Origin of the sequence: Nonomuraea fastidiosa (assembly GCF_042751225.1) — a bacterium.
Taxonomy (GTDB): Bacteria; Actinomycetota; Actinomycetes; order Streptosporangiales; family Streptosporangiaceae; genus Nonomuraea; species Nonomuraea fastidiosa.
This window is the reverse complement of the sequence record NZ_CP170570.1, coordinates 3,194,120-3,250,980: the sequence shown is the minus strand read 5'-3', so window position 1 is coordinate 3,250,980 and position 56,861 is coordinate 3,194,120. Positions and strand designations below refer to the sequence as shown.

The following is a 56,861-nucleotide window of genomic DNA, read 5'->3' as shown; positions in this document are numbered from 1 at the left end:
GCCGCTACCGCGACGACACGCTCAGCTTCCCCGACTTCGAGCCCGAGCACTTCACGATCGGCTCACGCGGCCTGGTGCTCATGCCCATGCTGGCCGGCCCCGAGGCGCTCATCTCGCGCCTCGACGGTCCCGAGGCCGTCTGGCTCGGCTACCCGCTGCCGGGCGCCGACCTGCCGCCGCGCCGGCACGAGGACCGCCTGCGCCTGCTCGTCGGGGACGTGCGCGCGGCCATCCTGACCGCGCTGGAGCGCCCGCTGACCATGGGCGCGCTGGCAAGGCGCGTCGGCTACGCGCCCAACGCGGTCAGCTACCACTGCAACCGGCTGGAGTCGGCCGGGCTGATCTCCCGGCGGCGCGACGGGCGGGAGATCTACGTCGAGCGCACTCCCCGCGCCTCGGTGGTGGTGGACCTCTTCGCGGGCTGGTGAGCTACCTGCTCGCCCTGGCGAGGTTCTGGTCGGCGAGGTCGGCCAGCTCGTACAGGCCCTTGGGCTTGACCTGGCGGCCGACGACGAGCATGGACATGACCGTGGTGCCGCGCCTGATCATGACGGAGCCGATCTGCGCGTTCTGGTCGCCGCCCTTCGCGGTCGTCAGGTAGGCGCGCGACTGGTCGCCCTTGGTGGGCATGTCGAGCGTCCGCGTGGTGTACGTGACCGGCGTGCCCCCGACGTCGGCCGTGTACGAGGTGCACTTCTCGGGCAGCGCGGCGGGGAAGTCGGGCTTGGGCAGCGACACGACGGCCTGGCTGATCGAGCCGCGCTCGGCGGAGAAGGCGATCACGGCGGCGGGCGACTGGGCGACCTCGGCCTTGGCCGCGTCGAGCTGGGCCGCGCCCGCGCACTCGGGGTGCTGCAGCTTGGCCTGGCGTACGGCCTCCAGGCCCTGCTGGGTGGACTTGAGCGAGCCGAACGCGCCGGTCTCGGGGCCGTAGGCGACCTGCATGCCCTTGGGCACCGGCAGCAGGGCGGCGCGCAGCCGGTCGGCCTCGGCGGCCGACGGCGCGGACGGGGCGGTGGCGGCCGGGGCGGACGGCTTGTCGGCGGCGGAACATCCGGCGAGTACGAGTGTGCTCAGAAATATGCCGGAAACTGCTTGACGCATGGGTTCTCCATTTCACTCCAGCGGCATTGTGGAAACGTTAGAGGAAGCAGCGCACGAGGGGCCGCGCAACGTCGCTATCCGCGGGATTAAGCGGCTTCGGGAGCCATTTACCGTTCGCCCTGCGTAACGGGCTCCACCTCGGTGGATGCACCCACAAAACGGCATCAGCTGTAATGGGGCGGGCAAAATGTTCGCCGATGTGCTGCGCGCCCCTGTGCGGCTTTTCCCGGGCGCTGCCGATGATCGCGGCATGAGCCTGACCCCGCGCGATCTCGGCATGGATGTTCCCATTTCCCGCCGCGACTTCTTCGACGGGATCGCCGTCGGCTGCGTGGCCGCGACCGCCGCCCCGTACGCCGCCGCGCCCGCGCGGGCGGCCCAGGAGCCCTCAGGGCCGTCCGCGCTCCGTACGCCGTTCACGGTGCTCGGCGACACCGGTGAGGCGCTCAGCGTCCCGCACGCGCTGCGGGACGGGCGGTTCTGGGAGCACGCGGGCACCCCCGTGCCGACGGGCGAGCACTACGGGCTGGTGGTCGTGGGCGCGGGCCGCAGCGGGCTGGAGGCGGCGGCCGAGTGGTCGCGCCGCCGCCCGCGCGACCGCGTGCTGGTCCTGGACAACCATCCCGAGGGCGGGGCAGGGCGCGAGCCGCTGCGCCGGGGTGTGGCGTTCGACGCCGTGATGTGCGACAGGGAGAGCTTCGGCGCGGACACGCTCGTCACGCTCTCCGGCCCCGGCTGGATCGACTGGCTGCCGATCGACGGGCAGGCGCGCAAGGACCTGCGCACCCTGTACGACGACCCGCCCGACTGGCTGCCCGGCCTGTCGCGGGAGGCCAAGGAGGAGCGGCTTGCGGGGCTGACGTACTCGGCGTTCCTGCGCGAGGTGTGCGGCGCGCACCCGGACGCCGAGCGGTTCTGCCGCACCATGTCCGCGCCCGAGTGGGGCTACGACACGCGGGCGTTCGGCGCGATCGACGCCTGGGGCACCGGCTATCCGGGCTTCGACGGGCTGGGGCTCGACCGGTCGAGGCCGTCCCGGTACAACTCGGCGACCGTACGGGCCGAGTGGCACGGGGCCGCGCGGGAAACGCCCGCCCCGCAGGACGCACCCGTGCGATGGTCGAGTCCCGTGGTGTCCGTGCGGGACGGCGCGCGTACGGCGACCGTCGGCTACTTCGACGGGCACCGGGTGCGCACCGTCGAGGCGGGAGCCGTCATCCTGGCCTGCCCGAGCGCGGCCGTCCCGTACCTCGTGCCCGATCTGCCCGAGGAGCGGCGGCGGGCGCTGTCCAGGGCCGTACGCGTGCCGCTGCTGCGCGCCGAGGTGCGCCTGAGCGACCCCGAAGCGTGGCGGCGGCTGGGCGTGCGCAGGGTGCGGTGGACGGGGGCGTACTGGTGCGCCGCCGAGTTCGCGCCGCCCGACCGGGTGCGGCTGCTGGCCACGCCGTGCCGTTCGGAGCTGGGTCCCGACGCGGGCTCGGCGGCGGGGCGGCGCGAGCTGTTCAGGACGCCCTACGAGGTCTTCGAGCACACCGTGCGCGATCAGCTCGCCAGGCTGCTCGGCCCGGCCGGCTTCGACCCGGGGCGCGGCATCGCGGCGATCACCGTGCACCGCTGGGGACACGCGATTCCCCCGGAATATCGGCGACCGTGGCACGAGTTTCATCCGGACGGACCGTCCCCTGCGGACGCGGCGCGCGGGCGCTTCGGCCGGATCGCGATCGCGGGCTCCGACGCGGGCGACGGCGCCGCCGTGCTCGCCGTCGAGGAGCTGACGAGATGAAGAGACTGTGGCCGCGGATCTTCCTGACCGGTCTCGTCCTGTGGCTGGCGACCGTCGTGGTCACCGCCTGGACGGAGAACCCCAACCTCGTGCCGACCGTGGTGCTGTTCGGCAGTTTCCTGGTCCCCGTGACGTTCGTGGTGTGGGCGTACGGGCGGGGCCGCTCGCCGGTGGTGACCGTCGAGCTGCTGTTCAAGGCGTTCGTGATCGGCGGCGTGCTCGGGGTGCTCGGGGCCTCGCTGCTGGAGAACTGGCTGATCCGCCCGTCGCTGCTGATGTACGTGCTGGTCGGCCTCATCGAGGAGGGCGTCAAGCTGGCCGCGCTGGTGTTCGTCACCCGTCACGTGGCCAGGCGCTTCACCAGGGACGGCGTGGTGCTCGGCGCGACCGTGGGCTTCGGCTTCGCCGCGTTCGAGAGCGCCGGGTACGCCTTCAACGCCCTGTTCACCGCCGACGGGCTGTCGCTGACCCAGCTCGTGGAGACCGAGGTGCTGCGCGGCATCCTCACCCCCGTCGGCCACGGCCTGTGGACGGCGATCACCGGCGGCGTGCTGTTCGCCGCGCGCGGCCGGCTCTCCGCACCGGTCCTGCTGACCTACCTCGGGGTCTCGCTGCTGCACGCGCTCTGGGACTCGATGAGCGCCATCGCCATCGCGATCACGCTCGTGCTGACCGGGCGGCCGTGGCAGTTCGAGCTGCTGCGCATCGGCCGGGTGCCGGACGTGTCGGCGTGGCAGGTGCACGTGTACACGCTGGTGAACTGGGCGGGACTCATCGTGATCTCGCTGGTGGCGCTCGTGTGGCTGTGGGGTGTGGTGTCCGGAGGACGCCGCGAGAGGGAGATCTTGTCCCAATAATCACGAGAATGAACGTGTTCCCCCCACTGCGCCGGAAGCATAATCGGTGCTAGTCTCCTGTGCGATCTTCCGGAGGTGTATTTACACAAGGTGTGGAAATGCCCCCGACTCGAGGTTGGGACATGGGCTCGCGAAACCGGTCTATTCGGTTCAAGATCTTCTTATTGCTGCTGCTACCCCTCCTGTCTCTGAGCGCGCTGTGGGGTTTCGTCCTCAACCTCACCATGGGCGACGCACAGTCACTGCTTCGTGCGAACACCCTTTACTCCACCATCGGCGTCACCTCCATGGACCTGGGAACTCAGCTCCAGGCCGAACGCGTGCGCTCCGCGGAGACGGTCACAACGCGTCAACTCTCCGACGTGGTGCGCGCCCAGCGAGCCCGCACCGACCGCTCGGTCGCCGACTTCCGCAAGGCCGTCACCGAGGCGGGCGGCGCCGTCGACGGCAGCCTGCGCCGCCCGATCCAGGCCCTCGACAAGGCGCTCGACAACCTCACCGCCATCCGGGCCAACATCGACAACGGCTCCGCCTCACGGCTGTCGGGGCTCAACGCCTACAACCGCATACTCGACGCCCTCTTCGCCGTCTACGACCACATCGTCACCCTCCCCGACCTCACGCTCTCCCAGCAGGCGTCCTCGCTGCAGGCCATGGGCCACGCCAGGGAGTACATCGCCAGGGAGAACGCGCTCATCGTCGGCAGGCGCGCGGGGCAGCGGCTCAGCGAGGCCGAGGCGACCGCCTTCACCGAGTACGCCGCCTCCAGGAAGTTCCTGTACTCGCGTGGCCTCGCCGGTCTCGACGTGGCGCTGCGGCGGCCGTACGAGCAGGTCTTCGCCACCGAGCCCTACCTGAGCTTCGTCTCGCTCGAAGACCGCGTGATCAAGACCGGGGCGCCGCCGCATGACATCGCCGCCTGGCACGAGACCATGGACCGGCTCGCCTCCCGCCTCGACGACCTCAACGCCTCCTCCACCGCCACCCTGGCCGAACGCGCCTCCGGCGCCGCCATCGCCACCCTCGTCAAGATCTCCATCGCGGGCGGCCTCGGGTTGATCGCCGTGCTCGCGTCGATCATCATCTCTGTACGCTTCGGTCGTCGCCTCGCAGGAGAGCTGGCCGGGCTGCGTGCCGCCGCGGTCGAGCTGGCGCAGCAGCGGCTGCCCGCGATCGTGGCACGGCTGCGCAAGGGTGAGGACGTCGACGTACGGAAGGAGGCCAAGCCGATCAAGGTGAGCGGATCCGCTGAGATCACCGACGTGGCCAGGGCCTTCGGTTCCGTGCAGCGCACCGCCGTCGACGCGGCGGTCGGCCAGGCCGCGCTGCGGCGCGGGATCGGCCAGGTCTTCCTCAACCTCGCCCGCCGCAAGCAGGGCCTGCTGCACCGCCAGCTCGCGCTGCTCGACGGCATGCAGCGGCGTACGCACGACCCCGACAGGCTCGAAGAGCTGTTCCGCCTCGACCACCTGACCACCCGCATGCGGCGGCACGCCGAGAGCCTCATCGTGCTCTCCGGCGCCGCGCCCGGACGGGCCTGGCGCAAGCCGGTGCCGGTGATCGACATCGTCAGAGCCGCGATCGCCGAGGTCGAGGACTACACCCGTGTCTCGGTCGAGACCATGCCGGCCGGGGCCGTCGAGGGCACCGTCGCCGCCGACCTGACCCACCTCGTCGCCGAGCTGATCGAGAACGCCACCATCTACTCGCCGCCCGACACCACCGTCGAGGTGCGCGGCGACCTCGTCAGCAACGGCTACGCCATCGAGGTCGAGGACCGGGGGCTGGGGCTGTCGGCCACCGATTACGCGCGCTACAACGCGCTGCTGTCCAAGCCGCCGGAGTTCGACCTGGCGGACAGCGACAGGCTCGGCCTGCTCGTGGTGGCCACGCTGGCCCAGCGGCACGGGATCAACGTGCTGCTGCGCCGCTCCCCCTTCGGCGGCACGACCGCGATCGTGCTGGTGCCGCGCTCGGTCGTCACCGAGCAGAGCGCCCTGGAGGCGGCGGGCGGCGGCGGCAAGGCCGAGCTGCCCAGCCGTACGCGGAAGAAGGCGCTGGCCGTCGTGACCTCCGGCACCCACAACGGGCTGCCGCGACGCGTCCGCCAGGCCAGCCTCGCACCGCAGCTCAAAGAACCACCGCCGGAGCAGGAGCGGCAGGCAGAACGCTCTCCCGACGAGGTACGCGACCTGTTCTCCGCCTTCCAGCGGGGAGCCCAACGCGCCCGAGAAGAAGCTCCTGAGGAGGGGCCATGACTAAGGGGGATGCATGACTGTGCCGACCGCCAACACCGGTGAGCTCAACTGGCTGCTCGACGACCTTGCCACCAGGGTCGCAGCGGTGCGCCAGGCGGTGATCCTGTCGACCGACGGGCTCGCCGTCGGCCACTCGAAGGGTTTGACCCGTGAGGACGCCGAGCACTTGTCCGCCGTGGCCGCCGGTTTCCAGAGCCTCGCCAGGGGCACCGGACGGCATTTCGGCGGCGGTGACGTGCGCCAGACCATCGTGGAGATGGAGTCGGCGTTCCTGTTCGTCACGGCGGCCGGCCAGGGCACCTGCCTGGCCGTGATCGCCGAGGCGAACGTGGACGTGGGCCAGATCGCGTACGAGATGGCGATGCTGGTCAAGCGGGTGGGCCAGCACATCACGACCAATCCGCGCGCTGGAGCGTCATGAGCGACGGCCCGCAGTGGTTCGATGAGGAGGCGGGACCCGTCGTCCGCCCCTATGCTCTGATTCGCGGCAGAACACGGTCGTCGGGCGACATGTTCGACCTCGTGGCCACCGTGCGCACGCTCGGCGACCCCGAGGCGGAGCCCGGCGACGACCTCGGCCCCGAACAGCGCCACATCCTGCGGGCAGCGCGAAACCCGATCTCGGTGGCCGATCTCGCCGTCGAGCTCGATCTGCCCGTCGGTGTCATCCGGGTCATGCTGGGTGACATGCGTGACAACGGCCTCATCTCGGTGACGTCGCCCTCCGCCGGAGGCGCGCGGTCGAATGAGCGCATTCTCAAGGAAGTGATCAATGGACTCCGTGCTCTCTGAGGACCCCGTCGCGCTCAAGATATTGATCGCGGGCGGGTTCGGCGTCGGCAAGACCACCCTGGTGGGGTCGATCAGCGAGATCAAGCCGCTGCGCACGGAAGAGGTGCTCTCCGACCGCGGGATCGGCATCGACGACCTCGACGGCGTCGAAGGCAAGAACACCACGACCGTCGCGATGGACTTCGGCCGCATCACGATCCGCGAAGGGCTGGTCGTCTACCTGTTCGGCACCCCCGGGCAGGAGCGGTTCTGGTTCATGTGGGACGAGCTGTCCTACGGCGCGCTGGGCGCCGTCGTGATCGCCGACACCCGGCGGCTGACCGACTGCTTCCCGTCCGTCGACTACTTCGAGCAGCGCGGCACGCCGTTCGTGGTGGCCGTCAACTGCTTCGACGGCGCCCAGCGGCACAGCGTGGACGACGTGCGCATCGCGCTCGACCTGGACGACGACGTGCCCGTCATGCTCTGCGACGTGCGGCGGCGCTCGTCGGCCAAGGAGGTCATGATCACGCTGGTCGAGCACTCCTTGCGGCAGCTCACCTCGGCCAACTAGCGGCCTGCGCGCCCCGGACCCGCTACAGGGCACGCAGGCCGTTGATCACCTCGCGGAGCAGGCTCTCCGACGGGGTGGCGGCCCTGTCGCGCGGCGGGCGCACCGTGACCAGGTTGTGTTCGAGCAGATCGCCGATCAGCACCCGGACGACACCGACGGGCAGGCCGAGATCCGAGGCGATCTCGGCGACCGGCTTGTTGTGACCCGACACGCAGCTCAGCAGCCGCCGGTGCTGGGCGCTCAACTCGGCCTTGGCCGGGGCGGACGCCCCCGTCAGCACGACGGTCGCCAGCAAGTCGACCTCGGCGGAGGCGGGCCTGGTGCGTCCGCGCGCGACCGCGTACGGCCGCACGACGGGCCCCGCCTCCTCGTCAACCCACTCGTGCTCGCGGCTCACGATCGAGATCCCCCATCCTGCTCGCTTTCCTGCCGGCCGCGCTGCCAGCCCGACTGGAGCGAGGAGAGCAGTGCCCTGGCCTCCTCAGGCGAGCGCTCCTCAGCGGCCGGAGCCGGCCCCTGAGCCGGTCCCTGAGCCCGTGTCTGACCGTTGCCGGGCTCAGGAGCCCGCCTCAGCCGCTGCCGCTGCGGCAGCCCTGTGGTCCGCTCACGGCGCGGCAGCTGCTGGGGTGGCGGGTCGTCCTGGGGCGGCGCCTGCCTCGGCAGCACCGCCCCGGCGTTGTTGCGCTTGCTCGTACGGATACGGCGCGGCAGCCCGCCCGGCCCCGTGGGCTCCGACCTGACCACCGACACCGGGACCGGCTCGGGATCCGGCGGTGCGGGCGGCGCGATGGGCTCCACCAGCGAGGCCGGCACGAGCACGATCGCGGTGGTGCCTCCGTACGGTGACGGCTTGAGCGTGACCTTCACCCCGTGCCTGGCCGCCAGCATGCCCACGACGGCGAAGCCGAGCCGCTCGGTCTGCGACGGGTCGAACTCCGGCGGGCTGGCCAGGCGGGCGTTGATGGCCCTGCGGGTCTCCTCGTCCATGCCCAGGCCGCGGTCTTCGATCTCGACGGCGAAGCCCCTGCCGACCATCTCGCCGTGCACCGAGACCTCGTTGTTCGGGGAGGAGAAGGAGGTGGCGTTCTCGATCAGCTCGGCGAACAGGTGCATGAGGTCGGCCACGGCCGCGCCGGAGACGCCGCACTCCGGCATCGGGTAGACGCGGACCCGGGTGTACTCCTCCACCTGGGCGGCGGCGCCGCTGAGCACGTCCTCGATCGGGATGGGGCCGCGCCACCTGCGGCCCGCGGAGCCGCCCGACAGCAGCACCAGGCCCTCGGCGTGGCGGCGCATGCGGGTGGTGAGGTGGTCGAGCCGGAACAGCCGCTCAAGGGCCTCGGGCTCCTCGGTCTGGCGCTGCATCTCGTCCAGCAGCTTGAGCTGGCGCTGCAGCAGCGACTGGCTGCGCCTGGCCAGGTTGCGCAGCGCCTCGGCGATGCCCTCGCGCAGCCTGGCCTGCTCGACGGCGGCGTCCACGGCGGTGCTCTGCACGCTGTCGAAGGCCGCCGCGAGGTCCTTGACCTCGCTGGTCGCCTTCTCGCCGACGGTGATCGGCGGGGCCTCGGTCGCGATGTCGACCTTGTCGCCCTTGCGGAGCTTGGCGACGACGTCCGGGAGCCTGATCTCCGCGAGGTCGAGCGCGGTACGGCGCAGCGCGCCCAGCTCGCGGGTGAGCCGGCGGCCGACCCGCACCGAGATGACGACGGAGAAGATGACCGCGATCAGGCCGAGCGCGCCCGCGACGCCGGCCCGCACCACGACCGCCGTGCCCGCGGGTTCCATGCGGGCCAGCAGCTTGTTGCCGGTGGTGGAGATCGCCTGGCGGTACTCCGTGCGCACCTGGTCGGAGATGCCCCGCCACAGGTCGAGGTCCATGGGCTGGCCGCTGATGTACGCCTCCAGGAGGTTCTCCATGGTGACGTAGCGGGAGCTGTAGTAGAGCTTCTCGAACGGCGCCCGCAGCTCGGTGTCGAGGTTGGCCAGGGCCTTGGGGAACTCGTACCTCCTGGCGCCGTCGAGGCTGGCCAGCATGTGCACGTCGTGCATGCCCGCCTTGCCTTTGGAGGCGATGACCAGGGCGTGCTCCCTGGACAGCAGCTCGCGGGCCTGGTCGGCGGCGATCAGGCCCTGGGCCTGGAGCGCGAGCTCCAGGTCGGTGCTGACGGTCAGGCGGGAGTAGAGCAGGTGGATCTCGTCGGAGATCCTGGCGTACTCGGTGACCAGGGCGCTCGGGGTGAAGCGGCGATCGTCGGCCTTGCGGCGGATGTCAGGCAGCCGGTCGATCGCCTCGAAGACGGTCGAGAGCTGGGTCTTCATGTCCTCCGTCAGCGCCGACTGGGTGTCGTCGGACGTGGCGGCCTGGCGGAAGTTCTTGACGCGCTCGTCCACCTTGGCGCGGGCCTTGGCGATGGCGTCCTCGTCGCCGCCCGATCCGGCCAGGCGCTCGGCCGTCTCCAGCCGCTCGGTCTGGAGGTCGGCGATCAGCCAGTCCGCGTGGTTGATCACACCCGTCCAGATGGTCTCGACCTTGAGCAGGTTGAGCGCCTCACCCAGCGTGGTGCTCGCGGCGAAGCCCCATAGCGCTACCAGGGAGACCAAGGGGATGACGAGCAGCGTCGAGATCTTGAATCGGATGGATCTGCCCGATGCCATGACACCTGCTCCCGGATAGAAGATCGCGGGAGAGAATAGCATCGAAACACATGGTTTTAAGATCGACTAGCGATAAATCTGTGATATGTCGGGAAATTTATCGCCTTGCGGGTGCTCCGCTGCCACGTCAGCACCACCAGGCCGGCCAGTACGGCGAGCAGCGCCACCTCCGCACCCAGCAGCAACCGCTCAACGAGACCGATCATGACCCGCTCGCCCGGCAGCGCCACGTAGGTGATCGCCAGCAGCCCGAACCCCCCGGCCAGCGACACCCACTCCACCGCCCGCGCCACAGGCTTCCAGGCGGCGTCTGAGGCCAGTCTGGGCACCAGTAGCGCTCCCGCGGCCGGGAGACTCACGAACGCCGCCACGGACGTGTACCGGTGGATCTGCGCCGCGAGGTCGAGGTTCTGGCCGATGGGTGTGGTCGGGACGGCCGCGGCCACCACCAGGGCGCCCGACCACACCATCAGCAACCGCTCGGGCCATCCCCGCACGGGCGCCCCCGACGCCCGCAGGCCCAGCAGCAGCGCGAGCGACCCGATGCCCAGCACCGCCATCGCGGTCTCCGTGACGCCCCCGCGGTCGGCCACGGCGTACTCGCTGACCGTGACGTTCACGGGGTCGAGCTGCGGATCGGGGACGAGCTGCCCCGCCACCACGGCCACCACCGAGAACAGGATCGCGGCACAGGCGATCCAGGGGCTGAGCCTCGTCACTGCTGCGGTCATGCGCCCAACTCTTCCGCCAGTGCGGGGCCGTACACATCGGGCCTTTCCCCCTATCCACCCCTGACCCGACCCCTAGAGGACACCCCTGAACCCCCCTGAATGATCATTTGCGAGGGTGGAAAAATCCGATCATCGAAAATCCCGGTCCCGCGCCCGGAAAATACGACGCCCCCGCCGGCGTCGCGTGCAGGCGGGGGCGCGGAAAATCGCGATCAGTCCAGGATGTGGCCGGTGGCGCGGTGGTAGCGCGCACGCAGCGAGGGAACGGGGTCGCCGGTGTACGTCTCCGCCTCCCCCGTGCTCCAGTCCGGCGGCTCCGTGACGAGCGTGGCCGCCTGGTATGCGGCGCCGTCGGCGACGTACTCGGCCGGCGGCGGCACGGTGATCGGCAGGCCGAAGACCGTCGGGGCGATGCGGCGCACCGCCTCGGAGCGGGCCGCGCCGCCGATGAGCAGCACGCGCTCCGGCTGCATGGCGAGCGCGTCGAGGGCGTCGGCGAGCCCGCACAGCATGCCCTCGACGGCCGCCCGTGCCAGGTGCGCGGGGGTGGAGGTGGCGAGCGTGAGCCCGTGAATGGAGCCGGTGGCGGTGGGCCTGTTGGGCGTACGCTCGCCCTCCAGGTACGGCACCAGCGTCAGCCCGTCGGCACCCGGCGGCGCCTGGAGCGCGAGCTCGCTCAGCTCCTCGAGCCCCACGCCGGCGATGCGGGCGGCGGCGTCCAGGACGCGGGCGGCGTTGAGCGTGCAGACCAGCGGCAGGAACCGACCGGTCGCGTCCGCGAACCCGGCGACCAGCCCCTCCGGGTCGGCGCTCGGCGACTCCGCGACCGCGAACACCGTGCCGGAGGTGCCCAGCGAGACCACGACGTCGCCGGAGCGCGCGCCGACGCCCAGCGCGGCCGCCATGTTGTCACCGGTGCCGGGACCGACCAGGATCGGGCCCTCGTTGGCGGCCTCGGCCGGCCCGAGCACGCGAGGCAGCTTGGGCACCGTGCCGAGCGCGGTCTTGAGCAGGTCGGTACGGTACGCCCCCGTCGCGGGCGACCAGTAGCCGGTGCCGGAGGCGTCGCCCCGGTCGGTGACGAGCCTGTCGAGCGAAGGCGCGGGCGCGTCGGCCCAGGCCGAGACCGAGAACGGCCCGCTCTCCAGCGCCCCGATGAGCCGCCAGGTGAGCCAGTCGTGCGGCAGGCACACGGCGGCGGTGCGCGCGACGCTGTCCGGCTCGTTCTGGGCCAGCCAGCGCAGCTTGGTGACGGTGAACGAGGCCACGGGCACGGACCCGACCGCATCGGCCCACGCCTGCGGCCCGCCCAGCTCGGCGATCAGATCGGTGGCGGCCTGCGCGGAGCGGGTGTCGTTCCACAGCAGCGCCTCGCGCACGACCTGCCCCGACTCGTCGAGGCAGACCATGCCGTGCTGCTGCCCGCCCACGCTGATGGCGGACACGCCGTCCAGCCCGCCGGCCTTGTCGATGGCCTGCAACAGCGCCGTCCACCAGTGGGACGGATGTACTTCCGTGCCGGCGGGGTGGGAGGCCCGGCCCTGCCGCACCAGCTCACCGGTGTCCGCGTCTCGAATGACGACCTTGCAACTCTGCGTGGAGGAATCGACCCCTGCGACCAGCGTCACCCACGAACTCCTAACAAGTGGTCCAGCGCAAGCTGGGTGAGATGCGTGAAATGGTATCCGCGGACGGCGGCTGCCTCGATAACGATGTCGTCGCCCACGAGACCAGTCTGCGTCTCGCCGCGATCGGGCGCGGGGCCGATGCCCCGGGCGGCTCTGCGCCGCACGTCGCGGATGAAAGCGCCGTAGGCCCCTGGTCCGGCCGGGCGGTGCACGCTCTGGGCGGGGCCGAGGGGCGCCCGCACGGCGCCCCCGAACGGATCGCACGCCCGCCGGCCTGTCCACGGACCAGCCGTCCGCGAACCGACCATCCACAGACCGGCCATCCACAGACCAGCCGTCCGCGAACCGGCCGTCCACAGACCGAACGTGAACCAGCCGTCAGGGGGTGGCTCGTCCATGGTTCGATGCTCCCCTGGCAGCCGGTCGTGCACAACCATGCCGAACGCGATCGCGCGATCCCAGGGCCCGCCGCCGGGCGCCCCGCGGCTCAGAGACCGGAGGGATCGCGCCCCACGCTGATCTCCTCGGCGATCTTCCGGATCTCCGCCACCTCGAGGCCGGGAGCCTTGGGCAGATGGCGCAGCAAAGCGTCCATCACCACGGGGACGGGCTGGCCGGCGAACCGGCCCGCGATCCCGTGAACCGCCCTGAACAGTGCCTCTTCGGTGTCGTGCATCGGCCTCTCCTCGGTCGGGTACCCGGCAACGCTACGGCCTCCGCCCGACAGTTTTCTCGCTAGCCCTCCAACGTGTTCCTGACGGCCGAGCAAATCTCGTCCAGCCGGCGCACCTGCTCCGGCGTGAGCACGTCGAACAGGCTGCGCCGCACCTCCTCGACGTGGCCGGGAGCGGCGGATTCGAGCACCGCATACCCCTCGTCGGTGAGCACGGCGAAGTGGCTGCGGCGGTCGGAGCTGTCCTGCTCGCGGCGCACCCACCCGTGCTCTTCCAAGCGGCGCACGGCGTGCGACAGGCGGCTTTGCGAGCACCCCGCCTTGACCGCGAGATCGGACATCCGCATCGTGCGCCCGGGCTGCTCCGACAGCACCGCGAGGATCACGTAGTACGTGTGCGGCATGCCGGCGTCGCGCTGCATCTGCCGCTCAAGCGCCTCGTGGACAAGCCGCGTCGCGGCCAGGAAGTTGCGCCACGTGCGCTGCTCATCATCATCCAGCCATCTGGTCACCCTCCCAATTTAGTTGCACGCTCATATACTCGATCCCGGGACCCGTCGAGAGGGGCGAACCATGCCGGTCCAGCGGCTCAACCACGCCGTCCTGTACGTACGCGACGTGGAGGCGAGCGTCGCCTTCTACCGCGAGGCCCTCGGATTCGACGTGGTGATGAGCATGCCGGGCGCCGCCTTCCTCCAGGCCCCAGGCTCGTCCAACGATCACGACCTCGGCCTGTTCCAGATCGGCCCGGACGCCGCGCCGTCGCCCGCGGGACGCACCTCCGTCGGGCTCTACCACCTGGCCTGGGAGGTCGACACGCTGGAGGAGCTGGAACGCGTCCGCGCCAAGCTGGCCGAGCTGGGTGCGCTGGTCGGCGCGTCCGACCACAGCACCACCAAGGCGCTGTACGCGCGCGACCCCGACGGGCTGGAGTTCGAGGTGTCCTGGCTGGTGCCCGCCGCGCTGCTCACCGAGGAGACGCTGGCGGGGCGGACGCGGGTGCGTCCCCTCGACCTCGACGCCGACATACGGCGCTACGGTGCGCGGACCAGGGGCGGCGTGGGGGTGTCGATTCCCGCCTGACGTACCGTGGAGGTATAAGCCCTCTGGTCATACGGAGAACCGGCCATGCCAAGCGATCCTGACCATGTGGTCGACGCCATCGACGGCGTCGTCGAGGAGTGGGAGACGCTGAGCGCCGACGCCATGCGCTGGGCGCCGCCCGAGAGCAAGCGCCCCGACCTCATGACCGAGGTGAGCGATATCTTCGGACCGCTCGTCAACGCCGTCACCCACGCGCTGCGCCCGATCGGCGACGCGTTCGAACGGGTGCTCACGTCGCTGGAGGAACACGTCGGCCAGGCGATGATCGAGCAGGGCGAGCGCGGTGAGCAGGGCGAGGAGGCCGACCGGCGCGGCGAGTGACCGTCAGCTCGTGCGGCGGCGTTTGGTCCTGCGCGGGTAGGCCTTGGCGGTCTCGGCCAGGCGGGCGGCGTGCTCGGCCTGCTTGCGCCAGTGCCCGTACGCGTCGCCGCGCTGCGCCAGCCGGTCCAGCTCGCTCATCGTGCTCAGCGGGATGAACGCGGGCTCGGCGTCGCGCCACGGCGTGCCGGGCAGCGGCATGAACGTGTGGGTGTGGATGCGGGCGCCCATGTCGGCCAGCTCACCGGCCAGGGCCAGCGACTGCGCCTGGTCCTCGGGCGACTCCCCCGGCATGCCGAAGATGAAGTCGACGTTCGGCCGGAAGCCGTGCTCGACCGCGATCCTGACGGCATCGCGTACGGGCGAGGTGCCGTGGCCGCGCCCTGAGGCGGCCAGCACCTTGTCGGAGCCGGACTGGGCGCCGATGATGATGTTGTCGTTGGCGACGTACCGCTTGAGCAGCCGCATCGCCTCAGGGGTGACGTGCTCGGGCCGCACCTCGGACGGGAAGCTGCCGAAGAACACCCGGCCGTGCGGCGGCAGCTCCTCCTTCACCCCGGCCAGCAGCTCCTCCACCTTGTCGAGGTCGGGGTCGGGCCCGGGCGAGCCGTAGGAGAGCGAGGTGGGCGTGATGAACCGTACGTCCCGCAGCCCTCTGTCGACCATCGAGCGCACGTGCTCGCGCACGCTCGCCACCGACCGGTGCCGGAACTGGCCGCCGAACATGAACGGCGTCTGGCAGAAGCGGCACGTGTAGCGGCAGCCGCGGGTGATCTCGATCGGCCCGTGCCTGCCCACGAAGGACGGGAACGCGTCGAGCGGAAGCTGCGGCGCCGGCCTGGTGCGCAGCGCGACGCCGTCGGAGTCTCTGATGGCGAGGCCGGGCACGCTCGTGAGCGGCGCGTCGTCCTGCAGCGCGCGGACGAGCGAGATGATCGTGGACTCGCCCTCACCGATGCCGGCGAGGTCCCACCCGGCGTCGATGACCTGCTGGGGCTCGGCGGTGGCGTGTACGCCGCCCGCGATGTGCAGGCCGCGGCCGTCGCTGAGCTGCTTGACCGTGGCGAGCTCGGCGGCCATGGCCTCGGCGTCGGGAGAGTAGAACGACCAGAGCGTGATCACTCGGTCGGCCGTCGTGGCCTTGATGTGTTCGGCGGTCTCCTCTGGGGTGGTGCCGAGCCGCAGCTCGTGTTCGACCTTCGCGGTCTCCAGGGCGGCGAGTAGGGCGTGCACCCCGTACGTCACCGCCTTGCGATATCGGACCACCACACAGACTGCCAGCGCCACGTCCGGCAGCGTAGCTCAGGCGTGGGCGAGCCGCATCGCGCGCAGCGGCTCGGTGAGCTTGGCCAGCTCGGCCAGCATGGCGTCGGCCCCCTGCTCCATCTCGGGGGTGGGCCGCAGCTTCTTGTCCTCGGTCAGGCGCTGGGCGACGAAGGGGATGATGACGCCTTCGAGCACCGGCACCATCTTCATCGAGCTGACGACGTGGCGCAGGCCGGTGACGGCGCGGGTGCCGCCGGAGACGCCGCCGTAGCTGACGAAACCGACCGGCTTGTGCTGCCACTCGATGCACAGGTAGTCGAGTGCGTTCTTGATCGTCGCGGGGAAGCTGTGGTTGTACTCGGGCGTCACGAACACGTACGCGTCGGCCCGCTCCACGGTGGCGCTCCACTCCTTGGTGTGGGCGTTCACGTACTGGCGCAGCTTGGGGTGGTTGGGCTCGTCGAGCAGCGGCAGCGCCACCTCGGCCAGGTCGATCAGCTCCACGTCGAACAGGCCGGACGCGGCGGCTTTGTCGCGGAACCACTCGGCCACGGGACGGCCCGCGCGGCCCGGTCTGGTGCTGCCGACGATGATCTGCAGGACAGGCTTGACTTCCATGGTTACTCCAGGTGAGCGGGATTTGACTGCTCAACATTATTGAGGAGCTACATATTCCTTAGCAAACGCTACACTGGAAACATGAGCCCCCCGTCCGTGTGCACGCGCTTCCACATCGCCCTGGAACTCATCGGCGCCCGCTGGTCAGGGGCGGTGATCAGCATCATCTTCAAAGGCGCCCATCGATACGCCGACATCAAGGCCGCCATCCCCGGCATCAACGACACGATGCTGGCCAGGCGCCTGCGCGAGCTGGAGTCCGCCGGCATCATCGAGCGCCGGGTGCTCGCCACCTCGCCCGTACGCGTCGAATACCACCTGACCGAAATGGGGCAGGAGCTGCGCCCTGTCGTGGACGAACTGGTCACGTGGGCGCACAAGTGGATCCCGCTGCCCGAAGCCGCCTCCGCCTGACCCGCGTCCTGTGACTCCTGCGGGCCGTCCGGCCCTCGCGGACTTCGCACCCCACGCGACTTTCGCAGCCCTCGCGGACTTCGCACCCCACGCGACTTTCGCAGCCGTCGCCCGCTTCTGCGGCTTTTGCGTTGCGTACGCCGGTAGCGCAACGCGCCTGGCGTGCGCGAATCCGTCGCCTAGAATCGACGGCATGACCTGGCGACATTGATCCATAACCTGCGGATCCATCACCAGAGGCCGGCGCGGGGCGCGCGGGCCTCCGAGTCGACGAGCACTCGGAGCCCCATTCGATCCGCCCCTGGAAGGCCTCATGCTCGTCGCATCGTTGTACGCGTACGCGTTCCTCAGCGAATTCATCCTGCTCTACCCGGTATACGCGCTGCTGTTCACCGATACCGGTCTCTCTCTGGCCCAGGTCTCCAGCCTGTTCGCCATCTGGTCCATCACCGGCCTGCTGCTGGAGATCCCGTCCGGCGCCTGGGCCGACGCGGTCTCCCGCCGCCTGCTGCTCTGCCTCGGCCCGCTGCTGAGCGGGCTCGGGTTCGCCCTGTGGGTGCTGTTCCCCTCGTACTGGGCCTTCGCCGTCGGCTTCGTGCTCTGGGGGACGGGCGAAACGCTCGTGTCCGGCTCGTACGAGGCGCTCGCGTACGAGGAGCTCGACCACCGCGGCGAGGCCGGCCGCTACGCCACGGTCATCGGCCGGGCCACCGCGGCGGGCATGATCGCCACCGCGGCCGCCATGGCGCTGGCCGTGCCGGTGTTCGCCGTCGGGGGCCATCCCGCCGTCGCGACGGCCAGCGTGGCGGCCTGCGTCCTGTGCGCGGCCACGGCGCTGACGCTGCCCGAGCACCGGGTGCGCCAAGAGGCGCCGTCGTACCTGGCCGTGCTGCGCGAGGGCATCGCGCAGACGCGGGCCGATCGGCGCGTCACGCACGCGGTGCTGCTGGTCGCCTTCGTGGTCGCGGTCTGGGGCGCTCTTGAGGAGTACATCCCGTACCTCGCGCTCGAAGCCGGGGTGCCCAAGGCCGCGGTGCCGCTGCTGGTCCTGCTCGTCACGCTGGGCGTCGCGGGCGGCAGCATGCTCGCCGGGCCCGCGGAGCGGCTGCCGCCCCGCGCGTACGGGCTGCTGCTCGGTCTGGCCGCGCTCGCCCTGGTGGCGGGGGCGCTCAGCCGGCACGTCGCCGGGTTCGTGCTGATCGCGCTGGCGTTCGGGGCGTTCCAGCTCGCCGGGGTGCTGGCCGACGTACGGCTGCAGAACCGCATCAGCGGGCCCGCCCGGGCCACGGTCACCTCGGTGGCCGGTCTCGGCACGAACGTCGTGACCCTGGGGACGTACGGGGCTTACGGGGCTCTGTCAACTTACGGGTCCAATGGGACGACGTTCGCGCTGCTCACCCTTCCGTACCTGATCATCGCCCTGCTCACCGCCCGCGCTCCCCGATAGCGGCCTGAGCAGCGCCATCGGTGGCCGGAGCCGAGAACCGGCTCCGGCCACGTCTTTTCGGACGACATTTATGCGCTGTGAGATAGGTCCGCAATGGGAGCCATAACACCGAAATAGTGCCCTTTCGGTATCTGAACATCGGGCGCAACAGCCGTTAACTTGACAGCACCCCCACCCGAGGAGTGCACATGTTGAGTAAGCGCTGTGCGCTGGCAGGCGGGCTGTTCCTCGCCGTCTGCCTGGCAACCCCCATGAGCCCGGCCTTAGCTGACCCGGCACCTCAAACCGCCTCCCCGTCCGCACCACCGGAGATGATCGACGCGCTCGAACGCGACCTCGGTCTCTCCGAAGATCAAGTCATGACCCGCCTGGCGAACGAAGAGCGCGCCGCCGCCACCGAGAAGAGCCTCAGCTCCGAACTGGGCAACGACTCCTTCGGCGGCGCCTGGCTCAACGACGACGCGACCCAGCTGAACGTCGCCACCACCGACCCGGCGGAGGTTTCCGCCATCGAGGCGCGCGGCGCCAAGCCCGTCGTCGTCAAGCGTTCGCTCGCCGAACTGAACGGCATCATGGCCAAGCTCGACCAGGCCCCGGAGAAGGCCAGGGCGGGCGCGGCGCTCTGGTACGTGGACGTGAAGACCAACACCGTCTCCGTCCAGGCGCCCACCGTCGAGGCGGCCCAGGCCCTCGCCGACGCCGCGGGCGTCGACAAGAGCGCCGTCAACGTCTCCGCGACGACCGAGCAGCCGAAGCCGCTCATCAACATCATCGGCGGCAGCCCGTACTACATCGGCTCCAGCCGGTGCAGCGTCGGCTTCGCCGTCACCCGTGGCAGCACGCCCGGCTTCGTCACCGCGGGCCACTGCGGCCGGGCCGGCCAGACCACGAGCAACCCGTCGGGCACCTTCCAGGGCTCGTCCTTCCCGGGCAACGACTACGCCTGGGTCGCCGCCCCCGGCAACACCGTGACCCCGTACGTCCGCGGGTCCGGCGGCGCCTACGTGACCGTCCGCGGCTCCACGCAGGCCTCGGTCGGCTCGTCGATCTGCCGCTCCGGCTCCACCACGGGCTGGCGCTGCGGCACCATCCAGCAGCACAACGCCAGCGTCACCTACCCGCAGGGCACGGTCACCGGCCTGACCAGGACCAGCGCGTGCGCCGAGCCCGGTGACTCCGGCGGCTCGTTCATCTCCGGCAACCAGGCGCAGGGCATGACCTCCGGCGGGTCCGGCAACTGCACCTACGGCGGCACCACCTACCACCAGCCGGTCAACGAGGCCCTGAGCGTGTACGGGCTCACCCTCGTCACCGGTTGATCCTCCGCTGCCTACGCGGATAAAACGCGGCGCGTCCCCACGGGGCGCGCCGCCCTTTTCGCGCCTGCCCCCGCCCATCAAGCCGCCCCCGGCTCATCGGGCCCGTCCCCGCTCATCAAGCCGCCCCGACTCATCGGGCCCGTCCCCGCCCATCGCGCCGGACGGCCGCTCGCCCCCTGCGGCACCACCGCGATGACTTTCACACGGCCCGCGGGTCTGTACTGCCGACGTCAGCGAGAAGGGACCTCTTGGCGATGCAGCGCCCCGCACTCGGCAGCATCCTTCTGTCCAGCACCGACCCGGAACGGCTGCGCACCTGGTACGCCACCGCGCTCGACCCGTCGGAGAACACCGAGGTCAACGGATACCGGGTGCTCAGGTTCGGCGGCTTCTACCTGTTCATCGACGGCCGCGGGGACATCGCCGACACGAACCCCGAGCCCGGCCGGGTGATCCTGAACTTCGACGTGCCCGACGCCCGCGCGGTCGTCGCCCGCATGGAGCAGGCCGGCACCCAGTGGCTGGCCGGCCTGGAGGACCGCGACGGCAGCCTCCTCGCCACCGCCATCGACCCGGACGGCAACTACGTCCAGATCATCCAGCTCAACCAGCCCCACTGACTCCGGTGCGCTCACGGATCGGCGACGCGGAGGCAGGTGCCGTCGCGATGCCTGTCGTTGCTCTGCTCCGGTCCGGCGTCCTCCGGCGATGCGTCAGAGCACCGCGGAACCGTCACCGGCGGCGTCCGCCCCGGCCTGCCTGCGAACTCCGCCCGGCTCGGCCCGGCCATCACCGGGTTCCCGATCGCACCGTCATTTGACCAGGCAGAACTCGGGATGCGCGGCCCATGCGCGCAGAAACGCCGGTGTGCCGAAGGCCGTCGAGTGCTCCGGCACCAGCGCGATGAGACCCTCAAGATCGGCGACCGCCGGTACATGCCGGTCATCCACCTCGACGTTGGCGACGCCCCCGACCACGTCCATGATGGCGGCGGTCAGGAGGGCATTGGCGACGTGGTCTATCTGACCGTTGCTCATCGCGGCCACGTTGACGGACTGCGTCGGTTCGAAGCCGATGTACGCCGGAAAATCCGGCGACTCCAGGTGCTCGGCCTCGAACCACTCCTCCTCGCCGATACCCGGCCCATGGACGGTGACCAGGAACGGCCGATGTGCCCCCGGCGTCTCGTCCTCGACGATCCCGAGATGCCTGGCGCAGACAGTGAGGTCGTACGCGCCGGGACGCCTTTCCTCGAAACGACCGGACATGTGGAACAGCATCCGGCGCAGGTCCGCCAGCGCCGCGTCCGGCACCGGTTCCGGTAACTCGATCAGCAACACAGGACCGGCCACGCCACCGAGCATAACGACCCGAATGCCGCGTACAGCCGGATTTTCTTGGCCCGCACGGGAGCACGCAGCGATCGGCACATGTAGGGGTGTCCACATGCGGGGACCGTCCGATGACGAACCGCTCCCAGCCTCCTCGCCACCGCCATCGACCCGGACGGCGACTACGTGCAGATCATCGAATCGAAGCGTGGAACACCACCGGGTGTCCTCGTAGGCTTCGATCATGGATTGGCTGACGTGGCACGACCAGTACGACGTCCCCGGCTCCAACCTGGCGCGGCGCTTACAAGTCGTCCAAGAGCGCATCCGCCTCGCGCTCGACACCTCCCCGCCCGGCCCGCTGCGGCTCATCAGCCTCTGCTCCGGCCAGGGCCGCCACGTGCTGGAGGTGCTCGCCGAGCACCCGCGCCGCGACGACGTCCGAGCCCGCCTGGTCGAACTGGACCCGCGCAACACCGCCATCGCCTCGGAGGCGATCGCATCGTACGGACTCGGCCAGGTCGAGGTGCTGACGGCCGACGCCGCACTCACCGACCGCTACCAGGACCTGACGCCCGCCGAGATCGTCCTCGTCTGCGGCGTGTTCGGCAACATCACGGACGAGGACATAGAGCGCACCATCGACACCTGCCCCCAGCTGTGCGCCACCGACGGCGTGGTCATCTGGACCCGGCACCGGAAGGCCCCCGACCGGGTGCCGCTGATCTGCCGCTGGTTCGAGGAACGCGGCTTCGAACGCGCGTGGGTGTCGCCCCCGGAGGCCGGCTTCGGCGTCGGCGTCCACCGCTTCAAAGCCGACCCCCTTCCCCTCGTGCCGGGGCGGCGCATGTTCACGTTCACCGATGATTCCCGGACGGAAGCGCCGTCATAAGCACGAGCGACACGAAGGTCGCTCGACAGCCAGCGACCCCGGGAGTCCCGATCATGCGGAAACTGATAGCGACGGTCTTCAACTACTCCCTCGACGGCCTGCTCGCCGACCAGGACACCGACTTCTGGGAGTTCTGCTTCGGCCTGCCGGAGAACCGCCGGCCCGACGGCCAGGCCCACCTCGAGTTCCTGCGCGGCGCCTACGCCCACGTCATGGGCCGCACCACGTACGAGGGCACGTCCAAGGCCATGATGACCTCCCCCGACCACCCCTTCTCCGACCTCCTGACCAGCGGCCGCAAGGTCGTCTTCTCCAGGACGATGCAGACGACCGACTGGGCGAACACCACGATCGTCGCCGGCGACACCACAGAAGAGATCGACAAGCTGCGGCAGGGCGGCGACGGCTACATCATCGTCTGGGGCGGCGTCCGCCTCTGGCACTCCCTCATGCAGCGGGACCTGCTCGACGAGCTGCACGTGAGCCTGTTCCCGTACGTCGCGGGCGAAGGCACCCGCCTCTTCAACGGCGTCCCGAAGTCGTACGAGCTGGAGCTGATCTCCAGCACACCGTCTGAGAGCGGGATCGTCGACCTGCGGTACCGGCGACCCCGCTGACTCAGGAGGCCACTGACGTACGGGCTACTCCGAAGGGGTTGTCGACCCCCGTGGCGTAGACGTGGCGCGGCCGAACCGTGATCGGCACCCCGAGCGGCGTACGGAGCGCAGACGGCCCTGAGGGCTCCTGGGCCGCCCGCGCGGGCGCGGCGGCGGACGGGGCGGCGTTCGCGGCCACGCAGCCGACGGCGATCCCGTCGAAGAAGTCGCGGCGGGAAATGGGAACATCCATGCGGCCGCCGCCTCGGCCCCGTCCTGCAAGCCCTCTGGGACTGGGGCTCAGCCGCTCCGACGAGGGGGCTCGATGACGCCCAACGCGACTAGAAAGCCATCGCCACGGGCAAGCGACATCCGCTGGTAGCGTCCAGAATGCAGGCGGGCACGTATGGGACGTCACCAGCTCTTGGAGCAGGACAAGAGCCATCTCCCATTCGTCGTGCTCCAGGTGATCGAGCACATCGCCCACACCGGCACCGAGCTCGGCCCGTACGTCGGCGGAGCACAGCCGAGCGGCCCTCAGGAGAAGATCCTCAGGTCGGTGTCGGCGGACGCAGCGTTCAATCGCGGTCGGCGGACGCAGCATTCAATCGCGGCGGCGTTCCGTCCGGACCCGCCGGCGGAACTCACCGAGCCACCCGGCCACCTGCTCATCGTCGTGCAGGTAATCCCCATCGGGGCCGGAGCGCAAGTCGACGCCGCAGAGATGCATCAACGCCTCCCACACCGGCTCGTCGTCCCCCTCGGCCATGTCGGCGGCCACGAACCGCGCCGCCCACCGGTCCACTTCTTCCCGGGTCATGTCACCCCGGAGCAGCCCCTCGAACCGGGCTTCGACCTCCGCGCGCGTCGGTAGCGCCACCATGGCACGCATGCTCCCACGCCCTCGCACGCAGAATCACCCGGTTCACGCTCGCGAGCATGCCCGTCCCCCGGCCGGCTCCCTCCCGCGCTCCTGGCTCTCCTACGGGCCCACAGGAAGGTCCAGACGGCCGAACGGCTCAGAACTGGGGACAAGTGGACAGATCACGATCTGGTCTTCGCAACGAAGCTCGGCGGCCTGATCGAGCGCACGGAGTGGCGACCCCTCCAGATGAAGGACGCCGGTGAGCGGATGGGCGCCGCGCTCTGGGGATCGTCCTGAGGACAACGGCACCTCTGATGCTTGCAAAGATCAAAGAGGCCCTTCCCCGGCTGCCCGGGGAAGGGCCTCTCACGTGCGGAGGATGAGGGATTTGAACCCTCGATGGGCGGTAAGCCCAAACCGCATTAGCAGTGCGGCGCCATAGACCTGACTAGGCGAATCCTCCTGGAAGCCAGTGCGGCTCAGCACAGCGTACCGGCCTTCCGGCGAGGCGGCAAAGCGATTGCTCCGCGGGCCTCCATCACAAGTTATCAACAGGCTGTGGGTAACTGCCTGTGGATGAAGCCCGCCCAGTGTTGAGGCGGGCTTCAGGGCTGTGGATAACTGAGTTTTCCACAGGGATCCCCCGGGGGTTCAACGCCCCCGTACGCCCAAAGAAGGTCAGGCGGCCGGGTTGGCCTCGCCCTCGATCTCCACCTTGACCTTCTTGCCCACCAGCACGCCGCCGGTCTCCAGCGTCTGGTTCCAGGTCAGGCCGAAGTCCTCGCGGTCGAACTCCGTGGTGATGGAGAAGCCCCACACGGCCTGGCCCCACGGGTTGGTGCCCGCGCCGCCGTACTCGACCTTGAGCTCCACCTCGCGGGTGACGTCGCGGATGGTGAGGTCGCCCACGACGGTGAACTCGTCGCCCGAGTGGCCGGTCACGCGGGTGCTGCGGAACGTGATGTTCGGGTACTTCTCAACCGACAGGAAGTCGTCACCGCGCAGGTGGCCGTCGCGGTCGGCGACGCCGGTGTGGATGCTGGCGGCCTCAATGGTCAGCTCGGCGGAGGACTCGAGCGGGTTCTCGGCGATCGTGACAGAACCGCTGAACTTGCCGAAGTGGCCGCGGACCTTGCTGACCATCATGTGCTTGACCACGAAACCGATGGTCGTGTGGGCTACGTCAATGGTGTAGGTACCGGCGGCGGGGATGGTCAGGGACTCCCAGGTACGGGTGGTCATCGGATCTCCTTGGATGGAAAGTTGCTGCGTGGATTACTGCGGCAACGATTGTCTACCTGAGGAATATTCCTCTCGTCAACTATCGTCGGCTAAGGTATGAGTGTGATGAACGTGGACGACCCTCGGGTGACGGCGATCGGACTGCTGCACGAAGTGCACGAGGGCTTGATGGAGCGCTTCGCGCCAGTGATCAATGCCGCGGGGTTGTCGGACGTCGACTTCGAGACACTGATCCGCCTGGCGCGCTCCTCCGGCGAACGGCTGCGCATGTCCGACCTGGCCGCTCAGACCGGGCTGTCCACCAGCGGGGTGACCAGGGTCGTCGATCGCCTCGAACGCGAGGGCCTGGTCCGCAGGGAGGCCTGCGCCACCGACCGCCGGGCCTCGTACGCCGCGCTCACCGACGCCGGACGCGAGCGGCTGGAGAACGTGCTGCCCAAGCACGTACAGGACATCGAGGACTCCTTCACCGGGCTGCTCGGCAAGGAGGAGCTGGAGGCGTTCCTGGGCAGTCTGCGCAAGATCCGGCAGGTCGTACGGCCGTGCGCCACCGCCGGCATCCCGGCAGGCACCGCTGACGCCGGCTCGTCGGTCCACTCCTGAGCCTCCGCCATGCGGAGCCGCTCCTGAGCCGTCGCCATTCGGCCCGAGCCCGCCGCACCCGCCCCCAGGCGAAGCGAACCCGCCTAGCCCGTCAGCGCGTTCCTCAGCTTGGCCATCGCGCGCGACACCGTGCTCTTGACCGTCCCCACGCTGATCCCGAGCGTCTTGGCGATCTCCGGCTCGGTCATGTCCTCGTAGTAGCGCAGCACGATCGCGGCGCGCATGCGTTCGGGCAGCTCGCGCAGCGCCTGTTCGAGCGCCTCGTGCAGCTCACCGCCCTGCTCGTGGTGCTGGTGGTGGACGACGACCTCGGGCAGCTCGGCGGAGGGGTACTCCTCCAGCCTGCGCCGCCGCCACTGCGAGATGTTGATGTTGACCATGGCCCGCCGCACGTAGCCGTCCAGCGCGCCCCTGTCCTCGATGCGGTCCCATGCGAAGTACGTCTTGGTGAGCGCGTTCTGCAGCAGGTCCTCCGCGTCGAGCGGGTGCCCGGTGAGCTGGTGCGCCTGGCGCAGCAGAGCGGGACCGCGCGCCCTCACGTACTCGCGGAACTCGTCTTCCCAGCCGGTGGTCTGCATCGTGGCCAGAATCGCAGCCTGATGCCCTTTTGTGCCCGAACCGCAATTCAGGTTTCGGCCCACCGCAGACAAAGGTAGGTCAAGGTTGGTGGCGGTTTGTACGACGCCGTAGGTGAAGGCACTTCCCCTGGGATGCGTATTTTGCTCTCATCCAGCCTCCACGGCGTGACCAGCCTTGGAATCGTGTGACCCTAGTACCCGAGGCGAGGGAGGGCGGATGGGCTATCCGAGCGTTGAGCGCCGCAGGGTGCTCGCCGCGGCGGCGCTCGGCCGTGAGGGAGGCGTTCCCGGCCCCGAGGCGGGCACCGGCGAGCCGCTTCGGGCCGTGGTCGGCGAGGTGCTCGACGTCAGCCCGCACCTGATCACCATCGAGACCCCCGGCGGCGGCGAAGAGCGCCTGGTGATCGCGCCCTGGGCCACCGCCTGGCACGGCGCGGAGGTGGCGCCCGCCGACGTGCCCGTGGGCTCCATGGTGCTCATGCGGGCGATGCGCGACGGGCGCGTGGTCGAGCGCATCTGGGTCGACACCACCCGCATCACGGGAACCATCCTGTCCATCGAAGGCCGCAGAGACCTCACCGTCGAGCTCGACTGCGGCCCGCACCGCGGACACCGTACGGTCGTCATCCCCTACCGCGCCTCCGGCCGGCTCCAGGTGCGCCATCCCAGGTTCGAGCCCGGCTACCTGTTCGACGCGATCGGCATCCGGCAGGACGGCGCGGGCCTCGCGCTGCTGCCCGCCACCTCGCAGCCGCCTTACCCGGCGCGGGCGGTGCCGCCTCCGCCCCCGGCGTACGCGGGCGCGCAGTCGCGCATCGCGGGCACGGCCACCTGGTCCGACACGTTCGACGAGGAGGAGCGCGGCGCCGCCTACCCCATGCTGGAGCGCTCCGACACGGGCTGCCCGCAGGCGGGGGTGTCGTGCGCGGGCCTGCCGTACCTGTCGCTCGGCTCCCTGCTGCGGGTGCGTAACGTGTGCACCAACCGTTCGGCCAACGTGCCAGTGGTGGCGTGCGGGTGCGTGGCGGGGCGGTTCTGCGACCGGTGTGTCGAGTGCGACACCTCGCCGCGCGGGCGGATCGCGGAGCTTTCACCCACCTCGTACGTCGAGCTCGGCGGCGACCTGGTCAAAGGGTGCTTCAATGCGCAGATCGGATTGGGGTGACGTTGGTGCTTGAATCACAGCTTCCGCTCCTGATCGTCATGCTCCTGCTGGGCACGGTGGCGAAGGTGGGCACCGTGACCTCGGGCCGCGAGCCCGGGTCGCTGTCGAGGCTGGGCCGGCGGTGCTGGTGCCGGGGCGCATGCAGGTCCCGGCGTTGCTGCTGTGCGCGGTGGGCGAGCTGGTGCTGGCCGCAGGGCTGCTGGTGACCACGCATCCGCTGTTCCGGTGGGGCACGGTGGCGTTCTTCGCGCTGTCCACGTACGTGCTCCTTGAGCTGCGCAGGAGGCGGCCGGACGCGGGCTGCGGCTGCTTCGGCGAGGTCAGCTCGGCGCCGGTGGGGCTGCGCTCGATCGGCCGCACGGTGGTGCTGACCGGCATGGCGTTGATGTCGGTATGGTCGCCGGTGACGGGCTGGGTGGCGGCCTTCCAGCTGTCCTGGTACGCCGCCGCCGGTGTGGCCCTGCTCGTGCTGCTGTCGCCCGAGATCGAGGAGCTGATCGACCGCGTACGCTTCCGCGCCCCCTGCGAGCAGCGCCGCGGCCCCGCCGAGTCGGTCACGCTGTCGCGGCTCAGGTCGAGCGGCGTCTGGCGGGCCAACAAGGAGACGCTGACGTCGGCCGAGCCGTACGACTCGTGGCGGGAGCTGTGCTGGCGGTTCTTCGCCTTCCGCAACCACGACGGCGACGACGTGGTCTTCGCGGTCTATCTCAGCGGGCGGCGGCCTGCGGTGCGGATGGCCGTGGTCAGCGCGGAGGGCAGCGAGCCTCTTACGGAATATACGACGGTATCGGCCTGACGCTAGAAAGCGTTAGATTCCGCTCGACAGGCATGGCGATATGACTCTATTGGGCTGTCTAGCTTCCCCACTAGACAGCCCAATAGAGGTCTAGGGGCGCGCTCAGATGGGCTGGGCGCGCAGGAACTTGCCGAAGTGCGGCACCGTGAACGCGATCTGGCCGCGCTCGGCGCTGTAGATGAGCCCTTTCTTGATGAGGCTGTCACGGGCGGGCGAGAGGCTGGACGGCTTGCGCCCCAGCGCCTCTGCCACCTCCGCGGTCGCGACCGGCTCGTCGCCGATCTGCGCCATGGCGTGCATGTAGTCGCGCTCGGCCGGGGTGGCCCGCTCGTAGCGGCTGCCGAAGAAGCCGACCGCCAGCTCCTCCTCGGCCTCGGGGGCGGAGACCTTGACGTCTTCGAGGGTGATCGGGCTGCGCGGCGCGAGGTCCCAGGCGACCTTGCCGTACGCCTGCACGAAGTAGGGGTAGCCGTCGGCGGCCTCGTAGAGGGCGTCGAGCGCCTCGGGGGTGAACTCCACTCCCTCCTCGCGGGCCGGCAGGATCAGCGCGAGATCGGCCGCCTCGCGGTCGAGCTTGTCGATGCGCGCGTACCGGAAGAGCCGCTCGGAGTAGCTCTTGCTCGCCGACAGCACGCTCGGCAGGTGCGGCAGCCCGGCGCCAACCACGATCAGCGGCCCGCCCGACTGCGACAGCTCGTGGCAGGCGGCGCAGAGCGCGGAGACGTCGGCGGGCTGGACGTCTTGCATCTCGTCGATGAACAGCGCGATGCCCACCCCCAGGTCGGTGGCCACGCTCGCCGCGTCGACGAAGAGCTCGGTGAGGTCGATCTCAAGGTCACCGGAGTCGGCGCGCCCGCGGCTGGCGGGCACCTCGATGCCGGGCGACCAGTGCGAGGTGCCCTTGGCCGCGGACGGGTCGCGCATCGCGAACGCCTTGAGCACGCCGAGGAACTCCTCGATGCGCTCGGGCGCGCGGTGACGCGGCGCCAGCTCGCGGATGGCCATGTGGAGGGCGGCGGCCACCGGCCGCCTGATCGACTGGTCGGGCCGGGCCTCGATCTTGCCCGTGCCCCACAGCCGCTGCATGGCCATGGACTTGAACGTGTTGAGCAGGACGGTCTTGCCGACTCCCCGCAGGCCGGTCACGACCATGCTGCGCTCGGGACGGCCACGGGCCACCCGCTCCAGCACGACCTCGAACTGCTGCAGCTCGCGATCGCGCCCGGCGAGCTCCGGCGGTCGCTGCCCGGCGCCGGGAGCGTAGGGGTTTCGCACAGGGTCCACGCTCTCGGACTTTATTGCCGGATATAGCGGCCGTCTTAGATTTGGGAAGAAAGTGCTACGGCGTGTCCGAGCAGGGGCGGGCGCGCACACCGTCATCGGACACATCCCCTCTCACCAGGCCGAACCTCTGTTCGATTGCGATACCCAAGACTGTAGCGCGGACTCGAACACAGATGCGATGGTTTCGAGTAAAGATCTTGGGAACACCCGGAGCCCCGGGTTATCCGGCCCCGTTTCCGGCGCGTCGCGCCCTCCCGGCGGCGTACGGGGAGTTGGCAGCCGTACCGCCCGCGCAATAGCGTTCGTGGCCATGCGGACCTTCGCGAACGTACAGGAACTCAAGGCGGCCGTCGGCGAGACGTTCGGCCCGACCGAGTGGCGCACCATCACCCAGGAGCAGGTCAACACCTTCGCCGACGCCACCGACGACCACCAGTGGATCCACGTCGACGTGGAGCGGGCCAAGGAGGGGCCGTTCGGCGGCACCATCGCCCACGGCTACCTGACGCTGTCGCTGCTGCCCTCGTTCATGTTCTCCATGGTCAAGGTGGAGGGCATCCAGATGGGCGTCAACTTCGGCCTCAACAAGGTACGTTTCCCCCGCCACGTGCCGGTCGGCGCACGCGTGCGCGCGGTCGGCGAGCTGACCGACGTCAAGGGCACCCCGGCCGGCTACCTGGCCAGCTTGAAGATGACGATCGAGATCGAGGGCGAGAAGCGTCCCGCCTGCGTCGCCGAGACCCTCAGCCTGTACGTCCCCGCGGAGTCATAGGAATCCCACGACGATGGCCGCCAGCGCGGCCAGGCCGATGAGCCCGAGGTAGGCCAGCACGAGCCGGGTGTCCCGGAGGAAGCACTTGCTCCTGGACAGCCCCGCTCGCCTGGCCCGCCAATCAGCCGGCGAACCCCAGCGCCGCGAAGCCCAGCACCGCCCAGGGGCCGAGCAGCCAGGCCAGGAGGGCGACGGTCGCGTACACGCACAGGCGCAGCGGATCGTACGGCTGCGCCCCCGACCCCTGCGCACCCCCCGATCCCTGCGCACCCGCCGACCCTTGCACCCCCGCCGGGCCCTGCGCCCCGTTCACCGCGGCGTCCCCTGTGGCTCGGTCACGGGCGCCACCACCGGCAGGCGCCGGCCCTCGGGCATCCGCGCCACCGCCGACAGCCGCTGACGCGAAAGCTGCGGCCAGGCCTGCACCGCGCAGAACGGCGCGCACTGGTCCTGCTCGCCGCGCGTCCCCACATGCACGCAGCACTGCGTGAGCCGTTCCTCGATCATCGTCGACAGGTCCATGAACGGCTTGATCGTGATCCGCACCACCCGCTCGCCCAGCATCCTGCGCAGCTTCTTGCGCCGTCCCGGCAGCGCCGACGAGGCCAGCGTGAGCAGGGTGGAGATGCCGAGGTCGCAGTTCTCGCAGATGGTCCGCCACAGGTCGCCGATCTGCGGATGCGACAGCGACGACTGCTCCGACAGCAGCCCGAGCAGCGACTCCTGTACGGCCAGGCGCAGCTCGCGCGGGATCTCGGTGTCGGCGATGCGGTTGGAGACCAGGCCGAGGTTCGCCTTGAGCCGGTCGTGTCCGATCAGCGCGGTCAGCGAGCGCCACTCACCCGCGTCGTCGCGCAGCATGTAGCCGACCGAGCAGCAGTGCGGGTGGGAGCAGGGCAGCGCGGTGAGGTCGCGCCAGGTCACCAGCCCGCCGGTCTGCGGGCCAAGGCGCTTGAGCACGCCGGTGTGGGTGAGCCGGTCGTTGGGGTCGATGGCGCCCGACCTGCCGGAGCCGAACTGGGGTTGCAGCGAGACGCCCCCGACGTACGGGGTGTCCAGCGCCATGCGTACGACGTCGCCGATCTCCCCGTCGTTCACGCCGAGCGCGGCGGTCATGACGAGCGTGGTGAAGATCTCGCGCTCCGACAGCCGGCGTACGGCGTCCGCCTTGATCCTGGTCAGGTCGCCGCCGCGGTGGTGCCGGGACGCCTCGGCCGACGTGCCGTCGTACTGGAGATAGACCTCCACCCGCTCCCTGTGCTCGGTGAGCAGGTCGAGCAGCGCGTCGTCCCTGGCGATGAGCACGCCGTTGGTGTTGACGAGGATGCGGGTGATCGGGCGGGCGGTCAGCTCGGCGAGCAGCGTCTTGAGCTCGGGGTGCAGCGTGGGCTCGCCGCCGCTGAGCATGAGGACGTCGAGCTTGCCGTTCTCGCGCGCGAGACGCTGGTCGACGTTGGCCAGCACGTCCGCGACGGGGACGACGCCGGTCAGGTCGGGCGAGCTGTCGGCGAAGCAGGTGGGGCAGCGCAGGTTGCACGTCTCGGCGATGTCCTCCAGGAGGATGCAGGTGTGCTGCGTCTGCATCTCCGGCAGGCCCTGGAGGTAGGCGGAGGGGATGGGCAGGAAGTTCCCCGGCGTGTCGGGGATGTGCTGCTTGGTGGGGGCGGTCCATTCCTCCAGGTACGCGAGGATCTCCGGGTCCTCGTCGTACAGGGTGCGGATGAAGCCGTGCTCGCGGCAGCCGCGTTCGAGCCAGACCTTGCCGTCCCGCTCGGCCAGGTACCCGCTCAGCCGCTCGACCTCCGCCAGGTCGCGGCCGTGACAGCTCGGGCAGAACGCGTTCACGTACCGCAGGATGCGATCGCCACGAAGCCCCATACCAGCACTCATGTCATGACCTCCCGCCTGAAAAGGGCATCGTAGTAACCGCGCCGCCAGCCGTACGCGAGCCGCACCCCGAGCAGCACCATGCCCGGGATGAGGAACCACTGGGGCCTGGTGAGATCGAGCCACACGGTCTCGTTCGCCCTGGTGAACTCCACGAAGAAGCGGAAGACCGCGTAACCCGCCAGGTAGAGCGTGAACAGCTCCCCCGGCTGCGTGATCCTGTGACGCGCCCAGCGCAACGCCACGAACGCGGCGAGCTGGAAGATGATCTCGTAGATGAACGACGGGTGCATCGCCTCGCCGGTCAGGCATCCCGGGCATTCCGGCGTCGTCGGCGGCGCGTGCACGCCCCACGGAAGGTCCGTCGGCCGGCCCGGCGCCTCCGTCAGATGGCAACCGATGCGGCCCACCGCCATCCCGAGCGCCACCGCCGGGGCGAACAGGTCACCCGTGCGCTGCTTGTAGCCGATGATCCGCTTGGCCACCAGCACGCCGGCGTACGCGCCGGTCAGACCGCCCAGGATGCTGCGCGAGCCGTACAGCCACAGGTCCTTCACATTCAGGGTCTCCATCCAGCCCGCGAGCCGCATCCCGATCGCGCCGCCCACCAGCGCCCCGGCCACCGCCACAAGGGACTGCTCGTTGAGGGCGCCCCTGCTGCGCGCCTCGCGTACGAACACGATCCCGGCCACCAGCACCCCGAGGCCGACGAAGATCTCGTGGTACGGCATGTCAGGTGTACAGGTCCGGATTGAGGCCCGTGCAGAAGCCCGCCGACATGATCGACCACAGCGCCCACCCGACCATCAGCCCCAGGCCCAGGCCCCGCGCCCACGGCCTGCGCACGAAGCACAGCCCGATGCCCGCCACCAGGCCGACGGCGGCCAGGATCACGGTGCCGGCGATCACGTACGGGTTGGAGTTGCCCTCGGCGTTCAGGGCGGCGAAGAAGACGAAGAAGCCGATGACCGCGTTGAGGACGCTGTAGATGGCCAGGCCGGCGAAGAAGAAGGCCACCACGACGCCCGCCTTGTTGCTCGCCGTGGGCGGGGGTGGCGGGGGGCCGAAGGTGGGCGGCGGGAACTGCCCGCCCGGCGGCGGGCCTCCGTACGGGCCCTGGCCTTGCGGGTTGTACGGCTGGCCTGAGGGCGTGGGGCCGCCGTACTGCGGCTGGCCTTCGTGCGGTGACTGGCCGGGCGGCGTGGCTCCGTACGGCTGCCGGCCGCCGTAGGGCGGCTGCCCCTGGCCGGTCTGCGCATGACCGCTTTCAGGCCCGTACGGCGGCTGCCCGGGGCCGGTTGCCCCAGGCTGCGCATAACCGCCTCCAGGCCCGTACGGCGGCTGCCCGGCGAACCCGCCCTCGTACTGCGGACCGCTGCGGCCCTGCGGCGGCTCGGGGCGCAGCGGGTAGGCGTTGTCGGGCGGCACGAACGTCGGCCGCCCAGCCCCCGCGGGCACGTCCGACGACGGCCCGGCGCCCGAGAACGCCTCCGACGACTGCCCAGGCTCTTCGTGACCCGCCTCCCCTTCACCCGACGCCTCGGGCTGCCGGTCCCCGTCGCCCGGCGTCTCACCGCCCTGCGCCCCCTGGCGCGACTCCCCAGCCTCGGCTGCACTCGCGCGCGGCTTACCCACACCCCACGTGTCTTCGTCCGGCAGCGGCATCGGCCTCGGGACACCGGACGGAGGCGGGATGGCGGCGGGCGTACCGGTGGGCGGCGGCATCATGATCGGCCTGCCGCTTGGAGCCGGCGGCACCGGCTGCCCACCGGGCGGCTCGGCACTGGGAGGCGGCTTGATCACCGACCCGTCCGGCGGAGGCAGGAACTGCGGCTGCTCAGCAGGCACCCCGTCCTCACCCGGCTGACCGCCCGACACGCCCTCACCCGGCTGACCGCCCGACATGCCCTCTTGGCCCGGCTGTCCGGGCGGCTGCATGTCGCGCGGCGGCATGTCACGCTGCGCCGGCTCGGCATCCCCCTGCCCCGGCTGCTCGGGCTCCTCGTCAGGCCCCGACGGCGGTGTCGTGGTCATCGGCTCGGTCCACCCCCCTAGTCGTCACGATCAGACCAATCGCCATGATCGGACCCGGCATCCGCAAGCGACGTCCGGTCAACGCCTTCACCGCCCGCTCACGACGGCGGCGAGCCCGTACCGCATGAAGCCGGGCGCCGACGACGACCAGGACAGCAACGACAAAACGCTCACCCCGCACACCCTACGGCCCAACAGTCCACTTGCCCCGTTACGCACCCTCCGAGTAATAGATCGCCGCCTGAACGCGGCTCTTCAGCCCCAGCTTGTTGAGCACCCGGCTCACATGCGTCTTCGTGGTGGCCTCCGCCATGTCGAGCTCCCGGGCGATCTCGGCGTTGGACAGCCCCCGGCCGATGCAGGCGAGCACCTCGCGTTCGCGCGGGGTCAGCGCGGCCAGGTCCGCACCGCCCTCGGGCTTGCGCGCCGGTGCCGGCGCCTGCTCGGCGAAGGCGGCGATCAGCTTCCGCGTCACCCCGGGCGAGATGAGCCCGTCACCACGCGCCACCACGCGTACGGCCTCCACCAGGGAATCGGCGTCCGTGTTCTTCAGCAGGAACCCGGCCGCGCCCGCCCGCAACGCCCCGAACACGTACTCGTCCACATCGAACGTGGTGAGGATCAGCACGTCACAGACCCCGGCGAGCTCGCGGGTGGCGGAGATGCCGTCGAGACGCGGCATCCGTATGTCCATCAACACGACGTCGGGCCGCAGCTCCTTGGCCATGGCCACGGCCTCCACCCCGTCGGCGGCCTCGCCCACGACCTCGATGTCCTCGGCTCCCTCCAGGATCAGCACGATGCCGACCCTGACCGCCGCGTGATCGTCAGCGACCAGCACCCGTACAGCCACCATCCACCTCCACCGCAAGTCGAAGGAACCCCATCACCGAATCCCGCCACCGGAAGCCGCCCCGACCTCGGCGTCCGGATCAGCAGGCAGCACGGCCATCACCCGCCACCACTGCCCGCCGGCGCTGTTCGCAGCAGCCGCCGCCGCATCGCCCGCCGCCGCACCGCCCGCGGCCGAACCCTCCGCTGAGCCGGCCGCACCCGTCACCGACCCTGCTGAGCCCGCCGTCCGGCCCTCCAGATGGCCTGTCACCGGCCCCGCCCCCGGGCCGACCGCAGGATTCGCCGCCGAGCCCACAGCGGACTCGGAAACCGCCCCCTCAGCCGCCCCTTCCGACGGACCCGCCGACGGACCCGTGGCAGACCCGGCCGCCGCCGGCCCCGTAACAGGACCGGCCTCGAAGGACCCGCCCACCAGCGAGGCCCGTTCCCGCATCCCGACCAGCCCGGCTCCGACACCGAGCAGGCCCTCTACCCCTCTCGCCCGGCCTTCGCCACCGATCCGGTTCTCCACGCGCAAGGCGACCTGCCCGCCCCCGTTGCCGCCCTCGTACGAGATCAGCACCCGCACCGGCGACTCCCCATGCTTCATGGCGTTGGTGAGTGCCTCCTGGAGGATGCGGTAGCCGGCCAGGTCAACGGCGGCGGGCAGCTCCCGCGGCTCCCCCTCGACCCGCGCGTCCACCGACATCCCCGCCTGACGCGCCCGGTCGATGAGGGTCTGCGCGTCGGCCAGCCGGGGACGCGTGGCCTCGCCCTCCCCGTCGTCGCCCTCCTGCCGCAGCAGCCCGATCATGGCCCGCATCTCGGCCATGCCCTTGACGCTGTTCTCGCGTACGGACTCCATGATCGATCGCACCGTCTTGGCGTCGAGATCCTTGCGGGACAGCGCGGCCGTGGACTGGATGGCGATGGCGCTGAAGTGGTTGGCGATCAGGTCGTGGAGCTCGCGGGCCATCCGCGTACGCTCCGACGTGACGGCCGCCTGCCGGTCCAGCTCGGCGAGGCGGGCGACCTGCTCGGCCCGCGCCCGTTCCGCCGCCGCCCGGTCACGGTGCTCGCGCAGCACCAGCGCCGTCGTGACCGGCGTGATGAGCACGAGCCCCGCCTGGATGCCCATGACGGCCAGCGTCCGCCAGTCAGAGTCGAGGATCCCGGCCAGCGCCCCCGCCACGACCGCCAGCACGGAACAGATGCCCAGCAGCACGCGGGCGAAGCGGGCGGGACCGTAGAGCGCGGCGGCGTACAGGTTGTCGGTGAACACCAGCACCGTCCCCAGGGACGGCCCCACGAACCCGTCGATCGTCACCCCCACCACGCCCAGCGCCAGCGAGGCGAGCGGCGCCCGCTGCCGCACCAGCACCCCCGCACAGGTGAACGCCAGCGGCACCACCAGCACCCACGAGGGCACGCCACGGGGCAGGTAGGCATTGCCCACGATCAGCAACACGCCGGTCGCGAAGGCCACCACAGCCCCCAACACCACTCGCCACATGCCTTCCATCCCACCACCTCCCACCGCCCCTGACCTCCTGCGAAGGTCCGCCTGTGAATACACCCTTCGATGTATCCACAGCCCGAAGCCCGGGGGCACGCGCGCCGTACGGGGGTGGGAGAGACGCCGAACGTCCGCCGGATCCCCGGGACGGCGCTCAGACGGCTAAAAGCACTGTGCGACTCTGGTAGAGTCTTCTTGTCGCTGAGGCCGGGCAGGTCAAAGCGGCAGCGCCAAGCGGCCGTAGCTCAATGGATAGAGCATCTGACTACGGATCAGAAGGTTAGGGGTTCGAGTCCTCTCGGCCGCGCACATACGAAAGGCCCGCTACCAGGGGTTCCTGGGGAGCGGGCCTTAGTGTTTGTCAGCACAATGTCGTGATCTTGCTAACACCTCTGCTGACAAGCTCCTTCTTCCTCCTCGCCGACCGATTCGGCGAAGATGTCGGCCGCTGAGGCTTCGGCGGCGCGGATCACGGGTCACGTCCACGGACGTGGTGTAAGAACCGATCTTCACGTGATCCTGTTTCTGCAGGTTAAGCGGTAAGTGTCTGTGGGAGTGGGTTCTGGGTGGGTGTGTCGCCGGCAACGACGCGGATGCGGGCTTTGGCGAGGATGTCCAGGCCCATGTAGCGGCGGGCTTCGACCCATTCGTCGGTCTGCTCGGCCAGTACGGCGCCGATGAGGCGGATGATCGCCGTGCGGTCGGGGAAGATGCCGACCACGTCGGTGCGGCGGCGGATCTCCTTGTTCAGCCGTTCCTGCGGGTTGTTCGACCAGATCTGCGGCCAGATCTCGCGGGGGAAGGCGGCGAAGGCCAGCAGATCGTCCCGGGCGGCGTCCAGGTGCTCGGCGGCGTGCGGATGCTTGGCTTCCAGCGTTTGCACGACCCAGGCGTGCTGGGCGCGCACCGAGGCGGCATCCGGCTGGTCGAAGATGGTGCGCACCAGCGTGGCCACGAACGGCTGCGCGGATTTGTTCACGCAGGTGAGCAGGTTGCGCAGGTAGTGGGTGCGGCAGCGCTGCCAGGACGCCCCGGCCAACGTGGCGCCGATTGCGGCCACCAGCCCGGCGTGGCAGTCGGAGATGACCAGCTGCACTCCGGACAGGCCGCGGGCGACCAGGCCGCGCAGGAAGGCCGGCCAGCCCGCGCCGTCTTCAGCCGAAGTGACGTCCAGGCCGAGGATCTCGCGCCGTCCGTCGGCGTTCACCCCGGTGGCGACCAGCACGTGGACGTTGACGATCCGCCCGCCCTCGCGCACCTTCTGCGTCAAAGCGTCCAGCCAGACGAACGTGTACGGCCCGGCATCCAGTGCGCGGGTGCGGAAGGCGTCGACCTGCTCATCGAGCGTCTTGGCCATCTGCGAGACCTGGCTTTTGGAGATGTGCGTGATGCCGAGCTGCTCGATCAGCTTGTCGACACGGCGGGTGGAGACGCCCAGCAGGTAGCTGGTGGCCACGACGCTGATCAGCGCCTGCTCGGCCCGCCGCCTGCGTTCCAGCAGCCAGTCCGGAAAGTACGAGCCCGACCGCAGTTTCGGGATGGCCAGCTCGATCGTGCCGGCCCGGGTGTCCCACTCACGCGCCCGGTAGCCGTTGCGCCGGTTGGTCCGCTCGGTACTGCGCCGGCCGTCGCCGGCTCCGCACAGGGTGTCGGCCTCGGCCGACATCAACGCCTCGGCCATGGTCTTCACCATGGATCGCAACATGTCGGGGTCGCCGGACTGGATCTGCTGCGCCAGCCACTGCTCGGGCGTCACACTGTTGTCCGCGGCCATCACGTGTCCTCCTTCGATCTTGGACTAGCTACTCGAAGGATCACGCGATGGCCGTCACCATTTCACGGCACCACGCCAGCTGACCAGGTCAAACTCGTACACCACTCCCGTGGACGCAACCGGATCACGTGGGCGTACACCCGAAGAGTGACTGAGGGGTCGGCGTGACCGAGGCGGGCCGCGACGACATGGACGGGGACGCCGGCCAGGAGCAGGGTCGTGGCGTGGATGTGGCGCAGGTCATGAAGGCGAGCGTGAGGTAGCGGCGTACGTGGGTTCGCCTTGTTGTACCGCTTGATCAGGATCGGGAAGAGCGAGCTGAGCGTGTCGGGATGAACGGGCTCGCCCCATCCCGTGGTGAACACGTAGTCGTCGCCGCCTCGCCACTCCGGGCCGAGCTGGAGCTTTTCCCTGGCTTGCTGTGCACGCTGCGCGCGGAAGACCTGGACTGTCAGCGCGTCCAGGCTCACCACGCGCTTACGACCGCTCTTGGTGGTGCCCTCGACCCGCTCACCGCTGATGAACGAGGCCGAACCGCGGATGGTCATCTGCTTGCCCTCCAGGTCCACATCCGACCAGCGCAGGTGCAGCAGCTCACCGCGCCGGGCACCGGTATAAGCGGCGACGTGAAAGAAGGGCCAGAGCCGGTGATCGCGAGCAGCGCGTAGGAAGGTCCTGAGCTGCTGCGTGGTCCACACCGTGCCAGGTTCGCTGATCTCCCGTCGAGGGCGCTTGGCCTTATCGACCGGGCTGGACGACAAGATCTCGTCGACGTGCACAGCGTCGCGGAACGCCTTCCGAAGCACCGCGTGGACGTAGTCGACCGTCCGGGCGGAGAGCGGCCGCCCGTTCTTACCACCGCCGACCCTCAGATCCCGGTACAGCTTTGTGATCGTGGAAGCCCGAACAGCCTGCAACCGCAGAGCGCCGATGTTGGGCTTGATGTAGCGCTCGATGATGTGCCGGTAGTCGGCGAGGGTTTTGGGCTTGATCTCGACGGCGTGAGCCTCGATCCACTCATCGAGGTATTCGCCGACGGTGATGGTGTTGCGGTCCACGTACTCACCACGCCGGGCTTTCACACTGGCTTCATCGCGGGCCTCCTTGGCGTCGTCCTCGGTGGCGAAGCCGCCTACCCACTTCGGCTTGCTCTCGCCTGTCTCGGGGTCGCGGACTCTGATCACGTATGACCAGGTGGGGGGCTGTCCAGTAGACGGCTCTGCCAAGATTTCTGTGGTAACTGAAAGTGTGTTATTGGCTACAGAGCTGGCGTCTGGGTGTCACCGTCGGTCGTGTGTGACGCTGACGTGGTGGCTGTTGTCTTCCCTCATCTGGACTCGGTGCTGGTCGAGCGTGTCGAGCGTGAAGGTGATGCGTTACGTGTGATCGCTCGTTCCCGTGGGGAGCCGATGCCGTGCCCGTCGTGCGGGGCGGCGACGGGTAAGGTGCACGGCTACTACCGGCGGCGCCTGGCCGACAGTCCGGCCGGTGGGGCACCGGTGGTGCTCGAGCTGGTCCTGCGGCGCCTCGTGTGCATCAACCTGGATTGCGCGCGCCAGACCTTCAATGAGCAGGTGCCCGGGCTGGCCGAGCGATACGCCCGCCGCACCCCGCCACTGGCCACGCTGGTCGCCGCGGCAGCGGTCGCCCTGGCCGGGCGCGCCGGATCAGCCTTGCTGGCCACGGCCGGAGTCCTGCTCAGCCGCACCACGGTGCTGACCGCGCTGATGGCATTGCCCGACCCCACCGTCCGTGCCCCGGAGGCGATCGGGGTGGACGACTTCGCGCTCAAGCGCAACGACCGCTACGCCACCGTCATCATCGACGCGGACACCCATGAGCGTCTCGACGTGCTGGACGGCCGGCTCGCGGTGACGCTGGAAGCCTGGCTGAAGGCCCACCCGGAGGTGAAGCTGATCTGCCGGGACCGCTCGACAGCGTACGCGGCCGGCGCTCGAGACGGTGCCCCGCAGGCGGTGCAAATCGCCGACAGATGGCACGTGTGGAAGAACCTGATCGAGGCAGTGGAGAAGGCCTCCATCGCGCATCGTGCCTGCTACAGCGACCCCGATCACGGCGCCGCCCGCAGCGAGGGCCCCTCCGCGCAGCGCACCCGATCCCGGCACGCGGCGGTGCACGCCCTGCTCGCCCAGGGCGCCTCGCACGGACAGATCATGCGCAAGCTGCACCTGTCTCGCAACACCGTCAAGAAGTACGCCGCCGCCAAGCACGCCGAGCAACTGATCCACGGGCCGAAATACTCCACCACCCTGGTCGACCCGTTCCGCGACTACCTGCGCAAACGCCGCACCATCGAGCCCAGCGTGACCACCTGGACCCTGCTCGGCGAGATCAAGGCGATGGGGTACCAGGGCGGTTCCACCCTGCTCTACCGCTACCTGGGGCAGGGCCGTGCCGACGGCGAGCACCCGCCACCTTCGCCCCGCCGTCTCACGCGCTGGATCACCACCAACCCGGACAACCTCAGCGCCTCCCAGCAGACCCGCCTGGAACACGCCCTCAAACGCTGCCCCGACCTGCAGGCCGTCGCCGGCCACGTACGCTCCTTCGCCGCCCTGCTCACCGCCGACCACGACGGCAACCTCGACGAGCACACCGCACGCCTGGACGCCTGGATCGACAAGGTACGCGCCGATCAGCAGGTCCCCGCCCTGCGCTCCTTCGCCGAAGGCCTGCTCATCGACCACGACGCCGTAGCCGCCGCACTCGCCCTGCCTTACAGCAACGGGCCCACCGAGGGCGTCGTCAACAAGATCAAGCTCCTCAAGCGGCAGACGTACGGCAAGGCCGGGTTATCGCTGCTCCGAAAACGGATACTCCTCGCCCAGAAGCACGACGGTTAGTTACCACAGGAATCTTGGCAGAGCCGAAGACCGTACAGACCCCCCGCCAACCCCTCACGACAACATCGGCCTCTTGGCGCGGGGGTATCACTTCCTGAAGTGACAACCTCCTTGGCGCACACGACAATCAGGCCCGGAGTGTGGGTGAACTTGGGTCACGTCCACGGACGTTGGGCGCAATGATCAATGGCTACCGAGGTGCAGATGGCGGACGGGTTCCATCAAAACTGTCTTTGCGCCCTCGAAGTCCGCCAGACGGGCCGCGACGGTGGCCGTCGCCAGCCGTTCGGGGAGTACGGTCGCGAACTTTAGTCCGGTGACTGCCCGACGGTCGACGTCAGGAAGAACGAGGAGTTCTCCATTGCCGGTGCCTTTTCTCGCCGTCTCCCATGCAGTCAGGGTGAGATCGTGGCGGAGTCGTACCGCGAAATCGGTCGGCCGTTGCACCGGGTCGGCGATCGAAGGCAGCGTGGCGGCCAGGGTCGCGTTGGCGCGATAGCCGGCCCAGGTCCACCAGCGCACGTCCGCACCACTCCTGATGACCAGAGTCCCGCCGGGGTTCACGAGGGCCGGGGCCTCTTCGCGCCAGTCTGCAAGGCACGCTTGGGCTCGGCGGGTGAGTGACACAGGAGGATCGGCCCCGAGCAACACATCCCGCATCGCGCGGGTCAGGGCAAATGACAGCCCTGCGATGCCGTTGCTGGTCCATTTAGCCACCCCACCTCGGTGGGCCGGTTCGACGAAGGCTCGTTTGCTGGGCCAGTCGATGAAAGTCACCCGCCAGTTCTGGCCGCCGAGCAGCAGCAGCCGCGGCCCTTGCCGTTCTTCAGTGAGTACCGAGACGTCGGTTCGGCCGATCTCCCGGCGTCCAGCGAGTACGGTGAACTGAGGAGGCGCGGTGAACGACGCGGTCAGCTCGATGAAATGCCGTCGTCCGAACCTCCGCTCGGCTTCAGGCCCGACGAAGAGCATCCCACCGTCCCGGTCAAGGAAACCGGCATCCACCATGTGGCGCAGGATGGGCGCAGCCGACTGATCGAAGGGCGCCAGCCCGTTCCATTCCTCCTCCCACAGCCGGTCCCCGATCCGGTGCTGCTGCAGAGCGACGGCGAGAAGCTGCTGCGCGACGAGGTGACGCGGTTCGGGCGGCGGGCTCACGGGTTCCACCCAGCCGCGCCCCCATAGGAGCAGCAAGCCAGCGGCTTGGAGGAAGGCGTTCTTGCTGGTCGCTAGGAACAGACAGTTGCGCACAGTGCCAGCGCGCCGCCCAGTGCGGCCGATGCGCTGCAAGAAGGAGGCGACGCTGGCGGGCGCGTCGATCTGGATGACCCGGTCCAGGTCGCCGACGTCGATCCCGAGTTCAAGGGTCGAGGTGGAGACGATCACGCAGTCGCGGGCATCGGCGAAGGCCTGCTCCGAACGCGCGCGTTCCTCGGCCGACAGGGAGGCGTGAGACAGGAACACCGTGACCTCTCGGTCACGGAGTGCCGCCCCGAGCTGCTCCACCTGCCGCCGCGAGTCGCAGAACACCAGTCGTTTCTCGCCCCTATGCAGTGTCGCAATCAACTTGGCTGCGTTCTCCAAGGAGCCGACATAGTCGAGTTCGACCTCCCCTGCGGGATTGCCCGATGCCGTCACCTTGGGCGCCACAACCCGGCCGGTACGTTTGCCGGCGCCTGCTCCCTGCAGCCAAGTCAGGAGCTGTTCCGGATTGCCCACCGTGGCCGACAGACCAATCCGCTGAATTCGGTGGCCCGCCACCCGTTCCAGGCGTTCCAATACAGCCAGGAGATGCCAACCCCGGTCGTCCCCGGCGAAAGCGTGGACCTCATCCACGACCACGGCCCGGACGCGGCCGAGCAACTGCGCGTGGTCGGTCTTCACCCCGATCAGCATCGCTTCGAGCGACTCCGGAGTTGTCAGCAGGATGTCTGGCGGGTCCGTCCTAATGCGCTGTCGATGGGCCTGCCTGACGTCTCCATGCCAGACGGCGGCCCGACGTCCCAGCCACTCGGCGTAGGAGCCGATCCGCATGACCAGATTGTTGAGCAGCGCTTTCAGGGGACACAGGTAGAGCATTGACACACCGGTCCACCCGTCCCGCTCCATCGCCGACAGCAGAGGGAAGCACGCGGCCTCCGTCTTGCCTCCGGCTGTCGGGGCGAGCAGGACGGTGTCCTCGCCGTCCATCAGTGGCGTGATCGCGGCACGCTGCAAGGGGCGCAGGTCCGACCAGCCGAGGGTGTTGACAATATGGTGCAGGACGACCGGGTGGAGCCGATCCGACATGTCTGTCATTCGACGTCCAGGTCGATGTTGTCCGCGGTGGCCACGAAGTTGCGTTCCGTTTCCGTCAGCTCGGCTTTGGAAAGCGTGAGTCGGTAGTGCTTGCGCGGGTCGAAGTCGTCGAACTGGTCGATGCGGTCGAGCACATCCCCCACGAGCTTTTTCAGGAACAGGCGAGGCGCCACCCCGACCTTGCCTCCGAGCGCTCCGCTGACCGCGGACGCCAGGTCGGCGATGTAGGCGTCGTCGGCTACGGCCTTGATCCGATCCGAGCTGCCCGCGGCGTACAGATCCCGGATGGTGATGCCGAGGTCGACCAGAGACTCCAGGGTGAATCCGGGCAATCTGAGCTGGACCGCGCGCGGGTTGTCGAAGCGTGGATCAGTGGTGAAGTCGGTCGCCAGCCGCTGGGCGAGCGGAGCAAGCCGCTGGACGCCCTGCTGACCGTCGTAAAACGCCGGAGTGCCCGTGATCAGCAGGTACAGGCCCGGGAACCGGCCGGAGTGCACCTCGTCGATGAGCTGCCGGAGCGCGTTGAGCGCCTTGTCGCGCGCGTCGGACCGTACCCGTTGCAGAGTCTCCACTTCGTCGAGCACGACGAGCAGCCCAGGGTGCCCACTGTCTCTCAGCACGGTGAGCAGGCCCTGCAGGAAACCGAGCGCCCCAAAATGGTCAAGGTCACCCCGCACTCCGGCCGTACGGCGGGCCGCTGCGGCGACATGCGGTTGCCCGCCCAGCCAGGCCAGGATCGCGGCCGCGGTCGCTTCGTCATTCGCCGCCTTCGCCATTCGGTAGCCGCGCAGAGCCGTCGCGAAGGACGGCGTCTGCCTCGACACCTCGACCAGCCTGGCCTCGAGCAGCTTCTCTACCTCTTCGGACAGAGCATCCTCACTGGTACCCGCCGCCAGTGCGTCCTCTTCGAGTGCGTAGAACCAGGCGTCCACCAGCGATCGCAGGGCGCTGGGCGGGAAGCTGACGGTGGAAATCCGCTCAGTCAGCCGGCGATAAACGGTCTCCAGCCGGTGCAAGGGCGTCTCGGTTTCCGAGATCTGGATCTCCGTGACGGCGAAGTTGCGCCGTTTCGCCCGCTCTCCCAGCCACCGCGCGAAGAACGTCTTGCCCGAGCCGTACTCGCCCCGGACGGCTTTGAACACCGAGGCTCCGGAAGCGGCGGCGTCGAGCTCGGCATCGAGAGCCGGTTCGAATCGCGCCAGCCCGGTAGCGAGTAGGTCCAGGCCGCTCTCGGGTACGGCACCGCGCCGGAGCGCGTCGATCACCGCGCGCCGCCGCGCCGCGCTCACCTGTACCAACCGACTCCTACCCATCCCCTCAGTATCGTGCCAGCTCAAATTGCTCACGCAGCAATCCGATGTTCAGCCGCAGGGTCCGCCCGTCCGGCAGCGTCTCCAGCACCTGCACGCCCTCATAGTTCAGTAGCTGACGCAACACGGCTGCGAAGCCGTCGGCGCGTGCGGGCGGGTAGCCGACCCGCTGGGCGAGCGCGGTGGACGGCAACGTGCCAGAGTCGAGCAGGACGCGAATCGCCGATTCCACCTTGTCCATGGGCGGCTTACGGGCCAACAGATTGACCTGTTCGTTGAAGATCTCTGATGCGAGCAGGGCTTCGACCAGGATGTCGTCGGCCGACCGGGGCTGGGGGGTGAGCAACGCATCCTGCTCGCCCAATTCCAACACCACATCGAACAACGCGTCATGGCTCGGCGGCGCGGCCTTCGTCCGCTTGGCCTGCTTCTTCGGCTCGGGAGCCGCCGGTGGGGTCACCTTCGGTGCAATCGCCGCCGGTGGCTGCAACGACCACCAGCTTGGGTGCTGGTCGCCAAGTTCGCGCCACCCCTTAGGAGGTTCGGCGCCGAACGGCAGGAAGGCGAGAACCGGAATGGTGACCTCGGCCAGCGATGCACCGCCGTGGTAGCCGGCCTTCTGCGAGGTGTAGTGGGAGTCGGCGTCCCATAGAGCCACGATCTCGCCATCGGTTTCCGGCCACACCACCCGCGGCCCGGACAGCAAAACCTCCACATCCAGCAGATCGCCACCCGGCACCCGATGCCGGGCTGAGGCGATGCCTTCGCCCGCAGCCCTGGCACCGTAACGATCCACGACATGCCCGTGATCGCTTGTCATGATCACCGCCATGCCTTGGTCGGCCGCGGCACGGAGCAGTTCACGCAGCATCCCGATCTGGTCGAGCCGCCAAGCGCCGTCGCCCAGCTTCTGCTCCTTGGCCAGCCGGTCGTCGATGGTGTTCAGCACCACGGCGACATGGGTGTGCGGGTCCGCGAGCGCTTCGGCTAGCTCGGGTCCGAAGGGGTCGCCTGCGGTGCCGCCACGCAGGTCGTTTTTGTGGAAGACGGCAGCCGGTGCCCCGCCCCAAAACCGATGGGTGGGGAACAGGCGCTCCTCGTCCGCCTGCGTCCCTCTCATGAGCTTGCCTGCGAACAGGGACGTGCGTGACACGGCCGTCAGTGTGGGGAGTGCCGCCGCCATGGCTCGGCGTCGCGGCTTGTCCTGTGCACCGGCGAGGGGGTCGTACTCGGCCCAATGCCGGCGCATTTGCTCGCCCAGTTCGCAGGCAATGGCCGCGCTCATGCCGTCCAGCACCAAAAGGAGAACCCGGCGCCCGGTTTTCGCGGCCACCAACGGCCGAACGACCCGGTGCAGGAAGGTCTCGACGGTCAGCATGGTGCCGGGGTCGGTGCCGGCCGAGGTCCAGGCCGCCAAGGCCATCGCGAATGAGCGGTCGATCGCGCGCCGGCGCTTGCGCACGCTCACGCTCAACGTGTCGTAGGCGGCCTTCACTGAAGGATCGGGGTCCCCTCCGGATTCGACGTGCTCCAGCGCCTGATCCACCCATCCGGTTTCGGCGACGTGTCGCTGCACCCCGGCGGCAACGGTCTCGGTCTCCACAACGGGGCCCGTGGCCAGCCATTGCGTCAGTCGCTGTGCCATTCGGATGCGATCGATCCGTACGCGCGCGTCCGCATCCGCTGCCAGCAGGTGATCCTGCAGTTCCTGCACCGATCTCGCGAGCGCTCCCGCATCCCCCTCTGCTAGTGCCTGGCCTGCCTTTGCGAAGCGCGCCTTGAGCCCCGACCCCAGGATGGGGCTGGCCGCCGCCTGTGCGTCCGTCCCGAGTCGGCGGCTCAGTGCCTCGGCCTGGTCCAGCACCATGGTGGAGATCCGCCGCGCGCGGCGTGCCTGTTCCTCGTCCGGGTCGGTGCGGCTGATGCCGAGCAGCACCGTGACGAATTCTTCGCACGCGCGCCCGAACGCCGTCACGAGCGCGTCCAATGCCTCGCCCTCGGCGGGTGGATGCTCGCCGAACCATCTTTCGGCCCGCCCGCGCACCCGGTAGGTGTGTGCGTCGGCTTCCGCATGCTGCCAGAGGGCAGCGCAGACCAACCCGAACGGTACGGCGTCGGCACCATGCTCCTCGACCACCAGGGCTAGCAGCGCTCTTCCCGGTGCCCCCGCCTGATCGTCCTCACCGAGGAAGGCGGCCAGCCCGTCCCGTTCCGGCCCGCGCAGGGCAAGCAGTCTTTCAGGGCCTCCGGGGCTGAGCGACCACGACAACAGAGCGTAGATGTCCAAGTTGTCGCCGAACAGCTGATCACCGTCTGTGCCGTAACGCCCGAACCGGAGCCGGCGTGCCGCGAGTTCGGAGAGCGCGACCCGGCGGGCGAGCAGGCCTCCGGCCACCTGGGGCCAGCCCCCGGGTGGCGCGGCATCCAGGAGCGCTTCCGCCGCCCAGTTCGCCTCTCGCAGCCGGGGGTCGATGCCCTCCGCGCCGAACGCCTGCTGCACGACGTTCCATCGATCCACGGCCTCGACCCGCTGCTTGTGCACGCGGGCAAGGATCGCCGGATCGAGCTCGGCCTGTTCGCGATCGGTCAGCACCACGAGCAACTCAGGAGCCTGCTCGCCTGCGCCCAAGTGGTCCAAAACCAGCTCGTGTACGGCAAGCGGCGAGACCGCGGTTGCCACTCGGGCCCGCTGCCCCAGCCCCCAGATCACCTCGGCAGGTCCCTCCCATTGCGGGGCGGAGCGCAGCACCACGACTCGCCGCCCGCGCTCCAGCGCAGCGGGCAGGGAGGTCTGTGAGGTCAAGTACTGGGCGACGGTCGAGGGGGTCAGCCGTACCGTTCCCGGCGTCGCACTGCCATGGACGCTCATCAGTCCACGACCCGCCAGGTGATCTCGATGGCCGTGCCCGGCGGCAGTGCGGCCAGTTCCTCCCGGAGGTCGGCCACCGCCCTGGCCGCCGTGGTGCGCCTGCCGCCGGATCTGCGCTTGGGAACCTCGACCGGCACCGGCGGGTGGCTGCTGCCCCCGGTCAGGTCAACGTTGTCCGGTCCGGGCACCGGCGGCTGCGGCTTGGGGGGCGGCGAGGACTCGATCTGGTTGCGCTTGATCAACGCGGTGATCTCGCGCCGGGTGCGGTCCAACGCCTCGATCAGGTCGGCCGTGCGCTGATCCGCACGGGCGACGCCGCGCAGGGACTCGAGCAAAGCGTGGCCTTCCGTGCCCTGCCCCGAGGCAAGGTCCAGCGTGTCCCAGGAGGCCCCGGCCAACGCCTGGGCCACCGCGTGAGCCTTCTTGACGGAAGTCCCGTACCGATCCGGGCTCACGGGTCCGAGGTTGACGCGGGCCAGCGTCTCGATCGTCTTCTTGGCCGATGCGGCCCCCGCACCTGTCTGTCCCGTGGCCACTAGGGCCTTCAGCAGGTCGAGCGACTTCCGGGCGATCACCAGACGCCCGGACTCGTCCGCCTCGTCCAAACCGAGGAAGGTGGCATGCTGTTCCAGCTGCTCGACCAGGGTGGCAGCCGCCTCCTGGTAGTTGCGGGCAGCCACCAGGATCTGCCTCGCGAACTGGTGCACCATCCGCCCACGGCGCAGCGTCGGTGCCTTCTCCCCGAAGATTGCGGCAAACCGCTCTCGCGCGGTGGTCCAGTCCTGCTCGCCGGGAAGCGGCTGGCTCCGCAGGGCGTCTCCCGGCTTGATCTGCGTGAGCTCGGGCGAGAGATCGAGCGGTACGCCGCCGCGCACCCACACCCGGTCGTCCATCTCGGCGAAGGAGGCGGCCACCAGATTGACCAGGAACGGCTCCAGCCCCATGGGGACCGGCTTGTCCATCCAGTCCATGAGGTGGATCAGGCTGAGGTCTCCCGTGACTCCCTCGGTTTGCGCCATGCGCCGGAAGTGGTCCGCCCAACGCTGAGACAGCTCAAAGTACGCCTCCTTCTGCAGCCCAAGGCCCAGGGGACCAGCCACCCGCTCCATGAGTTTGCGATCCTTGGAGGGGACTTCGGCCTGGTTGTCATGGGCTTCCGCAGCGGCCCGGACATACGTGAAGACCGTCTTGGCGTCTACCGGCTTGACGGCGACCCGGTTGCCGTCCGGGTCGAAGTCCGGGTGAGCGGGGAACTGCGATGCCAGCGCCTTGCCCGCGATGCCTCTCAGCGCTTCGTACATCGACTGGCCGAGCGAGAGCTTGAGCCCATCGACATCGCGCAGAGACATGAGGTGCTCGTCAAACTCTGTCTCGACGTCTGCCTCCGTCTTCCTGGCCAGGCCATACGCCTGCCTGAAGGCGCCCCTGAGGTTCTTGAGCAGCGCCTCCTGCTGGCTCTCCAGCAAGCCCTTGGCCCTGGCCCGATTGTCGGGGCTGAGATGGGCGGCATACTGCGTGGCGAACCGGTTGTCGTCGGTGAGTGCTTTGTCGATGATCACCAGGCGCTTGAACTCGTCCATCCGTTGGGCCGACAGATGGGAGGGGATCCACGCAATGGTCCTGGTGCGCTCGCGTTGCCGCTCGCCGAGAGATCGCAGCCGATTGACATCCTCTCTGGGCCCGTAGCCGTTCTCGTCAAATGGCAGGTCAACGACGATTCGCCACTGACCGTCCACTTGCGGCTGCAGGTCATGATCGAGCAACTCGTCCTCGTCGGCGATGTTGCCGAAGATGACCTCGGCCGTGCGGTTGGAGCCGCGCCAGACGAAGCGCAATTCGTCGGCTCCCAGCCTGCCGTCGGCGTGGTCGATGCCGAGCTCTTCCATGAGCAATCTCTTAGCGAGCGCGATCCGGTTGGCGGGGTTGTTGTTGACCGCCGCATTCGCGATGACCGTGTCGACGTCGATGCCCGTGAGCTCCAGCCGGACGCGTGCGGTGGGCCCGGTGCCGGACTGCTTGATCTCTGGGAATCGGGCCGCCCACTCCGTCACCTTGTTGGCGATGATGCCGACCTCGCTGCCAGGAATCGGTGCCGTCACCGAGCCGTGATTGAGCGCGCCGAGGCGGCGGATCGTCAGGTCGCTTAGCGCCGACGCGCTGGGCGCCAGTGCCGACAACAGCAGGGTGCAGATGAGCTGGTTGTCGCCGATGAACACCCTGCAACGCTGAGCAAGTTGCGGGTCTGTGATCGTCTCCGGACGGTGCAGAAACTGCTCGACGTCATCCTCGGTGACGCCGGCGGACGACAGCAGGTAAGGCCGCAACTTAGTCTTGTACAGCTTGTCGGCGGCCTCGAAGACCACCTTCAGGCTATCGACGAACGGCTTGTCACCGCCGTCGGCGATCACCGGGTAGAGCTCCCCCACAGGAACCAGCTGACCCAGCCGGAGGTCGTCTCTATGGTTGGCAAGCAGCTGCCCCATGAGCTTAAGGCCCGTGCGGGAGCGCTGTAGGGCCGAAGAGATGTGAACCAGGGTGTCCATGAAGGCAGGCGAGAAGGGATAGGTGAGCCGGAAGGACTCCTCATCCGCCCCTGTTGCCCCCTTGTCCGAGCCCAGCAGCGTGTCCCACACCTGCGGGCCTATCTTCTTGGTCTGCGCGAACGCCGCATCGATCAGGTGCTCCTTGCCCGGGTTCGGCTTGAGCAGACGGGCGTGCGCGATCTGCGGGAGGTTCCGGTCCTCTAGAGTGATCTTGTCGAAGCGTCCGGATGCCAAGTTCAGCGTGTCCTGGATCGACGCCTCCGCCGCGCCTGCGTCCAGCTCTTCGCCTACCAGCTCCCGCAGGTCACGCTGTCGCGCGATGAAGGAGACGATGGGGATGGCCCGCCGCTCGTCGCCGCCCTCGACGAAATTAGTGATCTTGCTCGCTTCGCGGGCGACGAACTTCTGATCATGAATGAGCGTGGCCAGCCAGAGGATCAGCTCGTCCAGGAAGAGAATCAACCCGTCGTAGCCGAGAGACTTGGCATGCTGGGCGATCACGGACAGGCCGGCATCCAGGGAGATAAAACCATGCTCGTCTTCGGCCGCGTTCTGCGTGAAACCGGGCAGTAGGTTCGTGCTCGCGTCATGAACCAGCTTGGCCCGCAGCTCCGCCGGGCTGGTGGGATGTACCAGGTTCAGCGGCTCGCCGCCATCGTGCGACTCCTCTGCGGCCAACGCCTGGTTCAGCAGCTCAGAGGTCCAGGTGAAGGACTCACCCCACTCGTCCTCCTCACCGTCGACGCCACCGCCCAGGCCGTTGATTACGGCGTCGTCGCCCATCCTTGCCCGCATGGCCCTGATGTCGGTGAAAAGGGAGTCCGTCCGGTAAACCTGCGGCGTGGGCGCATCGGGGTGCAACTTCTTGATGTGGTTGACGTAGCCGCCGAGCACCCGCTGCTCCATGGCTTTAGCGCCCAGCATGTGGTACGGGACCAGCAGAAATTTTTTGTCGTCGTTGACCAGCCACTCGTGCTTGGTCAACACCTTGTCAAAAACGCTCATAGAGCGAGCGGTCCGGTGGCCGCTGAGCAGCGCGTACAGCACTGCCATGAAATGGGACTTACCGGCGCCGAAAGAGCCGTGCAGGTAAGCCGCCTTCGAGGTGTGCCCGTCCAGCGCGGATTTGATCAGATCGAGCGCCTCTTCGAAGTTCTCCAGGAGGCGCTCGGTGACCACGTAGTCCCTCAGCGCATGCTCGGCACCCTCCGGCGTCACCGCCTCGGCCAATCGCAGCACGAAGTCCGACGTGGAAATCGACTCCTTGATGTCGATCACATCACGAAGCAACGGCTGCTGGGCCATGGGGGTGCTGACCTCTCCCTCGCTGATGTTTACGAATTCAATGGTCGCCGCTCACCAGGTCCGCATGAGGCACTTCCGCGATGGGCAGTGCCCCTACCTGGTGTTTCACCAGGGTCGTCGGCAAGCTTGCGCTTGACGTGGACCTAGAGTCTCACTAATACTGAGGTCGTCCGAGAGGACGCTAACACTTCTTTGCCGGACGTAGGGGCCGGTGGTTATGTCAGAGCTGAGGACGGGCCCGAAGGGCCCGTCCTCAGTCGCATTCGGACCCATCATGGTACGAGCCGGTGGAGATGGCCTGCACGAGCGGGAACCCGTCCGGCATGGAGCCCGCCGCCATCGCCACGTAGCGTGACCCGATCCCACCCCGGTCGTTCCTGGGCAGCCGGACCAGCACGGTCGAACCGTCCGGCAGGAGGCCCTTGGCCGCGCCCGTCCCGGGGACAATCCCGGTCACCTCGACGAGCGTGGGCGTAAGAAGTGGCGACGCGCCGGGCGTCGGCGCGTCCAATCCGCCCACCAGCCGCACACTCCGTCTGGTGCAGTGGACGAGGATCTCCCGCCCGATGCACATGTTGTCCACGGGGATCTCCAACCGCTCGATCACCCCGTTGGCCAGGCGGATCTCCGCCCTGGTCGGACCGATGCGGCCGATGACGACCGCCGTCGTCAGCTCGGGGGAGGGACGAGTCGGCGGAACCGCGACCAACGCGAGCTCAGGCAGCTCACGACGCCACTCACCGGCGTCGATCCCGGCCGGGTACAGGGCATGGACGCTGCCATGGGCCGGAGCCCGCCCGCCAAACTCCGCGAGCGACGCGATGCCCTGAACGCCGCAGGAATGCAGAAGCCTCACCAGCTCTACGCCGGAGCGGTGTACCGTACCGACGACCGTCCAGGAGTAGTGCCGATCCCAGCGGCGGAGCGCGAACTCGGCCACCCTATCCCGAAGTCCATGACCAACCATCCCGCGCATGCCGGTCATAGTGCACAGCGCCGCCTGACCGAGCAGCAGCCAGTGGTCGAGCCTGCGGTCGTGCACGGTGGAGGAGGCCGCGGCGTAGACCGGGACGCCCAGGTCGTGCGCGAAGCTGAACATCGGGATGAGATCGGCGTCCTTGCTGAGCAGCACGATCGCCCGCGCAGGAGAGGCGGCGTGCCGGACCGCGTAGGCCTCGTCGGCGATCGCGCGGGCGCACAGGACGTCGACCTGCTTCTCCTCCATCGGACCGTAGTCATCGCGCAGGTAGCCCTCAGCGACGACGCCTCCGTCCGCCCTGATCCGCTCCGCGAAGTCACAGTTGATCTGCAGAGCTTTGCTCACCCGGGGGCTGCGCGCCGCGTTGCCCTGCGACCGGGTGGCCACCGCGGCGATCACCTTCTCCACCGCGAAGCCGTACGCGGCCAGCGCTTCGCGCACGCCGGCAACGCTGGGGTAGCGCGGCTTGCCGAGGACTTCCTTCGCCTGGCCGGCAAGGTTGCGGCTGTCGATGATCACGGACGCCGGGATCGGAGTGTGAGAGGAGACCAAACCGCTCATTCCCACGCCCCCAGCCAGTCTTTACCGCAGCATCAATAATTCCAAAGCAAGATGATAACAACGCTTCCGTGACTCACGTCACAATGCGCGCCACAACCGTCACTTCCTGGTCCGGCCGCCTCGGACCGGCCCGACCGGACCCCATGCGCGCAGGTCGTCATCGGTCAGGCCGTGCTCCTGCTGGACCTGCTGACGGTAGGCGGCGAAGAATTCCGCGGGCGACCCGCTGTAGGCGATGTCGAACTCGTTGTGCCATTGGTAGAGCCACGGTTGGAGTTCGAGCAGGCCAGCCAGGAACGGCGTGATCTCCTCGGCCGTCATGGGGTGATTGGTGAAGTAGGTGGCCAGGGCTTGGGCCTGCTCTCGATGATCCCATCCGGCCCAGCCGTACAGGGCGGGGGTCTGGGTGTTGGTGTCACCGTAGGAGATGAAACGCTCCTTCGGCACATCGAACTTGCCACGCGCCGACCAGTAGGAGGAGCGCAGGAAGTCGGCGGAAGTGTACTTCGGCGGCACCGGGATGGAGTCGCGAATCTGCTTCTTGGTCTTGACCTTGGGGTTGTCAGAGAACTCGGGCGCGGCGTCCTCCTGACGCTGCAGCTCCCAGACCTCCTCCCAATCCTTACGCTTCTTCAGGCCGCTGGGCTTATAACGAAGCGCGGCCAGGAAGGGCACGTGCTCGGTAGAGATCAGGTCGGTGACGACCGCGAGGAGGTCGCGGCGTGGGGCGTAGATTCCTGCGACGGAAACGAAATCCGCGTCGCGGGACAGAGTGTCGGCGAAGCGGGGCAGGGTGATGATGGCCGGCTGGCCGTTGTCGTCGAACCAAAGCTCCCGAGCTTCCATCCGGTCCAGCAGCCAGGAGCGCAGCGCTTTCGCCTGGAGCGCGTCCCAGCCCACGGTGGCCCAGCGGCGCTTGTACTCAGGCCGTTCGATCATGCCGATCGCACGTGAGGACTCGATGGCGTCGATCCGCTTCTTGACGATCTGCTTGTACGGTTCGGACCAGTGAGCGGGGATCTCGGTAATGGGGGTGGAGTTGTGGCGCTTGAACCACTCACCTGACGCTTCGCCCTTGGCGATCTTACGAGCGAGCACGATCTCGAAGGCTCGCTCACCGAGCGCCAGCTCGGGCACAGCGTCCTTAGGAGCTCGCAGGTCTTCGGGATAGAGGTTGTAGAGCGAGTAGACCTGCCAATCCAGCTCCTCTTGCAATGCAATCATGCGGTTCCGTACGGCTTCCCATGTGGCCCGAGCTTCTCGGAGCCGTGCACCTGTGGGGACTTCCGCAGCCGCCACCGCTGCTGGACAGGCACACGCAAGTTGCTGCGCGTATCCGTCCTGCTTGGAGGCTAGCTCGGTCGGATACTCGACGGGAAGCGGAAGTTCTTCGACATTGCTCCCATTGAACTGGTAGCTCCAGGACCACGGCTGGTCCGATTCACCACCACCAGACTCAGGACTGCCACCCTTCTTGTGACAATTCATTTTTAGCCAGAAGGCCGCCGTCGAACTATTGAGCACACCCAGCAGGCGGACGTGATCCTCTTCGCTAGCTCCCTCGGGGAGCTTGATAATGGGCGCAGTCTGCTTGAACACTTTTCCACCTCGATCCAAGACGAAGTGGTTGTGGGTCGCAACCTCAGGAAATGTGATCGACAACGGCGTCCGATAACGGTCGGCCACCCATCGATACCAAGTCCACCAGGGCTTGCCGAGATCTTGCTGGGTCTGGCCGTCGAAGTCCGTGGTCGATCTGAGGTGGCTTCTGCATGTCCACAACAGACGTCCCCACGCACTCGTCTCGTCGTACGGAACGGGTTTGAGGTCGGCATCGTACGGCACAATAGCGCTTTCGACGCAGCGTGTCTCCCAGTCACGGACTACTTCGCCAACGATGAGTGGTCTGAACAGCGCGTCATGAACACCTCTGCGGCGCAGCGCCTCCGGAGTGTAAATAAAGGCATCATCTTGACCCGGAAAACTCGCGAAGCCAATGTCACGCGACAGCCTGCTCTTGAGAACGGCACCTGCGTTCGCTTGAATCTGTTCGTTGAGTTCCAGCCCGCCATCGGCGAGAATCCACGGCTGTTTCGCAAAGTAGCGGCTACGTTCAAGGTCGTCGACCGATACCCATTGACTGACAGAACCAGGCTTATCTATTTGGTTTATGATAGCGCGCCATACAAATCCCTGCTCCGGCACTTTCGGCACTCGAGGTTCACCCTGGACGCTGCGCACTGTACGAACAGTCTCCGTGCGCAGACGGCCCGCGCGACGCGTTCCGATCAGGATGACGGGGGGCGTACCATGGCCGGGAATATATGCCCCGGAGGCGTCGATAATCTCAGTAAGCTCAACCTTGTGCGCGAAGAAGTTCTCGATCAACCGCGTGCCGAACTCGCGCTTCATGAACGAGCTTGACGTAATCTGGCCGACTATCCCGTAGCCTCGCCCATCGGCGTCGCCGTGCTTGGCCAGTTCGAAAAAGCGCTGCGCAAACGGCACAGAGAGTGCATATTTCCCTGCACACACATCCGGATAGAGCTCACGGTAGAGCTTGTTGAGGCCCTTGTCCTTGACTGTGATGTAGGGCGGGTTGCCCACGACCACGTGATAGCGGCCAGGCTCCAGGATGCGCGGGTGCTCGTGCACGTCCTCGGTGACGTAGCTGAAGTCAGCAAGCGAATCGATCGCCACATCGCCCTCCGACGTGAGTGCAAGCTGCCGCTCCTTGATCAGAGAGTCGCCTACTGCCAGATGGATAGGCCAGTCGTACCTGGCCGCCTCTCTCATCGTCCGTATCCCAGCAGCCGCCATCGCCGCGACCAGCAACCGGAACCGGGCGATGGCGACCGCGAACGGGTTGAGGTCCACCCCGTGAACCGACTCCAGCGCCAGCCGTACACGCTCGTAGGGATCCCGATCGCCCTGATGCTCGCCGTACAGCTTAACCAGTCGACGGAAGGCGCCCTGCACAAAGTGCCCAGACCCACAGGTAGGGTCGATCATCTTCAGCTCTTCGTACCCGAACTCCCGGATCGCGGGCTCCATCGTCCGGGCGAGGATGAACTCCTCGACGAACTCGGGAGTCTGCAGCAGGGCATACTTCTTCCGCGCATCCTCAGACATCCACTGATACAGGTCACCGAGGAAGCGGGTGTTCCACCCCTCGGTGCCGTCCTCGTTCAGCGGATCGGCGAAGTCGTGAACCAGCGTGCCCATCTCGTCCCTGCGCCGCCAGAACTCGACCAGGTCCCGGGCACCGTCGTGGGAGATTGGGATCTGGAACAACGGATTGTGCCTGCGGTTAAACAGCAGCGCACCGGCCTGTCCCTCCCCCAACTCGGCGAATGCCTTCTCCAACCACCCGCGATACGTCGGGTCGGGGTCCTCCTCGACATAAGCCTCATACCGCGCCTGCGCGAACTCCCGCCGCTCAGCATCAGGGGCAGTCACATAGGGCTCGGGAATAAGCAGATTGTCCTCGCAAAAGCGCACGAATACGGTGCCCAGCACCCACGCGACGGCGACCTGCGTGATTCGCTCGTCCAGCCAGGAAGTCCACGTCGCAGCGGTCCGCCCCAGCTTGCGCGCCTGGTCGTACTCGGCCCGCAGCCGAGCCCCCACCTTAGGCAGCACTTTGACCTGCCTGGCGAGGTCGGCCTCGATCGCCTTGACCTGGCCCTTGAGGTCATCCCGCAGCAGCTCGCTGTCGATCAATTCGCCTCTCCCGCTCCCAAAAGCCCTCCCCGGTGCGCGTTGCGCACCCACGAGTCGGGCAACTCGATCCACTCCCCCAGCCCCGCCTGGTAAGGCACAGCCACCGACCCGAGCCTGGGCTCCCGCGCGGGATCCCCCTGCGGGCACAGCAGCCACAGCCCTCGCCGGCCGAGCCTGGCCGTCGCCGCCAGCCGGTCGAGCATGCCCATCGCGTCGTATCGAGCGAGGACCGCCGCATCCGTGAGCAGCACCGGCCCGGAGCCAGAGTCGAGCATCGTAGCGATTCTCGGTTCGACCCGCCCCCACGCAGTGCGGACGTACTCGGCGAACTTCAGAGCCGCTCTGCTGCCCGGCTCAGCGACGTCGGCCCGCAGGATCGTCTCCCACGTCGGCTTGGTCCCCGGCGGAACCAACTCGTGCATCGCTTCCAGGAACAACCTCGTTACTGACACCACCTGTGCGCCGAACCGGCTGCCCGACAGCTCGTCACTGGCGAGAGGGCTCAACACGGCCCGCACGGTGAGAGCGCGGAACCCATCGCGCCCGGCCGATGCCGTCAGCCGTTCCTCAGCCCGCAACGCGTTGGCCATAAGGGGGTCATCAGCGTAACGGCCGGCCGCGCTCAGCCGTGTCATCTGCCGCCAGGCGCCGACCGTCTGGTAACTCGACTCAGGTGTCGTGCGGACGGGGAGATATCGAAGGGTTCTGGTGTCCTCGCGA

Annotated in this window: 50 protein-coding genes and 2 tRNA genes (2 of these 52 running past the window's edge); 21 read left to right on the top strand and 31 right to left on the bottom strand. The window is 68.8% G+C overall.

Translation table 11 applies throughout. The features are described from left to right. Positions 1–428 carry the 3' portion of a winged helix-turn-helix domain-containing protein gene (locus ACFMQL_RS14855; RefSeq protein WP_364061852.1) on the top strand. Its footprint begins 538 nt before the window's first position, so only the last 428 of its 966 coding nucleotides appear in the window; its start codon lies beyond the left edge, outside the window; the stop codon is at positions 426–428. A gap of 1 nt (position 429) precedes the next feature. Here the strand turns inward: ACFMQL_RS14855 and ACFMQL_RS14850 are convergent, their stop codons facing one another. Continuing rightward, the gene (locus ACFMQL_RS14850) at positions 430–1,104 is read right to left on the bottom strand and encodes a hypothetical protein (RefSeq protein ID WP_364061849.1); all 675 of its coding nucleotides are present in this window, start codon (positions 1,102–1,104) and stop codon (positions 430–432) included. A gap of 250 nt (positions 1,105–1,354) precedes the next feature. On the opposite strand from ACFMQL_RS14850, the gene ACFMQL_RS14845 reads away from it, so the two are divergent. The 6 genes from ACFMQL_RS14845 (at position 1,355) to ACFMQL_RS14820 (ending at position 7,347) form a co-directional block, all read left to right on the top strand. Further along, on the top strand, positions 1,355–2,887 hold the full coding sequence (locus ACFMQL_RS14845; RefSeq protein WP_378785915.1) for a hypothetical protein: 1,533 nt from the start codon (positions 1,355–1,357) through the stop codon (positions 2,885–2,887). Continuing rightward, positions 2,884–3,744 carry a PrsW family glutamic-type intramembrane protease gene (locus ACFMQL_RS14840; RefSeq protein WP_364061843.1) on the top strand — a complete coding sequence of 287 codons (861 nt, stop codon included), beginning with the start codon at positions 2,884–2,886 and terminating at the stop codon, positions 3,742–3,744. Before ACFMQL_RS14845 ends, ACFMQL_RS14840 begins: the two co-directional genes overlap by 4 nt. A gap of 164 nt (positions 3,745–3,908) precedes the next feature. Then, a complete protein-coding gene (locus ACFMQL_RS14835; RefSeq protein ID WP_364061840.1) occupies positions 3,909–6,002 on the top strand; it encodes a nitrate- and nitrite sensing domain-containing protein in 2,094 nt (697 codons plus the stop codon). Between the two features lie 13 nt (positions 6,003–6,015). Continuing rightward, entirely contained in the window at positions 6,016–6,423 is a 408-nt protein-coding gene (locus tag ACFMQL_RS14830; RefSeq protein WP_364061837.1) for a roadblock/LC7 domain-containing protein, read from the top strand. Then, complete coding sequence (locus tag ACFMQL_RS14825) at positions 6,420–6,794, top strand: DUF742 domain-containing protein (protein WP_378785914.1); 375 nt, start codon at positions 6,420–6,422, stop codon at positions 6,792–6,794. The genes ACFMQL_RS14830 and ACFMQL_RS14825 overlap by 4 nt, the downstream gene beginning before the upstream one ends. Further along, positions 6,775–7,347, top strand: a complete 573-nt coding sequence (locus tag ACFMQL_RS14820) for an ATP/GTP-binding protein (protein WP_364061831.1) — start codon at positions 6,775–6,777, stop codon at positions 7,345–7,347. Before ACFMQL_RS14825 ends, ACFMQL_RS14820 begins: the two co-directional genes overlap by 20 nt. A gap of 22 nt (positions 7,348–7,369) precedes the next feature. Here the strand turns inward: ACFMQL_RS14820 and ACFMQL_RS14815 are convergent, their stop codons facing one another. The 6 genes from ACFMQL_RS14815 to ACFMQL_RS14790 form a co-directional block, all read right to left on the bottom strand. Further along, entirely contained in the window at positions 7,370–7,744 is a 375-nt protein-coding gene (locus tag ACFMQL_RS14815; protein ID WP_364061828.1) for a DUF742 domain-containing protein, read from the bottom strand. Continuing rightward, a complete protein-coding gene (locus ACFMQL_RS14810; RefSeq protein WP_378785913.1) occupies positions 7,741–10,002 on the bottom strand; it encodes a nitrate- and nitrite sensing domain-containing protein in 2,262 nt (753 codons plus the stop codon). The genes ACFMQL_RS14815 and ACFMQL_RS14810 overlap by 4 nt, the downstream gene beginning before the upstream one ends. Before the next feature lie 56 nt (positions 10,003–10,058). Then, the gene (locus ACFMQL_RS14805; RefSeq protein ID WP_378785912.1) at positions 10,059–10,733 is read right to left on the bottom strand and encodes a DUF998 domain-containing protein; all 675 of its coding nucleotides are present in this window, start codon (positions 10,731–10,733) and stop codon (positions 10,059–10,061) included. 212 nt (positions 10,734–10,945) lie between these two features. Beyond that, positions 10,946–12,361 carry a xylulokinase gene (locus tag ACFMQL_RS14800; protein ID WP_378785911.1) on the bottom strand — a complete coding sequence of 472 codons (1,416 nt, stop codon included), beginning with the start codon at positions 12,359–12,361 and terminating at the stop codon, positions 10,946–10,948. A 487-nt stretch (positions 12,362–12,848) separates the two neighbouring features. Then, on the bottom strand, positions 12,849–13,037 hold the full coding sequence (locus tag ACFMQL_RS14795) for a hypothetical protein (protein WP_043619667.1): 189 nt from the start codon (positions 13,035–13,037) through the stop codon (positions 12,849–12,851). Positions 13,038–13,096: 59 nt separating this feature from the next. Continuing rightward, complete coding sequence (locus ACFMQL_RS14790; protein WP_364061815.1) at positions 13,097–13,546, bottom strand: MarR family transcriptional regulator; 450 nt, start codon at positions 13,544–13,546, stop codon at positions 13,097–13,099. 61 nt (positions 13,547–13,607) lie between these two features. On the opposite strand from ACFMQL_RS14790, the gene ACFMQL_RS14785 reads away from it, so the two are divergent. Together ACFMQL_RS14785 and ACFMQL_RS14780 are read left to right on the top strand one after the other, a co-directional pair. Next, complete coding sequence (locus tag ACFMQL_RS14785; RefSeq protein WP_364061812.1) at positions 13,608–14,117, top strand: VOC family protein; 510 nt, start codon at positions 13,608–13,610, stop codon at positions 14,115–14,117. 45 nt (positions 14,118–14,162) lie between these two features. Beyond that, the gene (locus ACFMQL_RS14780; protein WP_364061809.1) at positions 14,163–14,459 is read left to right on the top strand and encodes a hypothetical protein; all 297 of its coding nucleotides are present in this window, start codon (positions 14,163–14,165) and stop codon (positions 14,457–14,459) included. 3 nt (positions 14,460–14,462) lie between these two features. Here the strand turns inward: ACFMQL_RS14780 and ACFMQL_RS14775 are convergent, their stop codons facing one another. Continuing rightward, on the bottom strand, positions 14,463–15,743 hold the full coding sequence (locus ACFMQL_RS14775) for a TIGR04013 family B12-binding domain/radical SAM domain-containing protein (protein ID WP_364061806.1): 1,281 nt from the start codon (positions 15,741–15,743) through the stop codon (positions 14,463–14,465). Positions 15,744–15,758: 15 nt separating this feature from the next. Continuing rightward, a complete protein-coding gene (locus ACFMQL_RS14770; protein WP_364061803.1) occupies positions 15,759–16,340 on the bottom strand; it encodes an NAD(P)H-dependent oxidoreductase in 582 nt (193 codons plus the stop codon). Positions 16,341–16,421: 81 nt separating this feature from the next. On the opposite strand from ACFMQL_RS14770, the gene ACFMQL_RS14765 reads away from it, so the two are divergent. The 4 genes from ACFMQL_RS14765 to ACFMQL_RS14750 all read left to right on the top strand — a co-directional run bounded on the left by ACFMQL_RS14765 (position 16,422) and on the right by ACFMQL_RS14750 (position 20,140). Continuing rightward, positions 16,422–16,754 carry a helix-turn-helix domain-containing protein gene (locus ACFMQL_RS14765; RefSeq protein ID WP_364061800.1) on the top strand — a complete coding sequence of 111 codons (333 nt, stop codon included), beginning with the start codon at positions 16,422–16,424 and terminating at the stop codon, positions 16,752–16,754. Between the two features lie 313 nt (positions 16,755–17,067). Further along, the gene (locus tag ACFMQL_RS14760; protein ID WP_364061797.1) at positions 17,068–18,201 is read left to right on the top strand and encodes an MFS transporter; all 1,134 of its coding nucleotides are present in this window, start codon (positions 17,068–17,070) and stop codon (positions 18,199–18,201) included. Positions 18,202–18,389: 188 nt separating this feature from the next. Beyond that, a complete protein-coding gene (locus ACFMQL_RS14755; protein ID WP_378785910.1) occupies positions 18,390–19,520 on the top strand; it encodes a S1 family peptidase in 1,131 nt (376 codons plus the stop codon). Positions 19,521–19,774: 254 nt separating this feature from the next. Then, on the top strand, positions 19,775–20,140 hold the full coding sequence (locus tag ACFMQL_RS14750) for a VOC family protein (RefSeq protein ID WP_364063227.1): 366 nt from the start codon (positions 19,775–19,777) through the stop codon (positions 20,138–20,140). Positions 20,141–20,332: 192 nt separating this feature from the next. Here ACFMQL_RS14750 and ACFMQL_RS14745 read toward each other — a convergent pair whose 3' ends face one another. Continuing rightward, positions 20,333–20,872 carry a DUF6368 family protein gene (locus ACFMQL_RS14745; protein ID WP_364061792.1) on the bottom strand — a complete coding sequence of 180 codons (540 nt, stop codon included), beginning with the start codon at positions 20,870–20,872 and terminating at the stop codon, positions 20,333–20,335. A 223-nt stretch (positions 20,873–21,095) separates the two neighbouring features. Here ACFMQL_RS14745 and ACFMQL_RS14740 point away from each other — a divergent pair, with 223 nt between their 5' ends. Together ACFMQL_RS14740 and ACFMQL_RS14735 are read left to right on the top strand one after the other, a co-directional pair. Further along, entirely contained in the window at positions 21,096–21,743 is a 648-nt protein-coding gene (locus ACFMQL_RS14740; protein WP_378785909.1) for a class I SAM-dependent methyltransferase family protein, read from the top strand. A gap of 53 nt (positions 21,744–21,796) precedes the next feature. Beyond that, positions 21,797–22,360, top strand: a complete 564-nt coding sequence (locus tag ACFMQL_RS14735; RefSeq protein WP_378785908.1) for a dihydrofolate reductase family protein — start codon at positions 21,797–21,799, stop codon at positions 22,358–22,360. A 1-nt stretch (position 22,361) separates the two neighbouring features. On the opposite strand, the gene ACFMQL_RS14730 is transcribed toward ACFMQL_RS14735, so the two are convergent. The 4 genes from ACFMQL_RS14730 to ACFMQL_RS14715 all read right to left on the bottom strand — a co-directional run bounded on the left by ACFMQL_RS14730 (position 22,362) and on the right by ACFMQL_RS14715 (position 24,446). Next, complete coding sequence (locus tag ACFMQL_RS14730; RefSeq protein ID WP_378785907.1) at positions 22,362–22,592, bottom strand: hypothetical protein; 231 nt, start codon at positions 22,590–22,592, stop codon at positions 22,362–22,364. A gap of 351 nt (positions 22,593–22,943) precedes the next feature. Then, positions 22,944–23,231, bottom strand: a complete 288-nt coding sequence (locus tag ACFMQL_RS14725) for a hypothetical protein (RefSeq protein WP_364061780.1) — start codon at positions 23,229–23,231, stop codon at positions 22,944–22,946. A gap of 346 nt (positions 23,232–23,577) precedes the next feature. Then, positions 23,578–23,667, bottom strand: a tRNA-Ser gene (locus tag ACFMQL_RS14720). 215 nt (positions 23,668–23,882) lie between these two features. Then, positions 23,883–24,446 carry a YceI family protein gene (locus ACFMQL_RS14715; protein ID WP_364061777.1) on the bottom strand — a complete coding sequence of 188 codons (564 nt, stop codon included), beginning with the start codon at positions 24,444–24,446 and terminating at the stop codon, positions 23,883–23,885. A 96-nt stretch (positions 24,447–24,542) separates the two neighbouring features. Between ACFMQL_RS14715 and ACFMQL_RS14710 the strand changes: the two genes are divergently transcribed. Then, the gene (locus ACFMQL_RS14710) at positions 24,543–25,049 is read left to right on the top strand and encodes a MarR family transcriptional regulator (protein WP_364061774.1); all 507 of its coding nucleotides are present in this window, start codon (positions 24,543–24,545) and stop codon (positions 25,047–25,049) included. 83 nt (positions 25,050–25,132) lie between these two features. On the opposite strand, the gene ACFMQL_RS14705 is transcribed toward ACFMQL_RS14710, so the two are convergent. Then, complete coding sequence (locus ACFMQL_RS14705) at positions 25,133–25,627, bottom strand: SigE family RNA polymerase sigma factor (protein ID WP_364061771.1); 495 nt, start codon at positions 25,625–25,627, stop codon at positions 25,133–25,135. 217 nt (positions 25,628–25,844) lie between these two features. Between ACFMQL_RS14705 and ACFMQL_RS14700 the strand changes: the two genes are divergently transcribed. Then, the gene (locus ACFMQL_RS14700) at positions 25,845–26,792 is read left to right on the top strand and encodes a hypothetical protein (RefSeq protein ID WP_364061768.1); all 948 of its coding nucleotides are present in this window, start codon (positions 25,845–25,847) and stop codon (positions 26,790–26,792) included. Positions 26,793–26,931: 139 nt separating this feature from the next. Continuing rightward, entirely contained in the window at positions 26,932–27,588 is a 657-nt protein-coding gene (locus tag ACFMQL_RS14695; RefSeq protein WP_378785906.1) for a MauE/DoxX family redox-associated membrane protein, read from the top strand. A gap of 102 nt (positions 27,589–27,690) precedes the next feature. On the opposite strand, the gene ACFMQL_RS14690 is transcribed toward ACFMQL_RS14695, so the two are convergent. Further along, entirely contained in the window at positions 27,691–28,872 is a 1,182-nt protein-coding gene (locus ACFMQL_RS14690; protein ID WP_364061762.1) for an ATP-binding protein, read from the bottom strand. 310 nt (positions 28,873–29,182) lie between these two features. Here ACFMQL_RS14690 and ACFMQL_RS14685 point away from each other — a divergent pair, with 310 nt between their 5' ends. Next, a complete protein-coding gene (locus tag ACFMQL_RS14685; RefSeq protein WP_364061759.1) occupies positions 29,183–29,644 on the top strand; it encodes a MaoC family dehydratase in 462 nt (153 codons plus the stop codon). Between the two features lie 121 nt (positions 29,645–29,765). Here the strand turns inward: ACFMQL_RS14685 and ACFMQL_RS14680 are convergent, their stop codons facing one another. The 6 genes from ACFMQL_RS14680 to ACFMQL_RS14655 all read right to left on the bottom strand — a co-directional run bounded on the left by ACFMQL_RS14680 (position 29,766) and on the right by ACFMQL_RS14655 (position 35,921). Further along, a complete protein-coding gene (locus ACFMQL_RS14680; RefSeq protein ID WP_378785905.1) occupies positions 29,766–29,957 on the bottom strand; it encodes a hypothetical protein in 192 nt (63 codons plus the stop codon). After that, positions 29,954–31,534, bottom strand: a complete 1,581-nt coding sequence (locus tag ACFMQL_RS14675) for a radical SAM protein (protein WP_378785904.1) — start codon at positions 31,532–31,534, stop codon at positions 29,954–29,956. Before ACFMQL_RS14675 ends, ACFMQL_RS14680 begins: the two co-directional genes overlap by 4 nt. Then, positions 31,531–32,262 (bottom strand): prolipoprotein diacylglyceryl transferase family protein, encoded by a 732-nt coding sequence (locus tag ACFMQL_RS14670; RefSeq protein WP_364061750.1) that lies wholly within the window; start codon positions 32,260–32,262, stop codon positions 31,531–31,533. Before ACFMQL_RS14670 ends, ACFMQL_RS14675 begins: the two co-directional genes overlap by 4 nt. A gap of 1 nt (position 32,263) precedes the next feature. Then, complete coding sequence (locus ACFMQL_RS14665; RefSeq protein ID WP_364061747.1) at positions 32,264–33,565, bottom strand: hypothetical protein; 1,302 nt, start codon at positions 33,563–33,565, stop codon at positions 32,264–32,266. Positions 33,566–33,776: 211 nt separating this feature from the next. Then, positions 33,777–34,421 (bottom strand): response regulator transcription factor, encoded by a 645-nt coding sequence (locus ACFMQL_RS14660; protein ID WP_364061744.1) that lies wholly within the window; start codon positions 34,419–34,421, stop codon positions 33,777–33,779. A gap of 30 nt (positions 34,422–34,451) precedes the next feature. Further along, the gene (locus tag ACFMQL_RS14655; RefSeq protein WP_364061741.1) at positions 34,452–35,921 is read right to left on the bottom strand and encodes a histidine kinase; all 1,470 of its coding nucleotides are present in this window, start codon (positions 35,919–35,921) and stop codon (positions 34,452–34,454) included. 228 nt (positions 35,922–36,149) lie between these two features. Between ACFMQL_RS14655 and ACFMQL_RS14650 the strand changes: the two genes are divergently transcribed. Beyond that, positions 36,150–36,222: transfer RNA gene (locus ACFMQL_RS14650), tRNA-Arg, on the top strand. A 225-nt stretch (positions 36,223–36,447) separates the two neighbouring features. On the opposite strand, the gene ACFMQL_RS14645 is transcribed toward ACFMQL_RS14650, so the two are convergent. Then, the gene (locus ACFMQL_RS14645) at positions 36,448–37,689 is read right to left on the bottom strand and encodes an IS256 family transposase (protein ID WP_378785903.1); all 1,242 of its coding nucleotides are present in this window, start codon (positions 37,687–37,689) and stop codon (positions 36,448–36,450) included. A gap of 62 nt (positions 37,690–37,751) precedes the next feature. Next, entirely contained in the window at positions 37,752–38,873 is a 1,122-nt protein-coding gene (locus ACFMQL_RS14640) for a tyrosine-type recombinase/integrase (protein ID WP_378785902.1), read from the bottom strand. Between the two features lie 198 nt (positions 38,874–39,071). On the opposite strand from ACFMQL_RS14640, the gene ACFMQL_RS14635 reads away from it, so the two are divergent. Beyond that, positions 39,072–40,553, top strand: a complete 1,482-nt coding sequence (locus ACFMQL_RS14635; protein WP_378785901.1) for an ISL3 family transposase — start codon at positions 39,072–39,074, stop codon at positions 40,551–40,553. Between the two features lie 183 nt (positions 40,554–40,736). On the opposite strand, the gene ACFMQL_RS14630 is transcribed toward ACFMQL_RS14635, so the two are convergent. The 7 genes from ACFMQL_RS14630 to pglW all read right to left on the bottom strand — a co-directional run. Further along, the gene (locus ACFMQL_RS14630; RefSeq protein ID WP_378785900.1) at positions 40,737–42,842 is read right to left on the bottom strand and encodes a DEAD/DEAH box helicase; all 2,106 of its coding nucleotides are present in this window, start codon (positions 42,840–42,842) and stop codon (positions 40,737–40,739) included. 5 nt (positions 42,843–42,847) lie between these two features. Continuing rightward, complete coding sequence (gene brxD / locus ACFMQL_RS14625) at positions 42,848–44,164, bottom strand: BREX system ATP-binding protein BrxD (protein ID WP_378790160.1); 1,317 nt, start codon at positions 44,162–44,164, stop codon at positions 42,848–42,850. A 4-nt stretch (positions 44,165–44,168) separates the two neighbouring features. Next, positions 44,169–47,030 carry a BREX-2 system phosphatase PglZ gene (pglZ, locus tag ACFMQL_RS14620; RefSeq protein ID WP_378785899.1) on the bottom strand — a complete coding sequence of 954 codons (2,862 nt, stop codon included), beginning with the start codon at positions 47,028–47,030 and terminating at the stop codon, positions 44,169–44,171. Beyond that, positions 47,030–50,878 (bottom strand): hypothetical protein, encoded by a 3,849-nt coding sequence (locus tag ACFMQL_RS14615; RefSeq protein ID WP_378785898.1) that lies wholly within the window; start codon positions 50,876–50,878, stop codon positions 47,030–47,032. The genes pglZ and ACFMQL_RS14615 overlap by 1 nt, the downstream gene beginning before the upstream one ends. Before the next feature lie 253 nt (positions 50,879–51,131). After that, entirely contained in the window at positions 51,132–52,376 is a 1,245-nt protein-coding gene (locus ACFMQL_RS14610; RefSeq protein ID WP_378785897.1) for a hypothetical protein, read from the bottom strand. Positions 52,377–52,517: 141 nt separating this feature from the next. Then, a complete protein-coding gene (gene pglX / locus ACFMQL_RS14605) occupies positions 52,518–56,141 on the bottom strand; it encodes a BREX-2 system adenine-specific DNA-methyltransferase PglX (RefSeq protein ID WP_378785896.1) in 3,624 nt (1,207 codons plus the stop codon). Then, positions 56,138–56,861 carry the end of a BREX system serine/threonine kinase PglW gene (pglW, locus tag ACFMQL_RS14600; RefSeq protein WP_378785895.1) on the bottom strand. The gene runs 3,869 nt beyond the window's last position, so 724 of the gene's 4,593 nt are visible here — the last part of the coding sequence; its start codon lies off the right edge, out of view; its stop codon occupies positions 56,138–56,140. Before pglW ends, pglX begins: the two co-directional genes overlap by 4 nt.

Excerpts from the sequence above, each read along its gene's own strand:
- ACFMQL_RS14770 (WP_364061803.1), bottom strand. The coding sequence starts at position 16,340 with ATGGAAGTCAAGCCTGTCCTGCAGATCATCGTCGGCAGCACCAGACCG.
- ACFMQL_RS14735 (WP_378785908.1), top strand. The coding sequence starts at position 21,797 with ATGCGGAAACTGATAGCGACGGTCTTCAACTACTCCCTCGACGGCCTG.
- ACFMQL_RS14700 (WP_364061768.1), top strand. The coding sequence starts at position 25,845 with ATGGGCTATCCGAGCGTTGAGCGCCGCAGGGTGCTCGCCGCGGCGGCG.
- ACFMQL_RS14840 (WP_364061843.1), top strand. The coding sequence starts at position 2,884 with ATGAAGAGACTGTGGCCGCGGATCTTCCTGACCGGTCTCGTCCTGTGG.
- ACFMQL_RS14685 (WP_364061759.1), top strand. The coding sequence starts at position 29,183 with ATGCGGACCTTCGCGAACGTACAGGAACTCAAGGCGGCCGTCGGCGAG.
- ACFMQL_RS14830 (WP_364061837.1), top strand. The coding sequence starts at position 6,016 with ATGACTGTGCCGACCGCCAACACCGGTGAGCTCAACTGGCTGCTCGAC.
- ACFMQL_RS14755 (WP_378785910.1), top strand. The coding sequence starts at position 18,390 with ATGTTGAGTAAGCGCTGTGCGCTGGCAGGCGGGCTGTTCCTCGCCGTC.
- ACFMQL_RS14785 (WP_364061812.1), top strand. The coding sequence starts at position 13,608 with ATGCCGGTCCAGCGGCTCAACCACGCCGTCCTGTACGTACGCGACGTG.
- ACFMQL_RS14740 (WP_378785909.1), top strand. The coding sequence starts at position 21,096 with ATGGATTGGCTGACGTGGCACGACCAGTACGACGTCCCCGGCTCCAAC.
- ACFMQL_RS14645 (WP_378785903.1), bottom strand. The coding sequence starts at position 37,689 with ATGGCCGCGGACAACAGTGTGACGCCCGAGCAGTGGCTGGCGCAGCAG.
- ACFMQL_RS14695 (WP_378785906.1), top strand. The coding sequence starts at position 26,932 with ATGCAGGTCCCGGCGTTGCTGCTGTGCGCGGTGGGCGAGCTGGTGCTG.
- ACFMQL_RS14655 (WP_364061741.1), bottom strand. The coding sequence starts at position 35,921 with ATGGAAGGCATGTGGCGAGTGGTGTTGGGGGCTGTGGTGGCCTTCGCG.
- pglZ (WP_378785899.1), bottom strand. The coding sequence starts at position 47,030 with ATGAGCGTCCATGGCAGTGCGACGCCGGGAACGGTACGGCTGACCCCC.
- ACFMQL_RS14810 (WP_378785913.1), bottom strand. The coding sequence starts at position 10,002 with ATGGCATCGGGCAGATCCATCCGATTCAAGATCTCGACGCTGCTCGTC.
- ACFMQL_RS14670 (WP_364061750.1), bottom strand. The coding sequence starts at position 32,262 with ATGCCGTACCACGAGATCTTCGTCGGCCTCGGGGTGCTGGTGGCCGGG.
- brxD (WP_378790160.1), bottom strand. The coding sequence starts at position 44,164 with ATGGGTAGGAGTCGGTTGGTACAGGTGAGCGCGGCGCGGCGGCGCGCG.
- ACFMQL_RS14715 (WP_364061777.1), bottom strand. The coding sequence starts at position 24,446 with ATGACCACCCGTACCTGGGAGTCCCTGACCATCCCCGCCGCCGGTACC.
- ACFMQL_RS14660 (WP_364061744.1), bottom strand. The coding sequence starts at position 34,421 with ATGGTGGCTGTACGGGTGCTGGTCGCTGACGATCACGCGGCGGTCAGG.
- ACFMQL_RS14750 (WP_364063227.1), top strand. The coding sequence starts at position 19,775 with ATGCAGCGCCCCGCACTCGGCAGCATCCTTCTGTCCAGCACCGACCCG.
- ACFMQL_RS14615 (WP_378785898.1), bottom strand. The coding sequence starts at position 50,878 with ATGGCCCAGCAGCCGTTGCTTCGTGATGTGATCGACATCAAGGAGTCG.
- ACFMQL_RS14795 (WP_043619667.1), bottom strand. The coding sequence starts at position 13,037 with ATGCACGACACCGAAGAGGCACTGTTCAGGGCGGTTCACGGGATCGCG.
- ACFMQL_RS14730 (WP_378785907.1), bottom strand. The coding sequence starts at position 22,592 with ATGGATGTTCCCATTTCCCGCCGCGACTTCTTCGACGGGATCGCCGTC.
- ACFMQL_RS14820 (WP_364061831.1), top strand. The coding sequence starts at position 6,775 with ATGGACTCCGTGCTCTCTGAGGACCCCGTCGCGCTCAAGATATTGATC.
- ACFMQL_RS14710 (WP_364061774.1), top strand. The coding sequence starts at position 24,543 with ATGAGTGTGATGAACGTGGACGACCCTCGGGTGACGGCGATCGGACTG.
- ACFMQL_RS14805 (WP_378785912.1), bottom strand. The coding sequence starts at position 10,733 with ATGACCGCAGCAGTGACGAGGCTCAGCCCCTGGATCGCCTGTGCCGCG.
- ACFMQL_RS14665 (WP_364061747.1), bottom strand. The coding sequence starts at position 33,565 with ATGACCACGACACCGCCGTCGGGGCCTGACGAGGAGCCCGAGCAGCCG.
- ACFMQL_RS14780 (WP_364061809.1), top strand. The coding sequence starts at position 14,163 with ATGCCAAGCGATCCTGACCATGTGGTCGACGCCATCGACGGCGTCGTC.
- ACFMQL_RS14825 (WP_378785914.1), top strand. The coding sequence starts at position 6,420 with ATGAGCGACGGCCCGCAGTGGTTCGATGAGGAGGCGGGACCCGTCGTC.
- ACFMQL_RS14760 (WP_364061797.1), top strand. The coding sequence starts at position 17,068 with ATGCTCGTCGCATCGTTGTACGCGTACGCGTTCCTCAGCGAATTCATC.
- ACFMQL_RS14850 (WP_364061849.1), bottom strand. The coding sequence starts at position 1,104 with ATGCGTCAAGCAGTTTCCGGCATATTTCTGAGCACACTCGTACTCGCC.
- ACFMQL_RS14765 (WP_364061800.1), top strand. The coding sequence starts at position 16,422 with ATGAGCCCCCCGTCCGTGTGCACGCGCTTCCACATCGCCCTGGAACTC.
- ACFMQL_RS14675 (WP_378785904.1), bottom strand. The coding sequence starts at position 31,534 with ATGAGTGCTGGTATGGGGCTTCGTGGCGATCGCATCCTGCGGTACGTG.
- ACFMQL_RS14705 (WP_364061771.1), bottom strand. The coding sequence starts at position 25,627 with ATGCAGACCACCGGCTGGGAAGACGAGTTCCGCGAGTACGTGAGGGCG.
- ACFMQL_RS14630 (WP_378785900.1), bottom strand. The coding sequence starts at position 42,842 with ATGTCGGATCGGCTCCACCCGGTCGTCCTGCACCATATTGTCAACACC.
- ACFMQL_RS14845 (WP_378785915.1), top strand. The coding sequence starts at position 1,355 with ATGAGCCTGACCCCGCGCGATCTCGGCATGGATGTTCCCATTTCCCGC.
- ACFMQL_RS14725 (WP_364061780.1), bottom strand. The coding sequence starts at position 23,231 with ATGCGTGCCATGGTGGCGCTACCGACGCGCGCGGAGGTCGAAGCCCGG.